43 protein-coding genes and 1 pseudogene (1 of these 44 cut by a window edge) are annotated in these 57671 nt (G+C 65.0%); 29 read left to right on the top strand and 15 right to left on the bottom strand.

Annotated features, from left to right (window positions below; genetic code table 11):
• Positions 1–431, top strand: the final stretch of a protein-coding gene (locus OCX61_RS08035; protein WP_410011095.1) for an electron transfer flavoprotein-ubiquinone oxidoreductase. 1234 nt of this gene lie to the left of the window's left edge; 431 of the gene's 1665 nt are visible here — the last part of the coding sequence; the start codon falls outside the window, past its left edge; it ends in the stop codon at positions 429–431.
• 70 nt (positions 432–501) lie between these two features.
• Here the strand turns inward: OCX61_RS08035 and OCX61_RS08030 are convergent, their stop codons facing one another.
• The 3 genes from OCX61_RS08030 to OCX61_RS08020 all read right to left on the bottom strand — a co-directional run bounded on the left by OCX61_RS08030 (position 502) and on the right by OCX61_RS08020 (position 3025).
• Positions 502–1827, bottom strand: coding sequence for an MFS transporter (locus OCX61_RS08030; RefSeq protein WP_261943319.1), 1326 nt, complete (start codon positions 1825–1827; stop codon positions 502–504).
• 70 nt (positions 1828–1897) lie between these two features.
• The gene (locus OCX61_RS08025; protein WP_261943318.1) at positions 1898–2377 is read right to left on the bottom strand and encodes a histidine kinase; all 480 of its coding nucleotides are present in this window, start codon (positions 2375–2377) and stop codon (positions 1898–1900) included.
• Positions 2378–2548: 171 nt separating this feature from the next.
• Positions 2549–3025, bottom strand: coding sequence for a sigma-70 family RNA polymerase sigma factor (locus OCX61_RS08020; RefSeq protein WP_261943317.1), 477 nt, complete (start codon positions 3023–3025; stop codon positions 2549–2551).
• A gap of 204 nt (positions 3026–3229) precedes the next feature.
• Between OCX61_RS08020 and OCX61_RS08015 the strand changes: the two genes are divergently transcribed.
• Genes OCX61_RS08015 through OCX61_RS08000 form a run of 4 tightly spaced genes read left to right on the top strand, consistent with a single transcriptional unit; the run spans position 3230 to position 8235 of the window.
• Positions 3230–4396: an efflux RND transporter periplasmic adaptor subunit gene (locus tag OCX61_RS08015; RefSeq protein ID WP_261943316.1), complete on the top strand. Its 1167-nt coding sequence runs from the start codon at positions 3230–3232 to the stop codon at positions 4394–4396.
• Positions 4397–6361, top strand: coding sequence for a MacB family efflux pump subunit (locus OCX61_RS08010; RefSeq protein ID WP_261943315.1), 1965 nt, complete (start codon positions 4397–4399; stop codon positions 6359–6361).
• Positions 6362–6364: 3 nt separating this feature from the next.
• Complete coding sequence (locus tag OCX61_RS08005; RefSeq protein WP_261943314.1) at positions 6365–7780, top strand: efflux transporter outer membrane subunit; 1416 nt, start codon at positions 6365–6367, stop codon at positions 7778–7780.
• Entirely contained in the window at positions 7780–8235 is a 456-nt protein-coding gene (locus OCX61_RS08000; RefSeq protein ID WP_409261583.1) for a siderophore-interacting protein, read from the top strand. Before OCX61_RS08005 ends, OCX61_RS08000 begins: the two co-directional genes overlap by 1 nt.
• A 40-nt stretch (positions 8236–8275) precedes the next feature.
• On the opposite strand, the gene OCX61_RS07995 is transcribed toward OCX61_RS08000, so the two are convergent.
• The 3 genes from OCX61_RS07995 to OCX61_RS07985 all read right to left on the bottom strand — a co-directional run bounded on the left by OCX61_RS07995 (position 8276) and on the right by OCX61_RS07985 (position 11884).
• Positions 8276–9667: an aspartate aminotransferase family protein gene (locus OCX61_RS07995; protein WP_261943313.1), complete on the bottom strand. Its 1392-nt coding sequence runs from the start codon at positions 9665–9667 to the stop codon at positions 8276–8278.
• A 214-nt stretch (positions 9668–9881) separates the two neighbouring features.
• Positions 9882–11204, bottom strand: coding sequence for an ATP-binding protein (locus tag OCX61_RS07990; RefSeq protein ID WP_261943312.1), 1323 nt, complete (start codon positions 11202–11204; stop codon positions 9882–9884).
• The gene (locus tag OCX61_RS07985; RefSeq protein WP_085675894.1) at positions 11201–11884 is read right to left on the bottom strand and encodes a response regulator; all 684 of its coding nucleotides are present in this window, start codon (positions 11882–11884) and stop codon (positions 11201–11203) included. Before OCX61_RS07985 ends, OCX61_RS07990 begins: the two co-directional genes overlap by 4 nt.
• Before the next feature lie 500 nt (positions 11885–12384).
• Between OCX61_RS07985 and OCX61_RS07980 the strand changes: the two genes are divergently transcribed.
• The 4 genes and pseudogenes from OCX61_RS07980 (at position 12385) to OCX61_RS07965 (ending at position 15626) form a co-directional block, all read left to right on the top strand.
• Positions 12385–13731 carry a DUF6861 domain-containing protein gene (locus OCX61_RS07980; RefSeq protein ID WP_261943311.1) on the top strand — a complete coding sequence of 449 codons (1347 nt, stop codon included), beginning with the start codon at positions 12385–12387 and terminating at the stop codon, positions 13729–13731.
• Positions 13732–13746: 15 nt separating this feature from the next.
• The gene (locus tag OCX61_RS07975) at positions 13747–14379 is read left to right on the top strand and encodes a GAD-like domain-containing protein (RefSeq protein ID WP_261943310.1); all 633 of its coding nucleotides are present in this window, start codon (positions 13747–13749) and stop codon (positions 14377–14379) included.
• Positions 14380–14409: 30 nt separating this feature from the next.
• Positions 14410–14966 (top strand): annotated as a pseudogene (locus tag OCX61_RS07970) (GAD-like domain-containing protein).
• A 36-nt stretch (positions 14967–15002) separates the two neighbouring features.
• Complete coding sequence (locus OCX61_RS07965; RefSeq protein ID WP_261943309.1) at positions 15003–15626, top strand: GAD-like domain-containing protein; 624 nt, start codon at positions 15003–15005, stop codon at positions 15624–15626.
• A 9-nt stretch (positions 15627–15635) separates the two neighbouring features.
• Here the strand turns inward: OCX61_RS07965 and OCX61_RS07960 are convergent, their stop codons facing one another.
• From OCX61_RS07960 to OCX61_RS07940, 5 genes are read right to left on the bottom strand one after another with little or no spacing between them, the layout of a single operon-like run.
• The gene (locus OCX61_RS07960; protein WP_261943308.1) at positions 15636–16202 is read right to left on the bottom strand and encodes a nucleotidyltransferase family protein; all 567 of its coding nucleotides are present in this window, start codon (positions 16200–16202) and stop codon (positions 15636–15638) included.
• Positions 16199–17170, bottom strand: a complete 972-nt coding sequence (locus OCX61_RS07955; protein WP_261943307.1) for an XdhC family protein — start codon at positions 17168–17170, stop codon at positions 16199–16201. Before OCX61_RS07955 ends, OCX61_RS07960 begins: the two co-directional genes overlap by 4 nt.
• Positions 17171–17173: 3 nt before the next feature.
• Complete coding sequence (locus OCX61_RS07950) at positions 17174–18385, bottom strand: cytochrome c (RefSeq protein WP_261943306.1); 1212 nt, start codon at positions 18383–18385, stop codon at positions 17174–17176.
• A 2-nt stretch (positions 18386–18387) separates the two neighbouring features.
• Positions 18388–18924, bottom strand: coding sequence for a (2Fe-2S)-binding protein (locus tag OCX61_RS07945; RefSeq protein ID WP_261943305.1), 537 nt, complete (start codon positions 18922–18924; stop codon positions 18388–18390).
• Positions 18917–21748 carry a xanthine dehydrogenase family protein molybdopterin-binding subunit gene (locus OCX61_RS07940; RefSeq protein WP_261943304.1) on the bottom strand — a complete coding sequence of 944 codons (2832 nt, stop codon included), beginning with the start codon at positions 21746–21748 and terminating at the stop codon, positions 18917–18919. The genes OCX61_RS07945 and OCX61_RS07940 overlap by 8 nt, the downstream gene beginning before the upstream one ends.
• A 282-nt stretch (positions 21749–22030) precedes the next feature.
• Between OCX61_RS07940 and dsbD the strand changes: the two genes are divergently transcribed.
• Genes dsbD through dsbG form a run of 3 tightly spaced genes read left to right on the top strand, consistent with a single transcriptional unit; the run spans position 22031 to position 25339 of the window.
• Complete coding sequence (gene dsbD / locus OCX61_RS07935; protein WP_261943303.1) at positions 22031–23743, top strand: protein-disulfide reductase DsbD; 1713 nt, start codon at positions 22031–22033, stop codon at positions 23741–23743.
• Positions 23743–24579, top strand: a complete 837-nt coding sequence (locus OCX61_RS07930) for a TlpA family protein disulfide reductase (protein ID WP_261943302.1) — start codon at positions 23743–23745, stop codon at positions 24577–24579. The genes dsbD and OCX61_RS07930 overlap by 1 nt, the downstream gene beginning before the upstream one ends.
• Before the next feature lies 1 nt (position 24580).
• Positions 24581–25339 (top strand): thiol:disulfide interchange protein DsbG, encoded by a 759-nt coding sequence (gene dsbG / locus OCX61_RS07925; protein ID WP_261943301.1) that lies wholly within the window; start codon positions 24581–24583, stop codon positions 25337–25339.
• Positions 25340–25471: 132 nt separating this feature from the next.
• On the opposite strand, the gene OCX61_RS07920 is transcribed toward dsbG, so the two are convergent.
• Entirely contained in the window at positions 25472–38413 is a 12942-nt protein-coding gene (locus tag OCX61_RS07920) for a non-ribosomal peptide synthetase (RefSeq protein ID WP_261943300.1), read from the bottom strand.
• Between the two features lie 299 nt (positions 38414–38712).
• Here OCX61_RS07920 and OCX61_RS07915 point away from each other — a divergent pair, with 299 nt between their 5' ends.
• Positions 38713–39243: an RNA polymerase factor sigma-70 gene (locus tag OCX61_RS07915; RefSeq protein WP_261943299.1), complete on the top strand. Its 531-nt coding sequence runs from the start codon at positions 38713–38715 to the stop codon at positions 39241–39243.
• Positions 39244–39348: 105 nt separating this feature from the next.
• On the opposite strand, the gene OCX61_RS07910 is transcribed toward OCX61_RS07915, so the two are convergent.
• Both OCX61_RS07910 and OCX61_RS07905 read right to left on the bottom strand, forming a co-directional pair.
• Positions 39349–40362, bottom strand: coding sequence for a GNAT family N-acetyltransferase (locus OCX61_RS07910; RefSeq protein WP_261943298.1), 1014 nt, complete (start codon positions 40360–40362; stop codon positions 39349–39351).
• 64 nt (positions 40363–40426) lie between these two features.
• Positions 40427–41227 (bottom strand): substrate-binding periplasmic protein, encoded by an 801-nt coding sequence (locus tag OCX61_RS07905; RefSeq protein WP_261944282.1) that lies wholly within the window; start codon positions 41225–41227, stop codon positions 40427–40429.
• A 163-nt stretch (positions 41228–41390) separates the two neighbouring features.
• On the opposite strand from OCX61_RS07905, the gene OCX61_RS07900 reads away from it, so the two are divergent.
• Both OCX61_RS07900 and ppnP read left to right on the top strand, forming a co-directional pair.
• Positions 41391–41942 (top strand): 3'-5' exonuclease, encoded by a 552-nt coding sequence (locus tag OCX61_RS07900; protein WP_261943297.1) that lies wholly within the window; start codon positions 41391–41393, stop codon positions 41940–41942.
• A gap of 75 nt (positions 41943–42017) precedes the next feature.
• Positions 42018–42302: a pyrimidine/purine nucleoside phosphorylase gene (gene ppnP / locus OCX61_RS07895; RefSeq protein WP_013973489.1), complete on the top strand. Its 285-nt coding sequence runs from the start codon at positions 42018–42020 to the stop codon at positions 42300–42302.
• A 113-nt stretch (positions 42303–42415) separates the two neighbouring features.
• Here the strand turns inward: ppnP and OCX61_RS07890 are convergent, their stop codons facing one another.
• The gene (locus OCX61_RS07890; RefSeq protein WP_261944281.1) at positions 42416–43108 is read right to left on the bottom strand and encodes an alpha/beta family hydrolase; all 693 of its coding nucleotides are present in this window, start codon (positions 43106–43108) and stop codon (positions 42416–42418) included.
• Positions 43109–43158: 50 nt separating this feature from the next.
• Here OCX61_RS07890 and ccoN (OCX61_RS07885) point away from each other — a divergent pair, with 50 nt between their 5' ends.
• From ccoN (OCX61_RS07885) to hemN, 14 genes are all read left to right on the top strand, one after another.
• Positions 43159–44583 (top strand): cytochrome-c oxidase, cbb3-type subunit I, encoded by a 1425-nt coding sequence (ccoN, locus tag OCX61_RS07885; RefSeq protein WP_261943296.1) that lies wholly within the window; start codon positions 43159–43161, stop codon positions 44581–44583.
• Positions 44584–44596: 13 nt separating this feature from the next.
• The gene (ccoO, locus tag OCX61_RS07880) at positions 44597–45205 is read left to right on the top strand and encodes a cytochrome-c oxidase, cbb3-type subunit II (protein ID WP_054884101.1); all 609 of its coding nucleotides are present in this window, start codon (positions 44597–44599) and stop codon (positions 45203–45205) included.
• A gap of 5 nt (positions 45206–45210) precedes the next feature.
• On the top strand, positions 45211–45417 hold the full coding sequence (locus tag OCX61_RS07875) for a cbb3-type cytochrome oxidase subunit 3 (protein WP_054884102.1): 207 nt from the start codon (positions 45211–45213) through the stop codon (positions 45415–45417).
• On the top strand, positions 45414–46355 hold the full coding sequence (gene ccoP / locus OCX61_RS07870; RefSeq protein WP_261943295.1) for a cytochrome-c oxidase, cbb3-type subunit III: 942 nt from the start codon (positions 45414–45416) through the stop codon (positions 46353–46355). Before OCX61_RS07875 ends, ccoP (OCX61_RS07870) begins: the two co-directional genes overlap by 4 nt.
• A gap of 648 nt (positions 46356–47003) precedes the next feature.
• Positions 47004–48446, top strand: coding sequence for a cytochrome-c oxidase, cbb3-type subunit I (gene ccoN, locus OCX61_RS07865; RefSeq protein ID WP_085677877.1), 1443 nt, complete (start codon positions 47004–47006; stop codon positions 48444–48446).
• Positions 48446–49054, top strand: coding sequence for a cytochrome-c oxidase, cbb3-type subunit II (ccoO, locus tag OCX61_RS07860; RefSeq protein WP_054884105.1), 609 nt, complete (start codon positions 48446–48448; stop codon positions 49052–49054). The genes ccoN (OCX61_RS07865) and ccoO (OCX61_RS07860) overlap by 1 nt, the downstream gene beginning before the upstream one ends.
• Before the next feature lie 5 nt (positions 49055–49059).
• Positions 49060–49251, top strand: coding sequence for a cbb3-type cytochrome oxidase subunit 3 (locus OCX61_RS07855; protein ID WP_085677876.1), 192 nt, complete (start codon positions 49060–49062; stop codon positions 49249–49251).
• The gene (gene ccoP / locus OCX61_RS07850; protein ID WP_085677875.1) at positions 49248–50228 is read left to right on the top strand and encodes a cytochrome-c oxidase, cbb3-type subunit III; all 981 of its coding nucleotides are present in this window, start codon (positions 49248–49250) and stop codon (positions 50226–50228) included. Before OCX61_RS07855 ends, ccoP (OCX61_RS07850) begins: the two co-directional genes overlap by 4 nt.
• Before the next feature lie 311 nt (positions 50229–50539).
• Positions 50540–51955, top strand: a complete 1416-nt coding sequence (gene ccoG, locus OCX61_RS07845; protein ID WP_261943294.1) for a cytochrome c oxidase accessory protein CcoG — start codon at positions 50540–50542, stop codon at positions 51953–51955.
• Between the two features lie 17 nt (positions 51956–51972).
• Positions 51973–52503 (top strand): FixH family protein, encoded by a 531-nt coding sequence (locus OCX61_RS07840; protein WP_261943293.1) that lies wholly within the window; start codon positions 51973–51975, stop codon positions 52501–52503.
• A gap of 139 nt (positions 52504–52642) precedes the next feature.
• Positions 52643–55123, top strand: coding sequence for a heavy metal translocating P-type ATPase (locus OCX61_RS07835; RefSeq protein WP_261943292.1), 2481 nt, complete (start codon positions 52643–52645; stop codon positions 55121–55123).
• On the top strand, positions 55105–55320 hold the full coding sequence (gene ccoS, locus OCX61_RS07830) for a cbb3-type cytochrome oxidase assembly protein CcoS (RefSeq protein WP_261943291.1): 216 nt from the start codon (positions 55105–55107) through the stop codon (positions 55318–55320). The genes OCX61_RS07835 and ccoS overlap by 19 nt, the downstream gene beginning before the upstream one ends.
• Positions 55313–55996, top strand: coding sequence for a sulfite exporter TauE/SafE family protein (locus tag OCX61_RS07825; RefSeq protein WP_261943290.1), 684 nt, complete (start codon positions 55313–55315; stop codon positions 55994–55996). Before ccoS ends, OCX61_RS07825 begins: the two co-directional genes overlap by 8 nt.
• Before the next feature lie 196 nt (positions 55997–56192).
• Positions 56193–57575 (top strand): oxygen-independent coproporphyrinogen III oxidase, encoded by a 1383-nt coding sequence (gene hemN, locus OCX61_RS07820; protein ID WP_261943289.1) that lies wholly within the window; start codon positions 56193–56195, stop codon positions 57573–57575.
• Positions 57576–57671: the final 96 nt, after the last annotated feature.

Raw genomic sequence — 57671 nt, 5'->3', positions numbered from 1 at the left:
ACCAGAACTGGTTCGGCGGCAAGCTGCCATTCACCCTGCACGACACCAAGCCTGACTACGCCTGTCTCAAGCTCGCCGCCGAGTCGAAGAAGATCGACTACCCGAAACCGGACGGCAAGCTCAGCTTCGACAAGCTCAGCTCGGTATTCCTCTCCAGCACCAACCACGAAGAGGAACAACCCTGCCACCTGAAGCTGACCGACCCGAACGTGCCGATTGCCAGCAACCTGCCGCTGTACGACGAGCCGGCCCAGCGCTACTGCCCGGCAGGCGTGTATGAAGTGGTCAGCCAGGAAGACGGCAGCAAGCGCTTCCAGATCAACGCGCAGAACTGCGTGCACTGCAAGACCTGCGACATCAAGGACCCGGCCCAGAACATCACCTGGGTCACCCCTGAAGGCGCTGGCGGGCCGAACTACCCGAACATGTAAGCCGCTGCCCTTGCAGCAACAAAAAGCCCCCGGTTCGTGAGAGCCGGGGGCTTTTCTGTATCGGCGGCAGCTACTTGTCAGCACACATGACCGGCATCGGCTCGCCGGCAAACGCCAACGGCTCACGACGCCCGAAGTACAACGCGGTCAGCAGCCCCACGGTACCCATGATCAGGCAAAAGCCGACACACACCCACGGGCTCCAGGGCATCAGCGCAATCAGCGCCAGCGGCGTGGTGCTGGCCCACAGTGCGTAGGCCACGTTGTACGTGAAGGAAATCCCCGAAACGCGGATCTCGGCCGGGAACAGTCCAACCATCACCGACGGCACCACTCCAACCACGCCACAAGCCAACCCTGCCAGCGCATAGGCCAGCCAGGTCATGCCCCACTGCCCCACCAGGCTGGCGTACAACGCACCGATACCCAGGGGCAGCAGCAGGCTGTAGATCATCAGTGCGCGCCAGGCACCCAGGCGGTCGACCAGCAACCCGGCCAGCACGCAGCCGATATTGAGAAAGACGATGCCCACGCTGCTCAGGGCAAAGGTATGCCCCGCCGTCATGCCAAAGCGCTGCTGCATCACCGTCGGGGTAATCACCACCAGCACCACCACCGCGGAAGTCAGCACGCAGGTCAGTAGCGCCGCCGGGATCAACGCCGAACGGTGCTCGCCCAGCACCCGTCGCAGCGGAAACCGCACCGGCTGCTCCTGACGCTCGCGCAAGGCCAGAAACACCGGCGTCTCGCTGAGCCAGCGGCGCAGCCACACACCAATCACGCCAAACACCCCACCCAGCAGGAACGGGTAGCGCCAGGCGTAATCGAGAATCTCCTGCGCCGTGTACACATGCGCCAGCAGCGTCGCCGTCAGTGCCCCCAGCAAGTAGCCGAAGGTCAGCCCCGCCTGCAGGAAGCCCAAGGCATAGCCACGACGCCCGCTTGGCGCGTGCTCGGCGACGAAGGTCCAGGCGCTCGGCACCTCGCCGCCCACGGCGGCGCCCTGCAGGATGCGCAGCGCCAGCAGGATCAACGGTGCCGCATAGCCAATGTCGGCATAGGTCGGCATCACCCCGATCAGCAGGCACGGCAAGGCCATCATCAGGATGCTCAGGCTGAACACCCGCTTGCGCCCGAGGTGGTCGGCAAAATGGGCCATCAGGATGCCACCCAGCGGTCGCGCCAGGTAGCCGGTGACGAATATGCCGAAGCTCTGCAGCAGGCGCAGCCACTCGGGCATTTGCGGTGGGAAGAACAGCTGGCTGAGGGTCAGGGCAAAGAACACGAAGATGATGAAATCGTAGATTTCCAACGCGCCGCCCAATGCCGCCAGGCCCAGGGTCCGGTGGTCGGCGCGGCTGAACCGGGGCGGGCGAGCGGTATCGATGGCAGTCATGGCAGGGGTCCGCAGATCGGCAAAGGGCAAGAGGATAGCAAATGCCCGCCGCCTTGCCCCAGCAACGCCACTAACGGCTGAAGACGGTGTGGCCGAAGTTCCTTGGCTTGCGCGCATGCACCGCGCCACCCGCCAGCCCGGAAGGCAGGGCAATCTTGCCGACCAGCACAGGGCTGTCGATGATCGCCATGAAAGATTGCAGCGCGTCGTTGTCCGGCACCTGTGGCAGGCTCACACTGACGGCCTGGCGCTCGGTCTGCGGCACGACAGGCACTTTCAGGTGTTGCGAATGGTAAAGCAGGGCGTGCTGGATCTGCGTACTGACCCGGCAGAACCGTGCCAGGTCGACACCGGCATGGCTGGCCAGCTCGATGTTGCCCAACAGCAGGTTGAACGGTTGCATGGCGCACTGCACCAGGCGCTGCAACTCGTCAAAGGACTCGACCGGGGCAATCCGGTAATAGCCAAGGCCATTGAGCAGTTTTTCCAGCTGCAGGCGCTGGTGCGGGTGCTCATCGGCAATCAGGATGCGCAGGGTCTTGTTTGTCATTGTCGGACCTGGGCCGTCAGGTGAATGAGGGACAGTTCCCTGACCAAACTGCGCCAGCAACAGGCAACCACCAGGGCTGCGCCTGGAGGGGTCAATTTAGATAGTTGTCGGGAAACCGGGAGAAATCAAGTGGCCATCACACAGAATTTTCACCCGCCCTTCACCCTGGATTCAGGACTCCCACTGCCGCATGCGCACACGGCAATGCTTCATGGCGTTGACGATGTGCTTTTCCACCAGGCTGCGGGAAATACCCAGGCGTTCTGCAATCTGCTGGTGTGACAGACCATCGAGTTTGCGCAACAAAAAGCAGTCCCGGCACACCTTGCTCAGTTCATCCAGGGCCTTTTGCATCATGGCCAGGCGCTGGTCGAGTTGCATGTCGTGCTGCAGTTCTGCGCTGAGAAAGCGCCCATCGGCATCCAGCGCATCCAGCGACTCGGCCTGGCGCACCTGGTGGCGCCGGTGCCGGTCGATCACCAGGTTGAGCGCGGTACGGTAGAGAAACGCTCGCGGATGCTCGATCAGCCCGCCTTCGGTACGCTCCAGCACCCGCAGATAGGCATCGTGGGCAACGTCCTCCGCCGCCTGGCGATTGCCCAGGCGCGCACTAAGGAAGCTCACCAGTTCGCGATAGTAATGTTCCACAACAGCACCTGAAATCGTCCTTGCAACCCACGTGCGGGCCTGAGTGACACCGGGCTGTGATAGTACAAATTATAACTATTCTCAGCAACAGACCTGCCACCCACGCGATCAGGCTAAATCCGCCTGGCCAGCCTTCGTTTATCTGGGACTTCGGTGCGCACCACGATTGGCAGCGCGTGACCACTACCCAGGCTGGAAGTCCGCATGAGCCGTTTATCCTCCCCCCGCCGCCGGCTCACCTTCGCCGGCGTGGGCCTGCTGAGCCTGGGCTGCCTGCTGGCCTGGCAAACCCTGCCCTTCGGCGCGCAACCGCTCGGTACCGTCACGGTCACGCGGGCAGACATCGAAAGCAGCGTGACAGCCCTGGGCACCTTGCAACCCCGGCGTTACGTGGATGTGGGCGCCCAGGCCTCGGGGCAGATCCGTACCTTGCACGTGGAAGCGGGCGACCGGGTGCGCAAGGGCCAACTGCTGGTCGAGATCGACCCCTCCACCCAGCAGGCGCGGCTGGATGCCGGGCGCTTCTCGATCGACAACCTCAAGGCCCAGCTCGCCGAGCAGCGTGCGCAGTTCGAGCTGGCCAGCCAGCAACTCAAGCGCCAACGTGATCTTGCCGCTGCCGGCGCCACCCGGGATGAAGACGTACAGGCCGCTGCCGCCCAGCTCAAGGTCACCCAGGCGCGTATCGACATGTTCCAGGCCCAGATCCGTCAGGCCCAGGCCAGCCTGCGCAGCGACGAGGCGGAATTGGGCTACACGCGCATCTATGCGCCGATGGACGGCACGGTGGTGGCCGTCGACGCCCGCGAAGGCCAGACCCTCAACGCCCAGCAACGCACCCCGCTGATCCTGCGCATCGCCAAGCTGTCGCCGATGACCGTGTGGGCCCAGGTGTCCGAAGCCGACATCGGCAAGGTCAAGCCGGGCATGACGGCCTACTTCACCACGCTGGCCGGCGGCAAGCGCCGCTGGAGCAGCACCGTGCGGCAGATTCTGCCGATCCCGCCCAAGCCGCTCGAGCAGGCCAGCCAGGGTGGCGGCAGCCCTGCCAGCGCCGGCAGCACCGGTAATCAGGTGGTGCAGTACACCGTGCTGCTGGATGTCGACAACCCGGATGGTGCCCTGATGGCCGACATGACCACCCAGGTGTTCTTCGTCGCCGGCCAGGCCAGCCAGGTGCTGACCGTGCCCCTTGCCGCACTGGACGACAACGGCGGCCAATACATGGCACGGGTGCTCGACCCGCACGGTAAGGTGGTGCAGCGCCAAGTGCGCACGGGCCTGAGCGACCGCCTGCGCGTCCAGGTGCTGGACGGGCTCAGCGAAGGCGAACAGCTGCTGATGGGCGCCCCCAGCGCCAGTGGGGGCTGAATGAGCGCGCCGCTGATCGAGCTGGTCGATATCCGCAAATCCTACGGCGGCCAGGACAGCCCCCGGGTCGATGTATTGCGCGGCATCAGCCTGAGCATCCACCCTGGGGAATTCGTCGCCATCGTCGGGGCCTCCGGCTCGGGCAAATCGACCTTGATGAACATACTCGGCTGCCTGGACCGCCCGACTTCAGGCAGCTACCGCTTCGCCGGCAAGAACGTCGCCACCCTGGGTAACGATGAATTGGCCTGGTTGCGCCGCGAGGCCTTTGGCTTCGTGTTCCAGGGCTACCATCTGATCCCTTCCGGCTCGGCCCAGGAAAACGTCGAAATGCCGGCCATCTATGCCGGCACGCCCGCCGGCGAACGGCATGCCCGCGCCGCCGCCCTGCTCGCCCGCCTGGGCCTGGCCAGCCGCAGCGCGAACCGCCCGCACCAGCTCTCGGGTGGCCAGCAGCAACGGGTGTCGATCGCCCGGGCGCTGATGAACGGCGGCCATATCATCCTCGCCGACGAACCCACGGGTGCCCTCGACAGCCACAGCGGCACCGAAGTCATGGCGCTGCTCGACGAACTGGCCAGCCAGGGCCATGTGATCATCCTGATCACCCACGACCACAAGGTGGCGGCGCGGGCACAGCGGGTAATCGAAGTCCGCGATGGCCAGGTGATCAGCGATACCGCAACCGGGCAAGCGCCTGCTGCTGCAGCTCAAGGCCTGCAGGCCGACGACCTGCGCCAGCGCCTGGACTGCGGCGCGACCCTGCGCGGGGCCTGGAAAGGCGAACTGCTCGAAGCCCTGCAAGCCGCCTGGCGGGTGATGTGGGTGAACCGCTTTCGCACCGCCCTGACCCTGCTCGGCATCATCATCGGGGTCGCCTCGGTGGTGGTCATGCTGGCCGTCGGCGAAGGCAGCAAACGCCAGGTGATGGCGCAGATGGCCGCATTCGGTTCGAACATCCTCTACCTCAACGGCAAGCCCGCCACGCTGGGCCAACCTGCCGGCAGCATTACCCTCGATGACGTGGCCGCCATCGGCCAACTGCCGCAGGTCAGGCAGATCATGCCGGTGCTGGGCGAAAAGCTGATGGTGCGCCACGGCAACAACAGCCAGCGCTTCTATGTGGGCGGCAACAACAACCAGTTCCCGCTGATCTTCAACTGGCCGGCCGTCGAAGGGGCGTTCTTCACCGACGCCGACGAAGCCAGTGGCGCGGCGGTGGCAGTGATCGGCCAGAAAGTCCGGGAGAAGATGCTCGACCCTGAGCGCGACCCGCTCGGCCAGTACATCCTGATTGGCAATGTGCCCTTCCAGGTCATTGGCGTACTTGCCGGCAAAGGCGCGAGCTCCGGCGACCAGGATGCCGACGGGCGCATCGTCGTGCCCTACTCGGCAGCGGCGATCCGCCTGTTCGGCCAGCGCGACCCCGACTACATCACCGTCGCGGCCGTCGACGCCGCGCGGGTCGATGAAACCGAAGCCGCCGTCGAGCACCTGCTGCGCCAGCGCCACCAGGGCCGTGACGATTTCGAACTGACCAACTCGGCCGCACTGATCCAGGCCGAGGCACGCACCCAGAACAGCCTGTCGCTGATGCTCGGGGCAATTGCCGCGATCTCGCTGCTGGTCGGCGGCATCGGGGTGATGAACATCATGCTCATGACCGTGCGCGAGCGCACCCGCGAAATCGGCATCCGCATGGCCACCGGTGCACGTCAGCACGACATCCTGCGCCAGTTCCTCAGCGAAGCAGTGATGCTGTCGATGGTCGGCGGCATGGCCGGCATCGGCCTGGCCCTGCTGATCGGCGGCGCATTGATGCTGGGCAAGGTGGCCGTGGCCTTCACCCTGCCCGCCATGCTCGGTGCGTTCTCCTGCGCCGTTCTCACCGGCATCGTGTTCGGCTTCATGCCGGCCCGCAAAGCCGCCCGACTCGACCCGGTCAAAGCCCTCACCAGCGAATAGCCCATGACCCTGCCAAGCCGCATCAGCCTGTTGTCCCTGTGCCTGGGCCTCGCCGCCTGCAGCCTGCCACCGGCGCCACCCAGCGGCATCGCCGCCCCCTCAGCCTGGCAAGGCGCAACCGCCCAGGCCTCTGCCAGCCTGCCATCGGCCCAGTGGTGGCGCGCCTTCGACAGTGCCGAGCTGGACCGCCTGGTCGCACGCGCCCGGCACAACGCCCACGACCTTGCCGCCGCCACGGCGCGCGTGCGCCAGGCCCAGGCCCGGGCAGTGATCGCCGGGGCGCCGCTGCTGCCGGAGCTCAGGTTCGAGCTCGACGGCAGCCGCCAGCGCCTGTTACATGGCGAGGGCTATGACCAACTCGATGTCAGCAAGTACGAGCCGACCAGCACCTCGTTCGGCATGCAACTGGTCGCCAGCTACGAGATCGACTTCTGGGGTGGCCTGCGCGCTGCACGCTCAAGCGCCCTGCACAGCCTCGACGCCAGCCGCTTCGACCGCCAGACGGTGGAACTGACACTGGTCAGCAGCGTGGCCAACGGTTACCTGCAGGGCCTGGCCCTGGAAGAACAACTGCGCATTGCCCGCCTCAACCTGCGTAACGCCCGTGATGTCCTGGCGCTGGTCGAGACACGCCAGCGCGCCGGCTCTGCGACACGCCTGGAACTGGCCCAGCAGCGCAGCCTGGTGGCCGCCCAGGCGCGGCAAGTGCCGCTGCTCGAGCAGCAGTGGCAGGACAACCGCGTGACCCTAGCCACCCTGCTGGGCGACCCGGTCCAGGCCTTGCCCTCCATGCGCGAAGCGCTACAAGCCGTGAACTGGCCGCACATTGGCAGCGGCGTACCCAGCGAACTGCTGACCCGCCGCCCGGACATCGCCGCCGCCGAAGCACGCCTGGCTGCCGCCAACGCCAATGTTCAGGTGGCCAGGGCCGCCCTGCTGCCAAAAGTGACCTTGGGCGCCAACCTCGGCACCGGCGCACGCACCCTCGCCGAGGTCTTCGACAGCACTTATTACACCCTGACCGCCGGCCTGGTCGCACCGATCTTCAACAATGGCCGGCTGCGAGCGGCACAGCAGTTGGCCGAAGCCGAGCAGGACGAGCTGCTGGAAAGCTATCGCAGCAGCATCCTGGCGGGCTTCGCCGATGTCGAGAAGGCCCTCAATGCGATCCGTGGCGTCGAACAGCAGCGCCAGTGGCAGGACCAGGAAGTCGAACAGGCGCGCCTGGCCTTCGACCTGGCCCAGCGGCGCTACGCGGCCGGGGCCGAAACCCTGCTGAGCGTGCTGCAAACCCAGCGCACGCTCTATCTCGCCCAGGACCAGCAGGCTCAGTTGCGCCTGGCGCGCCTGCAGGGCAGCGTGGCGTTGTACAAGGCGTTGGGCGGTGGCTGGCAGCTAGCGAACGCGGACAACGGCTGATGGTGGCGCCGAACCTGTCCTACGCCGGTGATCCCGGCGGCTATGAGTGGAAGCCGCCACAAGGTACGCGCCATGCCCTGCTGATCGGCGACGAAACGGCACTGCCCGCCATCGCCGGCATTCTCGAAGCGCTGGCAGAGCAGCAGCCCGAACTGGCCGTGGAAGCCTTCATCGAAGTCCCGCAGGAGGCTGATTGCTTGCCCCTGCGCCACAGCGCCAATACTCGCCTGCACTGGCTGCCCCGCGAGCTGCTGCGCTGCGACCATGGCCACGCCATGCAGCATGCCGTGCGCGAACTGGCGAGCCTGCCGTTGGAAAGCGCGTTCTATGCCTGGGTGGCCGGGGAATCGGCGACGGTGCTGGATATTCGCCGGCACCTGCCCAAGCAGCGCGGGCTGCAGCGCGAGCGCCTGATGACAATGGGCTATTGGCGCCAGGGTGAAACCTGCGACTGAGCAGGACAAGCGAAAGGGCCGCAACGCGGCCCTCCTGAACTCAAACGGCTGCGGCCACTGCCTCGGCAAAGCGCTGCGCGACCTCGTCGATCTGCTGTGCGCTGATGATCAGCGGCGGCAGGAAGCGCACCACGGCGCCATGGCGCCCGCCCAGTTCGAGGATCAGGCCACGCTTGAGGCATTCGCGTTGGACCTTGGGGGCCAGCAGCCGATTGGCGGGCGGGTGGCCCAGCGCATCGGGCTGCCCCTGCGGATCGACCAGTTCCACGCCAAGCATCAAGCCACGGCCACGAATATCGCCCAATTGCGGATAATCCCGTTGCAGCCGCTGCAGGTGATCACGCAAGCGCAGGCCCATGGCCTCGGCATGTTCGGCCAGGCGATGCTCGACCAGGTAGTTGATCACCGCCGAACCGGCAGCCATGGCCATCTGATTGCCGCGGAAGGTGCCGGCATGGGCGCCTGGCTTCCAGGTATCCAGCCAGTCGCGGTACACCACCACCGCCAGCGGCAGGCTGCCACCAATGGCCTTGGACAACGTGACCACGTCCGGGACGATGCCGGCATGCTCGAAGGCGAACATCCGCCCGGTACGGGCGAAGCCGCTCTGGATCTCGTCGACGATCAGCGCCACGCCAGCCTGCTCGGTGATACGCCGCACGCCCTTGAGCCATGCGATATCGGCCGGGATCACCCCGCCCTCGCCCTGTACCACTTCAAGGATCACCGCTGCCGGCAGCGGCACGCCGCTTTCCGGGTCCAGCAGCAGGTTTTCCAGGTAGTGCAGGTTGGCCTTGACCCCGGCTTCACCGCCCAGGCCGAACGGGCAACGGTAGTCGTAAGGGTATGGCATGAACTGCACGCCATTGCTCAGCAGCGCGCCAAGCGGCTGCTTGGGGCCGTGGCTGCCCATCAGGCTCAGCGCGCCCTGGCTCATGCCGTGGTAGGCGCCGTGGAAGGCCAGCACGGTGCTGCGCCCGGTGGCACCGCGCACCAGCTTGAGCGCCGCCTCCACCGCGTCGGTGCCGGTCGGCCCGCAGAACTGCACCTTGGCCTCGCGGCGCAGGGCTTCGGGCAGGATGCCGAACAGGTCCTGGACGAAGCGGTCCTTGACCGGCGTGGTCAGGTCCAAGGTATGCAGCGGCAGTTCGTCGGCCAGCACGCGCTGGATGGCTTCGATCACCACCGGGTGGTTGTGGCCCAGGGCCAGGGTCCCTGCGCCAGCGAGGCAGTCGATGAACTGGCGGCCTTCGACGTCCTCGACGTGGATACCGCGGGCACGCTTGAGCGCCAGCGGGATGCGCCGGGGGTAGCTGCGGGCGTTGGATTCCTGTTGCTGCTGACGCTGCAGCAAGGGCGAGTCAGTGAATTCGTACAACGGTTGCGGCGCGCTGGCCGGCGGCACCTGGGCAAGGCTGGTAGCGGTGGACATGGGTAAATCCTCGCAAGCAAGCGAATGGGCAGTTATCGCTTGGAAAACGCTTGAGTGCGGGGAGGATTTAGCGGTTGTTACAGGAATTTCGTTAGCCTGTGCTGGCCCTTTCGCGGGTAAACCCGCTCCCACAGGATCAGCACAGATTTCAAGTGCTTTGGCGTACCTGTGGGAGCGGGTTTACCCGCGAAAGGGCCAGCACAGGTAATGAAAATCAGCTGGCCGAACGCGCCGGCACTTGTAGCACCACCCGCAGCCCATCACTGCGACTGTCAAACCTGAGGCTGCCGGCACAGCGCTGCACGATCGCCTGTACGATCGCCAGCCCCAACCCACACCCACCGCTCTGGCCATTGCGCCAGAAGCGCTCGGTCAGGTGCTGCAGGTCGGCTTCGGCAATGCCCGGCCCATGGTCACGCACCATGAACCCCACCTGCCCGTCGGCCATCTGCACCTCCAGCTCCACCTCGGTATCGCCACCGTGGCGCAAGGCGTTGTCGAGCAGGTTGCGCAACGCCGCCACCGCCAGCGGCGCAGGCATGCCCAGGTAGATCTGCGTCGCCTCTTCGGGCAGGCGCAAGACGATGCGCCGGTTGTCACCGCCGCCAGCATCCTGCACCGCCTGGCGGGCAACCTGCTCGGCGCTGCACTGCACACCGTCCTCGAACGACAGGCTGCCCTCGACCCGCGCCAGCATCAGCAGCTGCTCCAGGGTCCGGTGCATGCGATCGGCGCCTTGCTCGGCATGCTCCAGAGCCTGCTCGCGCACTGCGCCGTCGGTCATGCGCGCCACCTGCAGGTGGGTCTTGATGGCCGTCAATGGGCTGCGCAGTTCGTGGGCGGCATCGTCGGTCAGGCGCCGTTCGCGCTCGATGGTCTGGGCAATACGCAGGAACAGCTGATTCTGAGTCTCGAGCAACGGTTGCAGTTCGCTGGGCAAACCGGCCACCTGCAACGGCTCGACACTGTCGGCACGCCGTCGGCGCAGGGCATCACGCATGCGATTGAGTGGCTCCAGGCCTTTGCCCAAGCCGATCCACAGCAGGCCGAGGCTGCCGAGCAGGGCCATCAGCACCGGTGCCGAGGCCGCCAGCAGAATCGACTGGTTCAGTGCCTCGCGCTCCATGTGCCGGTCGGCGGTGGTGATGCGCACATCACCGTGGCTGTAGGTGAAGGTGCGCCACAGCGCGCCATCGATGGTCTGGTCGCGGAAGCCGCTGCGCTGGTCGTCCATGGCGCCGTCATGCTTGTGGTTGCTGGCAAGGATCTCGCCGCGCAGGGAACTCACCTGACAGGCCATGCCATCGGGCACGCTCAACTGGTCGGCGGAAAAATGCGCATCCTCGCCCTTGGCCGCCAGCGGTTGCGGCAACTGGTCGATCAGCCCGGCGACCATGCGTGCCGAGGCCACCAGGCGCTGGTCGAGGGAGAACATCATCTGCTGGCGCAGGTCGCGCAGCATCCACGCCGCCGCCAGCGCCCAGATGATGATGAAGGCAGTGCCGAGGATCAGGCTCAGGCGTACCCGCAGGCTCATGAGGCAGCCTCTTGCGGCGCCTGCGCAGGCCCCAGGCGATAACCCAGGCCACGCACGGTCTCGACGATGCTGTTGCCGAGCTTGCGCCGCAGGTGGTGGATATGCACGTTCAGCGCGTTGCTTTCGACCTCATCGCTGAAGCCGTACACGCAGTCTTTGAGCTGTTCGCTGGACAGCACCCGGCCGGGGTTCTGCAGCAAGGCCTGGAGCAGCGCCTGTTCACGCCGCGACAGGTCCACAGGCTGGCCGGCCAGGGTCGCTTCGCAGCTGCTCGGGTCGTAGCGCAGCGGGCCATGCTCGATCACGTTGACCGCCCGCCCCGCTACCCGGCGCAGCAGGGTATGCAGGCGCGCAGCCAGTTCGCGCAGGTCGAAGGGTTTGAGCAGGTAGTCGTCGGCGCCCGCCTGCAGGCCATCGACCCGGTCGGTGACCGCATCGCGTGCGGTGAGTACCAGCACCGGCAGGTCCACACCCTGCTGGCGCAGGCGGCGCAGCAGTTTGAGGCCATCTTCGTCGGGCAGGCCGAGGTCGAGGATCATCACGTCGAACTGTGCCGCCTGCAGCAGGGCCCGGGCACTGGCGGCATTGGCCACGCGGTCGACAGTCAGGCCCTGGGCGGTGAGGCCGGCGCAGATGCCGCTGGCGATCAGGTCGTCGTCCTCGCAGAGCAGAACGTGCATGGTGGGGCTCCCGGAGTGGTGTGACTGGCATTGCACTATGGGGGGATTAAGGGGGGATTATGGACCTTTTTGTGGGGGTGATGGGGTTCGCCGAGAGCCTTGCAGCGCCCTTGAGATCGAGCGCCGCCCGCGCGGCGCATCGCGAGCTGCGCTCGCTCCTACGTTTGTTTCGGGCCAATGATTCCTGGGGGATTTGCGCGCGAATGCCTGGGCGCATGGCGCTATATCGCGTCGTGCCAACAAGGCGGTCGCGCGCGCCAGGCACAGGCGTTACTGGCCCGAAACAAACGTAGGAGCGAGCGCAGCTCGCGATGCGCCGCGCGGGCGGCGCTCGATCTCAAGGGCGCCAAATCCCTCCAGTGGTACCCCTCGCAGCATCAACCCAATCCCGAACGTCCCCCAGCAGCATCGAATCGACTTTTCCTACAACTGACTCAGGAACGTCCTACCCCCACCCCATGATGTGATTCCCCTGCACAAAACTGGCAGGGAGACGCCTCATGCTGCTCTGGCACATCGTGCCCACCTGGCACGATATCGAGTCACGCATCACCGATGAAATGGGCTATCAGGGAGGCGCCCATTTCCGTACCTACCTCAACGAAGAAGTACCGTCACTGGCCCTCAACCTGCGCCGTGTCGACAGCGTGCGGCGCGCTTTTTACAAGGCCGAATGGGTAGCGGGCGAACTGCTGCGCCAGCGCTTCGCCGACCTCGACATCAAAAGCATCCTCAACGACCTGCTCGGCGTCGCCGAGCAGATGGCGATGATCGTCGCCGGCAGCGCCCTTACTGGCGGCCTGCTCGGTGCCGGCATCGGTGCCTTCGCCGGCGGCGTCGGTGCATTTCCCGGCGGGGTTGCAGGTACCGCCATCGGCTTCAAGGTCAGCGGCTGGATCCTCGGTGTGCTGGGCATCGCCTCCCTCGCCGAGTTCTTCGTCGACGGCTTGCCGCGCATTGGCGAGTGCTACCTGGATGGCATTGGTATCGCCTGGGAGGGCCCACGCGGTGAACAAGGGCTGAGCGCGTTCAGCCAGGACAACCCTTTTGCCATCAATCAGGCCGCACACTTCATTGCCACCGGGCACGTGGAAGTCGTGATGCTGCTGTTGGGCGCCATGGTGTCCTACCTCACCCGTGGGGGTGGCAATGCCGGTGTGTTGGCTCAGGAAATGGCCGCCAGCAAGAAAGGCGCGAGGATTGGGCAATGGATGCTCAAGCATGAGGAGGCCCTGAAGAAACGGCCGGACCTGCAGGTGCCGGAGCGGCGCAAAGGCGCGATGAGTGAGCCGCAGCCTGCGCAGCCGAACCGGCCAGCGGGGAAAGACAAGGAGCCGGCAAAGAACAAGCCGAGTACCATGACGCTGTATAACGTCGACTGCTTTAAGGCGGATAAGCTGCCAAACTCTAAAATTGGAGAATTTGACCGGCAACTGGGCGGCCAAGAGAAAGGCATGAATAACTTAACTGTTCAGGAGTTCCTGCAAAACATTGCCGACCCTATCCTTCGAAACCCGAACAATGCCAAGCGAGCAAGGAGAGATCAGGAGGATGCCTTCATCAACCGTTTCTTAGAAGAGCTCCTTCAAGATCATGACTTCCTTGAAGCAGAAGAACTTGCCACAAAAAAGGCAAAAAGGGAGATGTCAACCATAGCAGCGCTTCATAACCCTGATTTGTTCGCTGGTGGCAAGGATATCATTGGAGGTTTCGGTGACCGGCAGGTCAACTCAACGATTGGCCCACAGTGGAGAACAAAGATCCAAAGCCTTGCAGCTGCAGCTAAAGCAGTGCCCATATCAATGCGAAATAACACTTTTCTAAATGTAAAGCTGCACAGATGCTAAGCACCGGGAGTATAAATGGATAGATTATTCGCTAGATTAGTAGAGAAAATCGGCCTACCAACCTGCCGACAAATCGTGCCGAATACCGTTATTGAGCAATACAAAGGAAAACTACCTCATCAGCTTCTAGAACACTGGAGCCAATATGGATGGAGCGGGTTTGGCAAAGGTATTTTTTGGTTGGTGAACCCCGCAGAGTACGAGTGCGTAGTCGACACCTGGCTAAACGGCACTGAGCACTCGAAGCGCGACAAATATCACCTCATAGCACGCAGTGCGTTCGGAGACATGTATTTCTGGGGCGAGAATACAGGCGCCTCACTTAAAATAACCAGCATCCTGTCAAGTTACGTAACCCGAACATCAATTTACACCGGTGTAGACCTAGACAAAGGGTTCCCCGCTTTTCTTCTATCAATCAGCTTTGATTCCAACAACTACGGAGATATGTTCGACCCCGCTTATGAGAAGCTAGGCGCGCTTACCGCGGATGAAATGTACGGCTTCACCCCCGCCATCATGTTGGGCGGATCAGGGTCATTCAACCACCTTGAAAAGGTAAAATCAGTGGAACATCTAAGTTTTCTGGCACAACTTTCAGATCTTCGCCCCTATGTGTCGACAGGGGACTTCCCACTCGGGCATTAGCCATCACTAACATATACCGGAGGCCATTACATGGACGAAGCATTTTCTGTTTTCATTGAAGAAGTCGGTCAACCCATGCACAGGCAGGAGGTGCCCACATCCGCCATTGAACGCTATAAGGGAAAACTACCGGACAGACTTCTGCAGTACTGGAGCGAACATGGATGGTGTGGATACGGTGATGGAATGTTCTGGACCGTAAACCCCCAAGATTATGAAAGCGTGGTCGCGTCCATGCTCAACAGCGCAGGATTGGAAGCGTACGACCGATTTCACCTCATAGCCCGCGGAGCATAGGCCGTTACATTGGAAGAAAATATGAATTGACAACGGCTGACATGAACAGACGGGTGCAGAATTTTTTTGCCAGTAGATGTTTGGACTCCAATGACTTCGGTGACATGTTTGAGCCTGCTAAAAAAAATCTCGGCATACTGGGCCCGGACGAAATGTACGGTTTTGTTCCGGCTCTAGTATTCGGAGGCCCCACTCGACTCGAGAATCTTGAAAAATTGAAAGCTATCGAACACCTGGTGCTGCTGTCTCAGCTTTGCGCTTTCGAACCCTACAGCTTTTCCGACTTTTGAAACCACTTACCCATCAGCGATAAAAGGATCTAAAAAATGAACGTACTCTTCTCCATCTTCCTAGAAACCTTCAACGACCCCATCGCCCATCAACCCGTCCCCCCATCCGCTCTTGCCCATTACAAAGGCAAACTCCCCAACCAACTCCTGACCTACTGGCAAGACCACGGCTGGTGCGGCTACGGCGGTGGCCTGTTCTGGATGGTCAACCCGCAGGAATACGCTGATGTCGTAGCTTACTGGCTCGCCGGCACTCACTTCGAAACCCAGGATACCTACCACCTCATCGCGCGCAGCGCTTTCGGCGAGCTGTATCTGTGGGGCGAAGAAACCGGATCAGTCCTGACCATCACTGCCTACGCATCCCAATACATCGAAGGCGCATGCAGCTCGACCGACGAAGAGCGTGACGCGAAGATCCAAGGGCTGCTTATGTGGGCCATGACTGAAGGGATCGACCTGGGCCTGTTCGAATCGGCCAGGGAAACACTAGGGACGTTGGCGCCAGACGAGATGTACGGCTTCGTCCCGGCACTGATGCTGGGCGGGCCTGCAAGCCTGGCCAATCTCCAGCGACTCAAGGCCGACGTGCATCTGATTCTGCTTTCCCAGCTGAGCGAACTGGAACCTTATACTTTCGATGATGAAGAAGATGAATAAGGCCGACGCTCATTGGCGCAGTGCATCGGGCGTATCGATATCCCGCAGCACCCCGGCATCCTCGACTGCCAGCCTGACGCAACTGTCCGGATGGGCCTTGACCACCGAACGCGCCCCTTCATCGCCCGTCAGCCGCGCTAGCGCTGGCCAGAAATCACGTCCGAACACTACCGGATGGCCCTGCTGCCCGGCATGACAAGGCAGGACTATCGTCGACCCACTGGCCTCGCGTGCAAGCAAACCAAGGGTCCCGAGTTCCACCCAGGGCATGTCACCCAGCAGAATCGCCACCGCCTGCGCCTTGCTATCGACCAGCGAAGCAGCGCCCGCCGCCAGGCTATGGCCCAAACCCTGCGTGTAATCCACGCTGGCGATGACCCGGCATACCGATGGCAACCCCAGCTCCTCGCCCCGCTCGCCGTCACGCAACACCACCCGCACGTCATCGAACACCGCGCAGGCACGTTCGACACTGTGCGCCAGCAAGCTACGACCATCGGCCATCAGCGCCCGCCGCTTGTCAGCACCGAAACGCACGCTGCTGCCGGCCGCCAATACCAGCGCCACCACACTCACAGCGCAGCCCGCTCAATACCGTTGCGCAGGCGCAGGATATCGGCAAGCACTGCCAGGGCAATCTCGGCCGGGGTCTTGCTTCCCAGGTTGAGGCCGATCGGCGCGTGGATACGCGCCAGCTCGTCGTAGCCCAGGCCGCCTATGCGGCGCAAGCGTTCGCGACGTTTGTCGGAGGTGGCCTTCGAGCCCATCACGCCGATGTAGAACGCTTTGGTACGCACCGCTTCAAGCATGGCCAGGTCATCGATTTTCGGATCATGGGTCAATGCAACCACCGCTGTGTCGGCATGGCAACCACCATTGGCGATGAATTCCGACGGCAGCTCACGGCGCACTTCGATGCCGTCCAGCACCACACCCTCGAGCACCTCGTCACGTGGGTCGCAGAGAATGACTTCAAAGCCCATCCCTTTACCGAACTCGGCACAGAAGTGCGCAACGCTGGAGTACCCGGCCAGCAGCAGGCGCTGGGCAGCGCCGACACGCAAGCGCACGCAGCCGCTTGCACGCTCCACGCGCGGCCCCTGGGCGTGGTCATCGCTGAGCTGGCGATCACCTTGCGGCAGGCGCACTTCGCGCAGCAGCCGGCGCTGCCCGCGCAGTGCGCCTTCCAGCTCACGCAAATGAGCCTGCACTGCGCAGTCGGCCGGCAGGTTTTCCACCAGCACTTCGAGCACTCCACCACAAGGCAGGCGAATGCTCGAACGCGTGTCGCTGCCATCGCCATAGCGCACGATGGCAATCGGCTCGGGGAATTCACCCCGTGCCACGCGTTCGAGGAAGTCATCTTCGACGCAGCCGCCCGACAGCGACCCCAGCCACTGGCCGCTGGCGTTGACCGCCAGCAGCGAGCCCGGCGCACGAGGCGCCGAGCCGTAGGTGGCGAGGACCGTGCACAACCACACCCGCTGGCCGTTGCACGACCACTGCAAGGCCTGGTTGATCACCTGGAGATCGAGATGCTGCACGGTTTACTCCGCCTTCAGCTCGGCGAGCTGCTGTACGGTCAGGTCGCCGGGCAGTCCACCCCAGGCCTGGCGCAGGTAGTTGAGCATGTCTGTCACTTGCTGGTCGTCGAGCTTGTCGGCAAAGCCCGGCATCGGCTGCATGCGCTCGAAGCCGGTGAACTGCTGTTCACGGATGCCATCGAGGATCGCCTTGGCCAGGTTGCGTGAATCATCCTGGCGCAACACGGTATTGCCCTGCATGGCCACGGCAATGTGCGGCTTGCCCTCACCGTCCACACCGTGGCAACCGGCGCAGACATTGAGGTACTGCTGGCGGCCACGCTTGGCGCTCTCGGTAAGCTGCTCCAGGGGCACCGCCTCGATCACCTTGGCCTTCGGCGGCTGGTCACCCAGCAGGTACGTGGCCATGGCCGCCAGGTCGGCGTCTTCAAGATGCTGGGTGCTGTGGTGCACCACCGGGAACATCTCGTTGAACATGCTGCCCTGGGCGCTGATGCCATGCTTGAGGAAGGTGGTCAGGTCCGGCTGGGTCCAGCCACGGTCGGCCAGGTCCTGGGCCAGCAGGCTCGGCGCCAGGTAGCCGGCCAGCAGGCCACCGGTCAGGCGCTTGTCCTGTTGCAGTGCACCGATCGGGTTGCGCGGCGTATGGCACTCGCCACAGTGGCCCATGACCTCGACCATGTACTGCCCACGCTGCCAGGCCGGGCTCTTGCCTTCGGTTGGCTGCAACTGCACGCTCTTGCCGTACAGCATGTTCCAGCCAGTCAAGCCCAGGCGCACGTTGAACGGGAAACTCAATTTGGTTTCCGGCGCCGGGCGGTTGATCGGCGGGATGGTCATCAGGTAGGCCAGGATCGCGTCCGAGTCTTCCCGCTTGATCAGGTGGTACGAGGTGTAAGGCATGGCCGGATAGAGGTTGGCGCCATCCTTGCGCTTGCCCTCGGTGACGGCAGCGAAGAACTCGTCGGCCGTGTAGCTGCCAATGCCGTGCTGCTTGTCAGGGGTGATGTTGCTGCCATAGATGGTGCCGAACGGTGAATGGATCGGCAGGCCACCGGCAAACGGCGCGCCGCCTTCGGCCGTGTGGCAGGCCATGCAGTCGGCCGCACGGGCCAGGTATTCACCCCGCTTGACCTGCGCCTCGTCGGCCGCCAGTGCCTGCGAAACGACGGCAAGGCCCAGGGCCAGCGCGAGAGTGCTGCGAACGAAGCCCATGCTCAACCCTCCTTGACCAGGCCGAGGTCATTGAGCACCGTGCGGGTGGCGTCGTAGTAACGCACGTACCCGGTGCAGCGGCAGATGTGGTGGCCGAGGCTGGCCTCGATGCGCGCTTCCACTTCGCTCTTCTTCAACGGCTGGCGCTGGGCGGTTTCCACCAGCACCGTGGCGGCGTTGACGAAGCCCGGTGCGCAATAGCTGCACTGGAAGGCGAACAGGTCGACGAACTTCTGCTGGATCGGGTTCAGCGTCAGGTTGCCAGCCTCGTCCTGTTTGGCATGGCCCTCAATGGTACGGACCTTCTTGCCCTCGAAGTAATGCGCGCCGGTGATGCAGGTGCGCACTTCCTCGCTGGTGCCATCGGGGTTGTCGACGATCACCACGCAGGCGTGGCAGATGCCCTGGCCGCAGCCCAGGCGGGAACCTGTGAGGTTCTGGTGTTCGTGCAGGTAGTCGATCATCGCCAGGTCATCAGGGACCTCGACCGGGCCGACCGGTTGACCGTTGAGGGTCAGTTGCAGTGGACGGTTAGCCATTGAGGGCCTCCTTGATACGGGCTGGGGTGATGGGGAGATCGCGCACGCGCTTGCCAATGGCATGCGCCACGGCGTTGCCGATGGCACCGACGACCGGGATCATCACCACTTCGGCGATGCCCTTGGATGGGTCGGTCGGTGACAGCGGCGGGAGGATTTCGCTGGTCTGCTTCCACACCGCCACATCGCGCGCATGGGGCAGGCGGTAGCGGTTGAAGTTCCAGTCGCCCTCCCCGGGCCCACCCTCGTGCAACGGCATTTCCTCGGTCAGTGCATGGCCGATGCCCATGGCGATACCGCCTTCGAGCTGGCCTTTGACCAGTTCCGGCACCAGCACACGGCCACACTCGACCCAGCTGTGATGGTTGAGCACCTGCACTTCGTGAGTGCCCTTGTTGACCTTGACCTCGACTATGGTCGCCACCGGGCTGTAGTAGGTGACCATGGCGTTGTTCAGTTGGGTATCCGGGTAAGCGGCGTTCTGCCGGTCGAGCAGGTGGTAGCCATGGCTGCTCATCTGCGCTTTCTTGGCATTCACCGCGCCATCGCCGTACTTCACCGCCACGGCATCGAGCGGGAAGCGCTCGCGCACGCCGTCGATGACGAAGTCGGCCTCGGCCCAGCTCCAGCGGTTGAAGCCGTGCACGCTGACGCCGGTGACCAGGCCCATCTCGTGAGCCTTCTGCGCCAGCTGGGCGAACGGGATCGGCGCCAGGCCGTTGCCGGTCAGCTCGCCGTTGACCCACACCGCGTTCTCGCGGCGCACCACCAGCGGGTTGGCCTGGCCGCCGTGCGGGCCCTGGCTCCAGATGGCCATGGCCGCCGGCCACAGGCCGTGGTTGAAGAGCACGCGGGCCGCTTCACGGGTGGCGTGGCTGAAGTAGAACGCCGAGTTGGTCGCCGACGACGGCGAAGCCAGCTTGCCGACCCAGCGCGGGTTGCGCAGCGCGGCGTCCTGTTCGGGCTGGCTGATCAGGTACGGGTTGCCGCTGGTGGTCAACTGCAACTCCGGCCATTCGGTGACCGCCGTCTTCACCTCGTCGGCCGAGCGGCCGAGGAAGTCGCTGACCACCAGCGCCTGGGACGTGGACATGCCCGTGCCCAGTTCGGTGCCGATGTGGCGCAGGCTGATGCGGCCATCGGCGCTGAACTCGATGCTGGCCATCGGCGCCTCGGAGCCGGTGCCGAAGTCCTTCTGGCAGATGGCAAAACCGACGCCGTACCAGTGGTCCGGGTCCTTGGCGTCCATCTGTTGCTTGCGTGCATCACGGTTGCGCCACCAGTCATGCACGGCCGCCTTGTCGAGGATCTCGTAAAGGCGCAGGGCACCGGCCGGGACCGCACCCTGGGTGTTCTTCATGCCCGACTTCAGCGCGTTGGCGCGGCGCAGGTCGATGGCGTCGACGCCCAGGCGACCGGCGATTTCATCCACCATCATTTCGGTGGCGGCCATGGTCTGCAGGGTGCCGTAGCCGCGCATGGACCCCGCCTCGACACCGCGGGAGAAGTAAGCGGTCACCGACAGGTCGTTCTGCGGCATGTAGTAGATCGACTGCGCCGCGGTGGCGCCCACGGCGGCCACCGACGGGCTGTAGTTGATGCGCCCGCCACCGTCGCAGCTCATATCGGCGCGGAAGATCTTGAAGCGGTTGTCTTTCTTGTCCACGGCCAGCTGGTAGCGGATGTCGAAGGCATGGCGCTTGATGCCACTCTGGAACTGCTCGTAGCGGTCGTTGGCCAGGCGCACCGGCACACCCTCGCCATACAGCGCGGCCACGGCGGCGTAGAAGACGAAGATGTTGTTGTCTTTGGAGCCGTAACCCACGGTGTAGCCCGGGTGCATGTTCAGCGTGTTCAGGGCGAAGCGCGACGGCTTGATCATGTGCACGCATTCCTGGGCCGCTTCGAACGGGCACTGGGTCGCGACCACGAAGTGCAGCGTGCCGGTCGCCGGGTCGTACCAGCCGTTGCCGTTGTCCGGTTCCAGCGCGGCGGGCTCGATCGACGGCGTCTTGTAGCGCTCGTCGAAGACCAACCAGTCCTCGGGCGGGTTGTCCAGTTGCTCGCCCATGCGCTTGGCGTAGAACAAGCCCTGCTCGGTCAGGTCGCCGTGCTGGTTGGGCTGCTTCGACCACACCGGTTTGCGGTTGAGGATGGTGGGGAACAGCATGGAGTTCTTCAGGCTGGAGAACTCATCGTCATCGAACGGCGTAGCGCCGCCCACACGCACGAAGCGGAAGCTGCCATAGGGGTCACGCTGGTACAGCGGGGCCTGGGCGCCGTAGGTGATCGCCTTGTCGTTGAACTGCAGCTTGCGCTTGGCCTGGCGGAAGCGCTCGAAGTCGTGCCAGATCAGGATCGCCACCGGGTGGCCGATGAACATCGGCACCTGGCCGGGCGGCAGCAGCGGGTCGGGCGAATGGGCCTCGGGCCAGGCGATACCGTCCTTGGCCAGGTCGGCGGCGGTGACGATACGGTCTGGCTGCAGGTCGGCGCCGAGCAGGCTGAGGTCATGGCCGGCATAGATGCGGTCGACCTTGGTCGCCTTGAGCAGCAGCGCGTGGCCTTGCTGGGTCGGCCAGCCGGGCATGTCCTTGGCGCGGATGTCGCGGGCGAAGACCTTGTTGCCACAGACCTTGGACAGTGCGTCGTTGCGAAAACGCGCCTTGCCGTCATGGTTCATCCACTTTTGCGGCGAGGTGGTGACGCGCTCCTCCATCAGGGCGGCAAATGCCTGGCTGCCAAGTGGCGCCATGGTCACGCCGACACCAGCGATCAGGCCGCCTTGCAAGAAGGCGCGCCGGGAAATATCACGGTTGGACATGCTTGATCCTCAGGGCAGAAGAGTATCTGCCCATCTTTTTCTGATTCTTGTGCGGGGAACTCGGAAGGGTGAGAACCTTGACGCGTGAGCCAGAAAAAACTGACTCCTACGTCAACTTTACAACAAGAGTATGGGCATAAGCAAAGTCAAGCCGACAATATGTCGCGGTGTGTCGAGGGCCGACACGCGGCAGCGCAGCACCCGCTTCGGCAGGAACGGTTAACCTTGGGTTAATCGACCACAGCCAGCATGGCCACCATTCCGTACTGCCAAGGCGAAGACATGCGCATCGTTCTGCTCTTCCTGACGTTCCTCCTGGCCGGCCCGTTGCAGGCCAACCCGTTCGACGTCAAACCCGACTTCCTGCCGGTCAACCAGGCGTTCGTGCTGACCCACGACCGCCAGGCCGACGGCCAGATGCGCCTGTTCTTCCAGATCAAACAGGGTTACTACCTGTACCAGAAGCGCCTCAAGTTCGACGGTTTGCCCCCCGACCAACAGCCGCAACTGCCGCCGGCACTGAACCACCACGACGAGTTCTTCGGTGACAGCGCGGTGTACCGCGACCAGCTGGAACTGCTGATCCCGGCCAATGCCCAAGGCCAGTTGCGCCTGGGCTGGCAGGGCTGCGCCGACGCCGGCCTGTGCTACCCGCCGCAAACCACCGCCATCGACCTGGGTGGCAGCGTGACGCCGGCCTCCGAGCAAGCCAGCGACCAGGCCCTGGCCAGCGGCCTGCAGAGCGCCAGCCTGGCCTGGAGCCTGCTGGCGTTCTTCGGCCTGGGCCTGTTGCTGGCCTTCACCCCCTGCTCGTTGCCAATGCTGCCGATCCTTGCCGGCCTGGTCCTGGGCAACGGTGCCAGTGCCCGGCGTGGCTGGCTGCTGGCCGGGGTCTATGTGCTGAGCATGGCGCTGGTGTACGCGGCCCTGGGCGTGGTCGCCGCGCTGCTGGGCGCGAGCCTGCAGGCGTGGCTGCAGCAACCCTGGCTGCTGGGCAGCCTGGCCGGTTTGTTCATCCTCCTCGCCCTGCCGATGTTCGGCGCCTTCGAACTACAGCTGCCGGCAGCCCTGCGCGATCGCCTGGACCGCGCCGGCCAAGGCACCCGCGGCGGCAACCTGTACGGTGCAGCGTTGCTCGGCGCGCTGTCCGGCCTGCTGCTCGGCCCGTGCATGACGGCGCCACTGGCGGGTGCACTGCTGTACATCGCGCAGAGTGGCGATGTGCTGCAAGGCGCACTGGTGCTGTTCAGCCTCGGCCTGGGCATGGGCGTGCCGCTGCTGTTGCTGGTGACCCTAGGCAACCGCTACCTGCCGCGCCCTGGGGCCTGGATGAACCGGGTCAAGGGTATTTTTGGTTTCGTGTTCCTGGCCATGGCCCTGTACACGGTGCGCAGCCTGCTTGCCGCGCCTGTGGTACTGGCCCTGAGCGGCGCCTGGCTGATTGCCCTGGGCTGGGCCAGCTGGCCGGCGCTGCAGCGCTTGCCAGCACTGCGCGCGGTACCCTTGCTGGGCGCATTGTGGGGTGGCTTGCTGCTGGTCGGCGCGGCTGCAGGTGGTGATGACCTGTGGCAACCGTTGCGGCCGTTCGCTGGCGGTCCAGCACCCGCCGCGGTACAAAAGGCCGACGAACACTTCGTCACGGTCAGCAGCCCTGAGGCCTTGCAACGCGAGCTCGATGCCGCGAAGGCCCGCGGCCAGTGGGTCATGGTCGACTATTACGCCGACTGGTGCGTGTCGTGCAAGGTCATGGAAAAGCAGGTGTTCTCCCGCCCCGACATCCAAGCGAGCCTGGCCGGCGTGCACCTGCTGCGCCTGGACGTGACCGCCGACTCCGCGGCCAGCCGCGCCCTGCTGCAGCGCTACCAGGTACCTGGCCCACCCAGCATCATCTGGCTCGGCCCGGAAGGCGAAGAACGTCGCGCACGGCGCATCACGGGTGAGGTGGATGCCGCTGCGTTCCTGCAACACTGGACCCAGACCCGGAGCCAAGGCTGATGCTGACGGTAACCCTCGGCCCACTGACCATGGCGCTCAACCACCTGCTGATGCTCGCCGCCCTCGGCGTGGCCTGCCTGGTTGGCTGGTGGGTCGCCCGGCGGGGCGGCGAAAGCCCGGAATCGGCGCTGTTCAACCTGTTCCTGATCGGCCTGCTGTGCGCCCGCCTGGGTTTCGTATTGGCCTACTGGCCGATGTACCGCGACGACCTGCTGCAGGTCATCGACATCCGTGACGGCGGTTTCCTGCTCTGGTCGGGCCTGGTCGGCATCGTCCTCGCCACCCTCTGGCAGGGCTGGCGCCAGCCTGCCTTGCGTCGCCCGCTGGGCTGGGCACTGTTCAGCGGTGCGCTGTTCTGGGGCCTGAGCAGCCTGGGCAGCCACCTGTACAGCAAGGGCACCGCCTTGCCCGAGCTGAGCCTGCGCAATGCCGCTGGCCAGTCCGTGGCGTTGCACAGCTACCGTGGCAAGCCGCTGGTGATCAATATCTGGGCCACCTGGTGCCCGCCATGCCGCCGGGAAATGCCAGTGCTGCAGCAGGCCCAGGGCGAGTACCCCCACGTGACCTTCATCTTCGTCAACCAGGGTGAAACGCCCGAGAACGTCACCACCTTCCTGGCCACCACTGGTCTGAGCCTGACCCACGTGCTTTTCGACGGCACCGGCGTGCTGGCCCAGCGGGTTGGCTCGATGGCCCTGCCCACCACCTTGTTCTACGACGCCGACGGCCGCCTGATCGGCAGCCACCTCGGCGAGCTGTCGCGGGCCAGCCTGCGCCATGCCCTGGAACCTTTCGCGCGGGCCAAGGCGCCCGCCCCTGCCGCACAAGGAAACTGACATGCGATTGACTGCCCTGCTACCCCTGTCCCTGGCCCTGCTGGCCGCCCCGCTGGTGCAGGCCGAAGAACTGCCCAAGGCGATCCAGCAACTGCAAGCCAAGGGCGCCGAAATCAAGGGCAGCTTCGATGCCCCCAACGGCCTGCGCGGCTACGCCGCCGAATACCAGAACAATGCCCTGGCCCTGTACCTGACCCCGGACGGCAAGCACGTGCTGGTCGGCAGCCTGTTCGACGAACAGGGCAAGGACCTCAGCGCCGAGCCGCTGCAGAAGCTGGTGTACGCGCCGATGAGCAAGGAGATCTGGGCGAAGATGGAGAAAACCGCCTGGATCGCCGATGGCAAGGACAGTGCGCCGCGCAAGGTGTACCTGTTCAGCGACCCCAACTGCCCGTACTGCAACATGTTCTGGGAACAGGCGCGGCCCTGGGTGGAGTCGGGCAAGGTGCAGTTGCGCCATATCATGGTCGGCATCATCCGCGAAGACAGCCCGGGCAAGTCGGCGGCACTGTTGGCAGCCAAGGACCCGGCCAAGGCGTTGCATGAGCACGAGAAAGCGGGCAAGGCGAGTGCCTTGAGGCCGCTGGACAAAGTGCCGGATGCCGTGCAGCAGAAGCTGGCGGCGAACATGGCACTGATGGAGGAGATGGGGCTGCAGGCGACCCCGGCGATCTTCTATCAGGATGAGCAGGGCAACCTGCAGAGCCAGCAAGGCGCACCGCGGCCAGAGCTGCTTGGCAAGATTCTCGGCAAGCGCTGATACCTGGTTTGTCAGTTCCGGCCTCTTCGCGGGCAAGCCCGCTCCCACAGGTACTCCGCAAGGCTTGATCCAGCGAGGTTTCTGTGGGAGCGGGCTTGCCCGCGAATGGGGCGCAAAGCGCCCCCGTACGGTCTAAAGCCCTTCCAGCTCAGCCATCAAGTCACTGAGCCGATCCGCCTTGCCCTCATCCAGCTCACTGCCCTGCAACCCACGCACATACTCGGCCAACTCCTCCACCGTGCTGCACTCGAACATCGCCCGCAACGGCACGTTCAATTGCAGCTGCTTCTGCACCCGCGAAGCGATCTGCGTGGCCAGCAGCGAATGCCCGCCCAGCTCGAAGAAGTTGTCACGCACCCCGACCCGTTCGGCCTTGAGCACATCGCCCCAGATACCCGCCAGCACCGCTTCCAGCTCATCCCGCGGCGCCAGGTAGGCCTGGCTGTGCTGCCCACCGATCTCGATGGTCGGCAGCGCCTTGCGGTCAAGCTTGCCGTTGGCGTTGTGCGGCAGGCTGGCGAACCAGCCCCAGTGCAGCGGCACCATGTACTCCGGCAACTCGGCTCGCAGGCGCTGCTTGATCTGCTCCAGCAACGCGGCTTCGGCAACCACACCCTGGTGTGCCACCAGGTAGCCAACCAGGTGCTTGCCATTGGCGGTTTCCTGCACCCCCACCGCCGCATCGCGAAGCTCGGCCTGCTCGTGCAGACGCGCCTCGATCTCGCCCAGTTCGATACGGTAGCCGCGGATCTTCACCTGATGATCGATGCGCCCGACATACTCCAGCACCCCGTCCGGGCGCTGCCGTGCCAGGTCGCCGGTGCGGTACAGGCGCTCGCCCGGCGCCCCGTGCGGGTGGGGGATGAAGGCCAGTGCCGTGCGCACCGGGTCGCCAACATAGCCGCGACCGACGCCGGTACCGGCCACACACAACTCACCCACCGCACCCAGCGGGACCAGGGCCTGATCTTCGCCATACAGATACAGCCGGTTGTTGTCGGTCGGCGTGCCGATCGGCAGGTAGCTGCCGCGGGTCGAGGCCATGTCGACGCGGAAGAAAGCCACATCATCCGAGCACTCTGCCGGCCCGTAGGCATTGACCAGGCCAACCTGCGGATAACGCTGCAGCCATTGCGCAGCAAGCTCCGGCGGCATCGCCTCGCCGGTCGGCAACATCCAGCGCAGGCCATCAAGCGCCTGATGATCGTTGGCCAGCATGCCCTGGATCAGCGACGGCACGCTTTCCAGCACACTGATACCAGTGGCTTGCACATGCGCCAGCAAACCGTGTGGGTCATGGGCGATGGCGTTCGGCACGATCTCCACCCTGGCGCCGAACAACGGCGCGGCGAGGAACTGCCAGACCGAAATGTCGAAGCTCTGCGAGGCAGTCTGGGCGATCACGTCGTGCTCGCTCAGGGCCAGGTACGGCACCTTGCTTAGCTGGTTGTTGAGCATCCCGCGCTGCTCGACCATCACACCCTTGGGCAACCCGGTGGAGCCGGAGGTGTAGATCACGTAGGCCAGGTTGTCCGGCCCACTGTGGATGCCGGGGTTATGGCTGGCGATGCTGCTGCCCTGCACCTCCTCCCACACCAGCAACTGTGGCCGCGCCACACCGGCCAGCTCATCGAGCAACTGGCGCGCCTGCTCGGCACAGGCCGCGCTGCACACCAGCACCGGCGTGTGGCTCAGTTCGACGATACGCTGCAGCCGCGCCGACGGCAGGCCCGGGTCCAGCGGCAGGTAGCCGGCGCCAGCCTTGAAGCTGCCGACGATCATGCCCAGCAACGGCAAGCCCCGCTCGGCCAACAAGGCAACCGGCTGGTCGATGGCCACACCCGCTGCGACCAGGGCATGGCCCAGGCGGTTGGCCGCCAGGTTCAGCCCGGCATAGTCATACGATGCTTCCAGGCAGCAGGCGACGGTGCGCTCGGGGTGGGCAGCGACCTGCGCTTCGAACAGCGCCACGTAGCTCTGCTCCAGCGGGTAGGCGTGCCCGGTACGGTTGCAGTCGTCGAGCAGGAAGCGCTGTTCGTCCGCGCCCAGCAACGGTAACTCACTCACCTCCCCTTCAAAGCCTTGCACCAGTGCCAGCAGCAGGCGCTTGAACTCGGCCAGCAGGCGCTCGACGGTCGGGTAGTCGAAGTAGCGCTGGTCGAAGGACAGGTGCAGGCCCAGGTCATCCCCTGGGTAACACACCGCCGTCAGCGGGAAGTTGGTGTGGGTGCGGCCGGAGTCAGAGCTGGCATTGAGGTGCTGGGCGTGGTCGAGTACCGCGGTTTCCACCGGTGCGTTCTCGAACACGAACAGGCTGTTGAACAGCGGCTGGCCCTTGGGCAGTTCGCTGCATTCCTGGATTGCCACCAGCGGCAGGTACTCGTACTCGCGCAGCTCCATGTTGCGTTCCAGCAGGCCCTGCAACCACTGGCGCACGCTGTGGCGCTGGCCCGGCTCGGGCAGCTGCACGCGCAGGGCGATACTGTTGATGAACAGGCCCACCGTGCGCTGCATCTGCGGCAGGCTCACCGGGCGCCCGGCCACGGTCACGCCGAAGGCCACATCGCGATCGCCGCTGTAGCGCGCCAGCACCAGCGCCCAGGCCGCCTGGGCGAAAGTGTTGATGGTCAGCTGGTGGGCCTGGGCCAGTTCGCGCAGACGCACGCCGTCGCTCACCTCCAGGCGGGTGTAGCAGTCACCCACCACCATGCCGTCACCGGCGTGGTCGTTGCGCAGCGGGCGGTCGCTGGGCAGCGCGGTGGCGCGCTCGAAACCGGCCAGGTTGGCCTGCCACCAGCGGCGCGCCTCGCCCATGTCCTGGCGCTGCAGCCAGCCGATGTAGTCGCGGTAGCGCGGCGGCACAGGCAATTGAGCCTGGCGGCCTTCGCCCAGGGCCTGGTAGAGCGCGAAGAAATCATTCATCAGCAACGAACGGCACCAGGCATCGATGAGGATGTGGTGGTTGCTCATCATGAACCAGTAGCGCTGGTCATCGACGCGCACCAGGCGCAGGTGGAACGGTGCCTCCTGCAGCAGGGCAAAGCCCGCTTCCCGCTCTTGCTTGTGCAGGGCTTGCAGGCGCATCTCCTGGGCCGCTTCATCAAGGCCGCGCCAGTCCTGGTAGTCCACCGGCGTGTTAGCCGGTTTGTGGATGATCTGCAGCATCGTCTCGCCAGCGTTCCAGCTGAACGAGGCGCGCAGGGCCTCGTGACGCGCCACCACGGCCTGCCAGGCCTGGGCGAAACGCTCGGGGTCGAGCGCGCTGTTGATGCGGTAGCGGTCCTGCATGTAGTAAAGGCCGGTGCCCGGCTCCAGCAGGGTGTGCAACAGCATGCCTTCCTGCATCGGCGTCAGCGGGTAGACGTCTTCGATCCGGGCAGCGGGGACCGGCAGTGCGTCGATCTGCGCCTGGGTCAGGTGCGCCAGCGGGAAGTCCGACGGCGTGAAGCTGCCGTTGCCATCGGCCAGGCAGTGACTGACCAGGGCCAGCAGTTCCTCGCGGTACGCCTCGGCCAACTGCGCGATGGTCTGCGCGTCATAGCGCTCGCGGCTGTAGGTCCAACGCAGTTGCAGGGCCCCCCCGTAGACCTGGCCATCGACGCTGAGCCAGTTCGGCAACGGCGCATCCAGGTCATGGGCCTGGCCGGCCGGCGCATCCAGCGGCAGGAACAAGGCGGCCTCGTCGAACTGCTGGTCGAACTGGCCCAGGTAGTTGAAGGTGATGCGCGCCTGCGGCAGTGCCGCCATGCTCTCGCGGCTGGCAGCATCGCCCAGGTAGCGCAGCACGCCGTAGCCCAGGCCCTTGTGTGGCACCTGACGCAGTTGCTCTTTGATGCGCTTGATCGACGTGCCACGCGCGGCATCGTCATCGCCGGCCTGCGGGTTCAGGCGCAGCGGGTAGGCGTTGGTGAACCAGCCAACGCTGCGGGTCAGGTCCATGTCCTCGAACAGGCCGTCGCGACCGTGGCCTTCAAGCTGCACCAGCACTTCCTGATCACCGCTCCAGCGGCACAGGGTGCGAGCCAGCGCGGTCAGCAGCAGGTCGTTGACCTGGGTGTGGTAGGCCGCCGGTGCCTGTTGCAGCAACTGCCGGGTCTGCTCCACGTCCAGGCCGATGGCCAGGGTTTCAGCATGCCGATGCAGGTTGCCACCCTGCGGGTGATCGCACGGCAGCTCATGGCGCACGCTGCCGAGCTGGTCTTGCCACCAGCCCAGTTCGTCGCGCAGCGAATCGCTGCCGGCGTAGCTGGCCAGGCGCGCGGCCCAGTCGGCCATGGCGTGGGTCTTGGCCGGCAGTGGCTGACCGCGATACAGCGCCTGCAGGTCTTCGAGCAGCACACGCCAGGACACACCATCGACCACCAGGTGGTGGATCGCCAGCAGCAGGCGCTGGGCGCCCTGCCCGTCGCTCACCAGCAAGGCACGCAGCAGCGGGCCCCGTTCCAGGTCAAGGCTGCGTTGCACGTCGGTGTACAGCGCCTGGCAGTCGGCGAAGTCGGCGACCGTGGCCGTCCACAGCAACTGTTCTGCAGGCTGCGCGGCGAATGCAGCGTGGCCTTGGGTGAAGCGCAGGCGCAGGCTGTCGTGATGCGCCACCAGCCCGGCCAGGGCCTGTTCAAGGGTGGCACGGTCCAGAGGCTGGCGCGCTTCCAGCAGCACCGCCTGGTTCCAGTGCTGCGGCTGGGTCACGTCACTGTCGAAGAACCAGTGCTGAATCGGCGTCAGGCCGCTACGCCCCTCGCGCGGGCCCTGCTCGATGCTGCTCGGCGCCGCACTGCGGCTGGCCACGGCAGCCAGGGTCTGGATGGTCTGGTGCTGGAACAGGTCACGCGGGGTGAACTGCAGGCCCAGCTGGCGCGCACGGCTGACCACCTGAATCGACAGGATCGAGTCGCCGCCCAGTTCGAAGAAATTGTCCTGCACACCCACGCGGTGAACGTTGAGCACTTCGCGCCAGACCTGCGCCAGCTGCTGCTCCAGCTCATTGGCCGGGGCCTGGTAATGCTCGCGGGCCTGCTCCAGGTCCGGTGCCGGCAGTGCACGGCGGTCGAGCTTGCCGTTGCCCATCAATGGCAGGCGTTCGAGCAGCACCAGGTGCGCTGGCACCATGTAATCCGGCAGGTGCTGACGCGCATCGGCCTTGACCGCTTCGCGCAGCCTGAATTGCGCATCGCTGTCGCCAGTGGCCTGCTTGCACACCAGGTAACCTACCAGTTGCTTGCCACCCGGCAGGTCAAGGGCCAGGACCACGGCCTCGTCGACATCGGCATGCGCCTGCAGGTGGCTTTCGATTTCACCCAGCTCGATGCGAAAACCGCGGATCTTCACCTGTTGGTCGGCACGGCCGACGTATTCCACCAGGCCATCGGCACGCAGGCGCACCAGGTCGCCGGTGCGGTACAGGCGCCCGCCGCCCTGGCTGAACGGGTCGGCGACAAAGCGCTCGGCGCTGAGGCCCGGGCGGTCGTGGTAACCCTGGGCCAGGCCGGCACCGCCGACGTACAGCTCGCCGATCCCCCCTTGCGGCAGCAAGGCCAGGTCCTCGTCAAGGATGTAGGCGGTGCGGGCCCCGATCACCCGGCCGATCGGCACGCTGCCAGCGTCGGCGGGCATGACCTGCGGCGCCAGGCAGGCCAGCGGCATGACCACGGTTTCGGTGGGGCCGTAGGCGTTGAAGAACTGCTGCGGGGCAAACGCCTGGCGGATGCGCTGCAAGTGCTCGCCAGTCAGCGCTTCGCCGCCGGTGATCACCAACCGCACCGGCAGCTGCTGGCGCTGTGCGGCGAGGTACTGGGCCAGCTGGCTGCCATAGCTCGGGGTGAAGCCAAGAACGCTCACCTGCTGCTCGCGCACCAGCTGGCAGATTTCCTCCGCACCCCATTGGCCCTGGGCACGCAGGACCACGCGGGCGCCGCACAGCAGCGGCACCAGCAAACGTTCGCTGGCCGCGTCAAAGTTGATCGAATAGAAGTGCAGCTCGCAGTCATCGCTGCGCATGCCAAAGGCGTCGATCACCGCCTGGCAGTGCATGCCGATTTCACCGTGGCTGACCATCACGCCCTTGGGCTTGCCGGTGGAACCGGAGGTGTAGATCAGGTAGGCCTGATGCTGCGGCAGGTTGAGGTTGTCCAGCGGCGCATCGCTGTAGGCCGACAGGCTCGCGACATCGTCTTCCAGGCTCCAGCGGGCCACACCATCAGGCAATTCACCCAGGGTTGCGAGCAGGGCGCGCTGGCTCAGCAGCAGGCCGATGCGGCTGTCCTCGATCATGTAACGCAGGCGGTCGAGCGGGTACTCCGGGTCGAGCGGCACATAGGCGCCACCGGCCTTGAGAATGGCCAGCAAGCCGACCACCATTTCCAGCGAGCGCTCCAGCGCCAGGCCCACCCGCACCTGCGGGCCGACCCCGCGTTCGCGCAGGGCGCGGGCCAGGCGGTTGGCCTGCTGGTCGAGCTCGGCGTAGGTCATGTGCTGGCCGGCGAAGGTCAGCGCACCGGCGTTAGGCGTGCGTGCAGCCTGGGCAGCGAACAGACCGTGAAGGGTGTGGTCGATGGCGAAGTCCTGTTCGCCCTGCAACTGCCCGATCAGTACCTGCTGCTCGGCATCGGCCAGCATCGGCAGCTCGCACAGGCGCTGCTGCGGGTTGTCGAGCAGGCCGACCAGCAACTGCTGCCAGTGCTCGGCCATGCGCGCGATGCGCGGCTCATCGAACAGGTCGCGGCTGTAGGTCAGGCAGCAGCCCAGGCGGCCGTCGAGGTCGGTGACCTCCAGGTACAGGTCGAACTTGGTGGCGCTGGCGTCGTTGACCAGGTAATCCACCTGCATGCCAGCCAGCGTGCGGCTCTGCTGGAAGGCCCAGCGCTGCACGTTGCACATCACCTGGAACAGCGGGTTGTAGGCGCTGCTGCGCGGCGGCTGCAGGGCCTCGACCAACTGGTCGAACGGCAAGTCCTGGTGCGACTGGCCTTCAATGGCGGCCTGGCGCACCTGGTCGAGCAAGGCGGCGACGGTCATTTGCCCGTCCAGCTCGCAACGCAGCACCTGGGTGTTGAGGAAGGCGCCGATCAGGCCTTCGCTTTCCGGGCGGATGCGGTTGGCCACCGGCGCGCCAATGCGCAGGTCGCGCTGGCCGCTATAGCGGTGCAGCAACGCGGCCAGCGTGGCGGTCATGGTCATGAACAGGGTCAGCCCACGCTGATGGTTGAAGGCATGCACGCGGGCGACCAGCGCCGGGTCGAGGTCGAAGCGGTACAGCTCGCCACGGTGGCTCTGCACGGCCGGGCGCGGGCGGTCGGTGGGCAGTGCCAGCACGGGGTGCTCATTGCCCAGGCGGTCTTTCCAGTAGGCCAGCTGGCGTGCGCCCTCGCCGCTTTCCAGCCATTGCCGCTGCCATACGCTGTAGTCCAGGTATTGCACCGGCAGCGGCGCCAGCGGCGATTCGCGCTCGTCGACGAAGGCTTCGTAGAGCTCGCCCAGCTCGCGGGCGAAGATGTCCATGGCCCAGCCTTCGGTGACGATGTGGTGCAGGGTCAGCACGAAGTAGTGTTCGCGGCCTTCGGTCTTGGCCAGGCAGGCGCGCAGCAGCGGGCCGCGTTCCAGGTCGAACGGCTGGTGGGCCTGGTCGTCAGCCAGTTGCTGCAGGCGCTGCTGACGGGTACCCGCCGGCAGCGCCGTGAAGTCCTGCCAATCCAGGTGCAGCCCGCTGTCGCCGGCCACGCACTGGTACGGCACACCCTCGATACTCGGGAAGGTGGTACGCAGGGTCTCGTGGCGCATGATCAGCGCCTGCAGGGCGCGTTCGAAGGCATCCACATGCAGGGCTCCACGCAAACGCGCCATGCCGCCAACATTGTAGGCGGGGCTGTCCGGCTCCATCTGCCAGAGGAACCACATGCGCTGCTGGGAGTACGACAGCGGCACGGCCTGGCGGCGGTCGACCAGGGCGATCTGGCCTTGCCGGTTGCACTCACCGGCAGCGCGGATACGGGTGATTTCCTCACAGAACGCAGCCAGCTCGCTGGCTTCGAACAACGCCTTGAGCGGCAGCTCGACATCGCACGCCTGGCGGGTGCGCGAGACAATCTGGGTAGCCAGCAGCGAGTGGCCGCCGAGGGCGAAGAAATCGTCGTGCAGGCCCACCTGCGGCAGGTTCAGCACCTCGCGCCAGATGGCCGCAACCTGCTGCTGCAGCGCGGTCTGTGGCTCGACGTGGGCACGCTGCTGCCAGACCGGTGCGGGCAGCGCCTTGCGGTCGATCTTGCCACTCGGGCCCAGCGGCATCTGCGCCAGGCCGATCAATTGGGACGGCACCATGTACGCCGGTAGTTGCCCGGCCAACGCCACCAGCAAGGCATCGGACGGTGCGCTGCCGCTATAGTAGCCGACCAGTTGCGCGCCGACCGCGTCGTGGTGGATCAGCACCACTGCCTGTTCGACACCCGGCTGGGCCAGCAGGCAGGCCTGCACTTCTTCCGGCTCCACGCGAAAGCCACGCACCTTGACCTGCTGATCGAGGCGACCGAGGTATTCCAGGGCGGTGTTCTGCACCTGCCAGCGGGCGCGGTCACCACTGCGGTACAGGCGCGCGCCATTGCCGTCGGCCTGGGGCACGAAACGCTCGGCGGTCAGGCCTGGGCGGCCCAGGTAACCACGGGCCACGCCGGCACCGCCCAGATACAGCTCGCCCGGCACCCCAGGCGCAGCCAGTTCAAGCCCATCGTCCAGTACCCGGCAGAGCACGTTGCCCAATGGGCGACCGATCGGCGAACGCTCGCCATCGGCTGCCTGGCAATGCCAGTGGGTGACGTTGATGGCGGTTTCGGTCGGCCCATAGCGGTTGTGCAACTGCACTTGCGGCAGCAACTGCAACACACGGTCACGCAGGTGCGAAGGCAGCGCCTCGCCCCCGGAGAACAGCCGGCGCAGGCTGCTGCAGCCGGCGGCCAATGGTTCCTGCACGAATACCTGCAGCAGCGGCGGTACGAAGTGCAGCGTGGTCACGCCATGCGCCTGCACCAGCGCGGCGATGCGCTGCGGGTCGCGGTGCTCGCCGGGGCCGGCCAGCACCAGCTTGCAACCGGTGATCAGCGGCCAGAAGCACTCCCACACCGACACGTCGAAGCTGATCGGCGCTTTCTGCATCAGTACGTCGTTTTCATCCAGCGCGTAGCGGGCCTGCATCCACTGCAGGCGCTCGGCCAGTGCAGCATGGGTGTTACCTACACCCTTCGGCCGGCCAGTGGAGCCGGAGGTGTAGATCACGTAGGCCAGGTTGTCGCCGTGCAGGTGCAGGCCCGGCGCCTGGCTTGGCCAGCTGTCCAGGTGCAACTGGTCGAGGGCGATGGCACTGACGCCGTCAACCTGCGGCAGCGTGCCAAGCAGGCTGCTGTGGCTGAGCAGCAGGCTGGCCTGGCAGTCGCCCAGCATGTAGGCCAGGCGCTCGGCCGGGTAGTCGACATCCAGTGGCACATAGGCACCGCCAGCCTTGAGGATGGCCAGCAAGCCGACCAGCAGCTGCGGCGAACGCTCGACGGCGATGGCCACGCAGGTGTCGGGCCCGACACCTTTGTCGCGCAGGTAGTGCGCCAGGCGGTTGGCCTGCTGATGCAGCTCGGCGTAGCTGAGGCTGCCGCCCTGCCACACCAGGGCAGTGCGCTGCGGGGTCAGCCGGGCCTGTTCGTTGAGCTGCTCGACCAGCAGCTGTTGCGGGGCGGGCGCAGGTGCCTCACCCCATGCCAGCAGTTGCTGACGAGCCTGCTCATCCAGCAGCTGGACGTCGCCCAACGGCAGTTGCGGCTCTGCACAGACTTGCTCGAGCAGCGCCAGCAGGTGCTGGGCCAGGCGCTTCACCGTGTCGGCCTCGAACAGCTCGGCGGCGTAGTCGAAAGCCAGGCTCAGGCGGCCCTGATGGTCTTCCTCGCTGTGCAGCTGCAGGTCGAACTTGGCTTCGCGGCTGTGCCACGGCAGCTCTTCGGCGAGCAGGCCCGGCAGGCGGCGCAACGCCGAAAGATCACGCTGCTGGTGGTTGAACATGACCTGGAACAAGCCCTGCTCGCGGGCCTCTGGCAGGGCTTCGAGCAGTTGCTCGAACGGCAGGTCCTGGTTGGCCTGGGCGCCGAGGGTCGCTTCGCGCACCTGGGCCAGCAGCTGGGCGAAGGGCAGGCGGCCGTCCAATTGCGCACGCAGCACCTGGGTGTTGATGAAGAAGCCGACCATGCCCTGGGTTTCCTGGCGCGGGCGATTGGCGTTGGGCACGCCGACGCGAATGTCGGCCTGGCCGGTGTAGCGGTGCAACAGGCCTTGCCAGGCCGCCAGCAGGACCATGAACAGGCTGGCCTGCTGTTCGCGGGCCAGGCCCTTGAGGGCATCGCCCAGCCTGGCCGGCACTTTCACGCTCAGGCGTGCGGCACGGTTTTGATGGAGGCTTGAGCGCGGCTGGTCCGGGTACAGGTCGAGCACCGGCGAAGTGTCGCCCAACGCGGCCTTCCAGTACCCCATCTGGCGCGCACTCTCGCCCTCGGTCAACCATTGCCGCTGCCAGGTGCCGTAGTCGGCGTAACCCAGTGTCAGCGGCGCCAGCTTGGCGTCCAGGCCCTGGCACCGGGCGGCATACAGTTTGGCGAACTCGTCGAGGAGGATGTTCAGCGACCAGCCATCGGCGACGATGTGATGCAAGGTCACCCAGAGTTGATGGTCTTCATCATCCAGGCGCACCAGGGTCACGCGCAGCAGAGGGCCCTGAGTCAGGTCGAAAGGCTGCTGGGCCTCGTCCTCGCGGCGCTGGCGCACGTGGTCAGGCGCCAGCCCTTCGAAGTCCAGGCGCTGCAGGCTGAACGGCAGCTGCGTCAACACATGCTGCAACGCCTGCCCGTCTACTTCACTGAATACCGTGCGCAGCGATTCGTGGCGTGCTACCAATGCTTGAAATGCCGCTTCGAGCGCGGCCTCGTTCAGCTCGCCGCGCAGGTGCAGGCCCGCAGGAATGTTGTAGGCCGCAGACTGTGGCTGCAATTGCCAGGTCAGCCAGAGGCGGTTCTGAGCCAGCGACTGCGGCAAGGCCTGGCCACGGCTCAGGGCCGTGATAGCGCGGGTTGCCCCGGCGCCTTCCGCCAGGATGGCTGCCACGCAAGCGCTGTACTCGACCAGCGTCGGCGCCTCGAACAGGGTACGCAGGCTCAGCTCGATAGCCAGCTCGTCAGCCAGGCGGGCGGTGACCTGGGTGGCAGCGATGGAATTGCCGCCCAGCAGCAGGAAATGATCTTCAGCGGCAACCGCCTCGACCTTGAGGACCTCGCGCCAGATGCTGGCGATGCGTGCCTGCAGATCATCAGGCGTTGCAGGCTCTGCAACCGGCCCGGCAGCCATGGGGAAGCGCGCATAGCAATCCAGGCTGCCGTCGTGCAGGCGCAGGCGACAGGCCGAACGCTGCAGCTTGCCACTGGAGGTCTTCGGCAACGCGCCCGGGTTGAGCAGCAGGACCACGGCCGGCGCCTGGCGACAGGCATCGGCGATCACCTGGCGCAGGGTCTTGATCAGGTCGTCGGGTTTGACCGCCTTCTGCACGTTGCGGCTGATTTCCACCGCCACGCCGATGCCCTCCTCGCCCTGGTCGTCGACCGCGAACACGGCCACCCGGCCCTTGCGCAGCACTTCGACCTCCCGCTCCAAGGTCTTTTCCAGGTCTTGCGGGTAAAGGTTCTGGCCGCGGACGATCAGCATGTCCTTCAGGCGCCCGGTAACGAACACTTCACCATCACGCATGAACCCCAGGTCGCCGGTACGCAGCCAGGTCTGGCCATCCCGTTCGACGAAGGTGCGCGCCGTGGCCTCTGGGTTGCGCCAGTAACCCAGGGCGATGCTCGGGCCGCCGGCCCAGATCTCGCCGACCTGGTTGTCGCCCAGGACTTCCAGGTGCTGTGGCTCGACGATGCGCAGCGCATGGCCAGGCTGCGGGTAGCCGCAGCTCATCAGCACACTGCCCTTGCCGGCTTCGGCACGGTTGGCGGCGAGCGCCTCGGCGTCCAGCTCCAGCGCGCCGATGCCCTGGCCACGGCGGCTGCCACTGACGAACAAGGTGGCTTCGGCCAGCCCATAGCTGGCAAAGAAGCTGCCCGGCTGGAAGCCGCAGGCCGCGAACGTGTCGGCGAAGGTGGCGAGGCTGTCCTGGCGGATCGGCTCGGAGCCGGAATAGGCCACACGCCAGCGGCTCAGGTCGAGGCCGGCCAGGGCCGCCTCGCTGACCCGTTCGCTGCACAGCCGGTAGGCGAAGTCTGGCCCGCCGCTGATGGTGCCGCCGTACTCGCTGATTGCCTGCAACCAGCGCAGCGGCCGGGCGAGGAAGTAACCCGGCGACATCAGCACGCAGGGCACGCCGCTGAAGATCGGCTGCAGCAGCCCACCGATCAGGCCCATGTCGTGGTACAGCGGCAGCCAGCTGACGATCACGTCGTCGGGGTTGAGGTCGATGCCAAAGCCCGAGCGGATCAACTGCTCGTTGGCCACCAGGTTGCCGTGGCTGACCTGCACGCCCTTGGGCAGTGCTGTGGAGCCAGAGGTGTATTGCAGGAAGGCGATGTCGTGCCCTTTCAGCGCCGGCTCGCGCCAGCTGGCGGCCAATACCGGATCAAGCGCATCTACCGCCAGCAATTCGGGGGCGTTGTCGCCGCTCAGGGCCTCAAGACCCTGCAGGCTGTCGTGCAGCGCCGCAACGGTCAGCAGCAGGCGCGGCTCGGCGTCGTCGATGATCGACAGCAGGCGCTCCTGGTGATGCCGACGTGACGACTCTGGTGGATACGCCGGCACGGCAATGATGCCGGCGTACAGGCAACCGAAGAACGCCGCCACATAGTCCGGGCCGCTGGGGAACAGCAGCACGGCCCGCTCGCCGAACCCGGCACGGGCCTGCAATGCCGCAGCGATGGTGCGCGCACGCGCATCCAGGTCGCGATAACTGAGCACGGCCTGCTCGCCGGGGGCATCGGCCAGAAAGCGCAGGGCGATGCGGTCCGGGGTCAGCGCGGCGCGTTGCACCAGGGCCTGGACCAGCGAGAGCGGGAGTTCGAAGGCGTCCGTCATGGGGGGTTCCTGCCAGTGTCTGGTTGAGTCGGGCTGGCTGCCCCGCGCAAGGTCGGCGGGCAGCGGCCGGATGTACACAGGGGAACGGATGGGCACGGCAGGAAATTAGCGGGGCGAAGGGGCGTGAATGGCGGCGGAGGGTGAACTGCGTCACGCTCGCTGGCTTAGAACTGAAACTAATAGAAACTCATTAACTTTCGTATTTGACAATCATTATCATTCTGAATAGTTTGTCGCACGTCGTTGGAAGCTTCCCCTCATGGGGTACTCCCTCCCCCCTTCGAGACAAGGTGATTTCCATGGCGGAACAACTATCCACAAGTAAGTGCGATTCACCATTACTCCAGGCGTTCGTCGACAACCGCAGCATCCTGGTCAAGATCGCGGCGCGCATCACCGGCTGCCGCTCACGCGCCGAGGATGTGGTGCAGGACGCCTTCTTCCGGCTCAGCGCCGCCCCACAGATCACCTCGTCGTTCAAGGCGCAGCTCAGCTACCTGTTCCAGATCGTGCGCAACCTGGCCATCGACCATTACCGCAAGCAGGCGATGGAGCTGAAATACTCAGGCAGCGAAGAGGAAGGCCTGAACGTGGTCATCCCGAACGCTTCGCCCGAGGCCACGCACATCAACCGGGCGGCACTCGAGCATATCGCCGAAGCGCTCAACGAACTGCCCCAGCGCACCCGCTATGCCTTCGAGATGTACCGCCTGCATGGTGTGCCGCAGAAAGACATCGCCAAGGAACTGGGGGTGTCGCCGACCCTGGTCAACTTCATGATTCGCGATGCTTTGGTGCATTGCCGCAAGACTGCCAACCGCCAGACCTGACAGCGCGGCGTCGCTCTTTTCGCGGGCAAGCCCGCTCCCACCGAGACAGCACAGGCTCTGAAGCCTGTGGGAGCGGGCTTGCCCGCGAAGCGCGGCGACACGGTCTCAGACCAGCTTGCAGCGCTCGAAGAACCGCTCCCGCCCCAGAATCATCAGCGCCGCGCGCTTGTGCGGGAAGTCGAATTCCTTGTCGCAATGGAAGCACTGGTCGTGCATGTAGCCGATCATCTTGCCGTTGTCGGCGCGCGGCTCAGCCACCACCCGCTGGGTGCGCGGGTCATCCAGAAACAGGTAGTGCACCAGCGCCGACAGCCAGCTGGCGACCTTGTGCGGGCCACGGTGCGCCTCCTCCCCCACCAGCATATGGATGCCACGGTCGTAGTCGTCTGCCGGGTAGAACGGCGCGATGCGGTCCTCCTTGGCCCAGTAAGCTTCGAAGTAGGCAAACGGCTGCTCATCGAAATAGCCAATCAGGGTCAAGGCATGGGGGTCGGCTTCAAGCTTGGCCAGGTACTCGCGGTGCTGCTCCAGCGAGCCCGCTTCCTGCCAGAATTTCTCTACCCGCGGGTTGTTCTGCCAGCGGTTGAAGCGCTCGAGGTCCTGGTCGATTTCCAGGGTCCGCAGCGAAACCCAGGCGCCCAGGCGCGCATCGAACCGGCGATACACCTCGCCACGTGGCTTGGGTGCCCGGCGCGGGTGGCGCTTGCCGTTGCTGAACTGCATCTGCTGCGGGTAGGCAGCGCTGGCCGAGGCGCCCAGCCACGGCTGTGGCAACTGCCAGAACAACGCGCGTTCGCACAGGTAGACGCCCTCGGCTTGGCAGGCCAGCAACAAACCACTGGCCAACGCCTCGGGCACGCTTGCCGACAGATGCACAGCCAGGCGCTGACGCGCCGGGTCACGCGACAGCAGCCAGTAGCAAGCAGCCCACAAGGCCTGTTGCGGGCGCTGCGAACACAGGGTCTGCACATGCACTTGCAGCGTATCACCTGGCACCAGGCGCACCTGGATCAGTGGGCGGCCTTCAAGGGTCAGGCTCAGCCAGTTGTCGCCCTCCTCGGCATCGAGGTTGCGCCAGCGTGGGAAAGACAGGGGCTGCGAAGCGGCATCGAACGGCATGGTCTTGGCTCACGGCAAATGAAAGAAAGGCTCAATGCTGATGACGTGCCCATGACAGGGGAATTTAGTCGTTCGGCGCGGCGACCGTGATCTGGTAGGGCTGGAAGATGCGCGTCAGTTCACCGGTGTCGCGCAGGTTACGCATCAACCTGGCGAACTGGCGATCGCTGATCGGGGCATCGGGGCGTAGCAAGGCATAGTGGTGATAGACCTGGTCGACGCGCTGCGAAGCGATCAACTGGTTGACGCTTTCGGGGTTGCGGGCCTGGAAGTCGCTCAAGTACGAGCGCGTCACCAGGGCGATGTCAGAGCGGCCGGCCTGGACCATCAGCAGGTTGCTGTCATGGGAGTAGGTCAGCGTCGCGTTGTACATCTTGCGCAGGTAGGTGGGGTCGGGGTTGAAGTTGGCGAAGGCGTAGTGATAACCGTTGAACAACGCCAGGCGCTTGCCACCCAGGCTATCGAAGTAGTGCTGGTCAAGGCCATCGACCTTCCTGGCGACGAACACTTCGGCATCCTCCAGACCCATGTCCACCGTCTGGTGGGGGATCTGCTGCCAGCCCCACTCGGGGTTCTCGAAGATCGCCATGTCGGTGCGACCTTGCTGGAAATCACCAAAGCGCCGCTGAATGGAGGTGGGCACCAGGACGAAGTGGTAGTCCTGCTGCAGGCGGTTCAAGGCCTCGACCAGCTGTGGCAGCAAACCGGTGTCGGCGCCCTGCTCCGGGCGCACGGTATAAGGCGGGAAATGCGCAGCGCCGATCTTCACGTCGATGGCCTCGGCGGCCCACGCTGGCACCGCCAGCCAGGTTGCAGCCAGCATCAACAGGGTGGACATTACCTTCAGGCCGGGCGCTGGAGTCAAAGCGGACACTCATCACGGTTCATACCTGGATGCGCCTAAGCTAGGCGTTTTCCCGATACGGCACAACTGCTGGTTATGCCAAAGTGAGGGCATTTTGCCAGGGGATGCCGTGTGGCCAGACATTGGCTACGCTGCTCTGGCATATATGGCGAGGGAGCCTGGTATGGGCCACTGGTTGGTGATCGACCTGGAAGCCACCACCGATGACGGTGGCTGGCCGGTCACGGAGATGGAAATCATTGAAATCGGCGCCAGCCTGGTGACCCGCGAAGGCCGTGAAGTTGACCACTTCCAGCGTTTCGTGCGGCCCCGGCGGCGGCCACAGCTGACACCGTTCTGCCGGGAGCTTACGCACATCAGCCAGGCCAGTGTCGACAGTGCCGCGGCGTTCCCCGAGGTGTGGGCGCATTTCGAGCGCTGGCTGGGGCACCATCGCGGGCAGCTGCAGGCCTGGGTCAGCTGGGGCGACTACGACCGCCAGCAGCTGCTGCAGGAGTGGCGCCAGCATGCGGTCGAAAGCCTGCTGCGCGAGCTGCCGCACATCAACCTCAAACAGCGCTTCGCCAAGGCCCGCCACCTGCAGCGCCCGGCCGGGCTCAATGGTGCACTGCAGCTGGCCGGCATGCACTTCTGCGGGCAACAGCACCGGGCCCTGGAAGATGCGCGCAACACCGCACGCCTGCTACCCTTGAGCCTGCCTGCGAACGGCACTTGAAAGCAGATGACGGGGCGAATGGGCTTGGGCATACTGGCCAGCCCTTTTTCACCCCCATTCTTTCAGGAGTCGCCCATGTTCCAGGTCAACGAGTACTTCAACGGCACCGTCAAGTCGATCGCCTTTGCTGGCGAAGAAGGCCCTGCCACTGTGGGCGTGATGGCCCCGGGCGAATACGAGTTCGGCACCGCCAAGCGCGAGATCATGCACGTGGTGTCCGGCGCCCTGACCGTCAAGCTGCCAGGTAGCGACAACTGGGAAACCTTCAACGCTGGCGACAAGTTCAACGTACCGGCCGACAGCAAGTTCCAGCTGCAGGTGAAGGTGGATACTGCCTACCTGTGCGAGTACCGCGACTAAGCGCTGGCCTGCTCCGGCCTCTGCGCGGGTAAACCCGCTCCCACAGGTTTGGCACCACACTCGAGGGCAGTGGTGAACCTGTGGGAACGGGTTCACCCGCGAAAAATCCAGCACTAAACCTTCAGGAAATTCGCAACCTTTTCAGCCGCAGCCTGCAGATGCTGCTCATGGCTGAACCCCGAAGCCTTCAGCGGCTTCAGGTCATGATCCCCCGCCACCAGCCAGCTCACCTCGATCGCCGGTGACAGCGCATACTTCTCGACAGCCTCACGATTCCCCAGCGCATCCCGCTCCCCCTGCACGATCAACGTACGCGTCTTCAGCCCTGCCAGGTGCTCGACCCTGGGCTTTTCAGGCTTGCCAACCGCATAGAACGGATACCCCAGGCACACCAGCGCATCCGCGCCCAGTTCATCGGCCAGCAGACTGGCCATGCGCCCGCCCATCGACTTGCCGCCAATGGCCAGCCTGCCCGTGACCAAAGGTCGCACCTGCCGGTACACCTCGCGCCAGCATTCGAGCAGCACCTTCTGCGGATTGGGCGGCCGCTTGCCGCCGCCGTTACGCCGCTCGGCCATGTAGGGGAACTCGAAGCGAACCACCGCCACCCCAAGCGCCGCCAGCCTTTGCGCCATTTCGTTCATGAAATCGCTGTCCATCGGCGCCCCCGCGCCATGGGCCAGGATCAGGCACGCGGACGCACCGCCCTCGCCCCCGTTTCGCGGAGGATCGCAGCGCAAGCCTGGGACATTTCCGACTTGCGCCCATTGATCCCCGTCAATACCGGCACTTTGCCCATTAATCATGCTTGCCTCGCTGTAAAGCCTGCCAAATAACCGTGGATGGGAACCCATACATGAACACAACCAGCAGTACCGCCTATAACTACAAGGTGGTCCGCCAATTCGCCATCATGACGGTGGTGTGGGGAATCGTCGGGATGGGGCTCGGCGTCTTCATCGCCGCCCAGCTCGCCTGGCCTTCCCTCAACTTCGACCTCCCCTGGACCAGCTTCGGCCGCCTGCGACCCCTGCATACCAATGCGGTGATCTTTGCCTTCGGCGGCTGCGCGCTGTTCGCCACCTCCTATTATTCGGTGCAACGCACCTGCCAGACCACCCTGTTCGCACCGGGCCTGGCCGCGTTCACCTTCTGGGGCTGGCAATTGGTGATCCTGCTGGCGGCCATCACCTTGCCGCTGGGCTACACCAGCTCCAAGGAATACGCCGAGCTGGAATGGCCGATCGACATCCTCATCACCATCGTCTGGGTGTGCTACGCCATCGTGTTCTTCGGCACGCTGATGAAGCGCAACACCAAGCACATCTACGTGGGTAACTGGTTCTTCGGCGCCTTCATCCTCACCGTGGCGCTGCTGCACATCGTCAACAACCTGGAGCTGCCGGTCAGCCTGACCAAATCGTACTCGGTCTATGCCGGCGCCACCGACGCCATGGTGCAGTGGTGGTACGGGCACAACGCGGTAGGTTTCTTCCTCACCGCCGGCTTCCTGGGGATGATGTACTACTACGTGCCCAAGCAGGCCGAACGCCCGGTGTATTCCTATCGCCTGTCGATCGTCCACTTCTGGGCGCTGATCACCCTGTACATCTGGGCCGGCCCGCACCACCTGCACTACACCGCCCTGCCGGACTGGGCGCAATCGCTGGGCATGGTGATGTCGCTGATCCTGCTGGCACCGAGCTGGGGCGGCATGATCAACGGCATGATGACCCTGTCTGGTGCCTGGCACAAACTGCGCAGCGACCCGATCCTGCGCTTTTTGGTGGTGTCGCTGGCGTTCTACGGCATGTCCACCTTCGAAGGCCCGATGATGGCCATCAAGACGGTCAACGCCCTCTCCCACTACACCGACTGGACCATCGGCCACGTGCACGCCGGCGCCCTCGGCTGGGTAGCGATGATTTCGATCGGCGCGCTGTACCACACCATCCCGAAAGTGTTCGGCAAGCAGCAGATGCACAGCCTTGGCCTGATCAACGCGCACTTCTGGCTGGCGACCATCGGCACCGTGCTGTACATCGCCTCGATGTGGGTCAACGGCATCGCCCAGGGCCTGATGTGGCGTGCGGTCAACAGCGACGGCACGCTCACCTACTCGTTCGTGGAAACCCTGGTGGCCAGCCACCCAGGCTTCATCGTGCGCTTCGTCGGTGGCGCGATCTTCCTCAGCGGCATGTTCCTGATGGCCTGGAACACCTGGCGCACCGTGCGTTCGCCGGCGCTTGACGCTGCCCCTGCGAACGCCCAGCTGGCTTGAGGAGACCTGCCTGATGAAACATGAAGTCATCGAGAAAAACGTCGGCCTGCTGGCCCTGCTGATGGTGTTTGCCGTGAGCATCGGCGGCCTGACCCAGATCGTTCCGCTGTTCTTCCAGGACGTCACCAACAAGCCGGTCGAAGGCATGAAGCCCTACACCGCGCTGCAACTGGAAGGCCGCGACATCTACATCCGCGAAGGCTGCGTGGGTTGCCACTCGCAGATGATCCGCCCGTTCCGCGCCGAAACCGAGCGCTACGGCCACTACTCGGTCGCGGGCGAAAGCGTCTGGGACCACCCGTTCCTGTGGGGCTCCAAGCGCACCGGCCCGGACCTGGCCCGGGTCGGCGGCCGTTACTCCGACGACTGGCACCGCGCGCACCTGTACAACCCGCGCAACGTGGTACCGGAATCGAAGATGCCGTCCTACCCCTGGCTGGTCGCCGAAAAGGTCGACAACAGCCACACCGACACCAAGATGCGCACCCTGCGCACCCTGGGCGTGCCGTATACCGACGAGGACATCGCCGGCGCCCGTGACGCGGTCAAGGGCAAGACCGAGATGGACGCCCTGGTCGCCTACCTGCAGGTGCTCGGCACCGCCATCAAGAACAAGAGGTAAGTGCCATGGAAATGGACATCGGCATGATCCGCGGCCTGGGCACCCTGGTGGTGATGATCGCCTTCATCGGCCTGTCGCTGTGGGTGTTCAACCGTCGCCGCGACCATGATTTCGCCGAAGCGCGCCTGCTGCCCTTCGTCGACGACCGCCTGCCCCCCGCCGGGCAGGAACCTGCTGCCATGACTGCGGCTGTGAGGAGCAAAGCGCAATGACCACCTTCTGGAGTACCTACATCAGCGTACTGACCCTCGGCAGCCTGATCGGCCTGGCCTGGCTGTTGCTGTCGACCCGCAAGGGCCAGAGCAACAGCACCACCGACCAGACCATGGGGCACAGCTTCGATGGCATCGAGGAGTACGACAACCCGCTGCCAAAATGGTGGTTCTGGCTGTTCGTCGGCACCCTGGTGTTCGGTGCCGGTTATCTGCTGCTGTACCCGGGCCTGGGCAATTGGAAGGGCATCCTGCCCGGCTACGAGAATGGCTGGACCGGTGCCAACGAGTGGCAGAAGGAGATGGAAAAGGCCGACGCCAAATTCGGCCCGATCTTTGCCAAGTACGCCGCCATGCCGGTGGAGGAAGTGGCCAAGGACCCGCAAGCGCTGAAAATGGGCGGCCGCCTGTTCGCCTCCAACTGCTCGGTGTGCCACGGCTCCGACGCCAAGGGTGCCTACGGCTTCCCTAACCTGACCGACCAGGACTGGCGCTGGGGCGGCGAGCCGGAAACCATCAAGGCGTCGATCATGAACGGCCGCCACGGCGTGATGCCGGCGTGGGCCGAAGTGATCGGGGAACAGGGCGTGGCGGATGTTGCAGCCTTCGTGCTGACCAACCTCGATGGCCGCCGCCTGCCGGAAGGGGTCAAGGCCGACCCGGTCAAGGGCAAGGAGATCTTCGCTGGCAACTGCGTGGCCTGCCACGGGCCTGAGGGCAAGGGCACCCCAGCCATGGGCGCGCCGAACCTGACCCATCCGCAGGCGTTTATCTACGGATCGAGCTTTGCCCAGTTGCAACAGACCATTCGCTATGGCCGCCAGGGGCAGATGCCAGCCCAGGCGGATATCCAGGGCAATGACAAGGTGCACCTGCTGGCAGCCTATGTGTACAGCCTGTCGCAGGGAGGAGCCGCTGAAGCGGGGACCGCCCAGTGAGTTCGCCGAGAGAGATTCGGCGCCTGTGAGATCGAGCGCCGCCCGCGCGGCGCATCGCGAGCTTTGCTCGCTCCTACGTTTGTTTCAGGCCAGTTTATCCTGTGGGATTTGCGCGCGGACGCCTTGGCGCATGACTCGATATCGTGTCGTACCAACAAGGCGGTCGCGCGCGCCTGTCACAGGCGTTACTGGCCCGAAACAAACGTAGGAGCGAGCAAAGCTCGCGATGCGCCGCGCGGGCGGCGCTCGATATCCGCCCCACCGCAACACCCTTGCCTTACCCTCCGCCCCACCGCAACACCCTTGCCTTACCCCCTGCTCTTCCCCTCCCTTGCACCCCCTCCGAACAGAACTAAGCTTGTTGCCACAGTGGGCTTCGCTCCCAAAGGACCGAAGCAGACGCGGCGCACAGCCTGATGCCGCCCCCAAAAAAAGCTTGACCGATCGATCAGAAAAAGATGAAAAACGGTACACATTACAAATATTTATTTGTGTACAATCGTCCCGACCCTATCGCCGCGGGACACCGGCGAAAGGGCCCGGACACGGGTCGGCGCAAGGATCCTTGCGTTGCCATAACCCCAGTGGTTATCGATACTGGCGCCGATTTTTCGACCAACAAGAACACCAAAACCGTGGAACCTTAGAATGAGCACAGCAATCAGTCCGACTGCTTATAACTATAAGGTCGTCCGCCAGTTCGCCATCATGACGGTGGTCTGGGGGATCCTTGGCATGGGCCTGGGCGTCTTCATCGCCTCGCAGCTGGTGTGGCCGCAACTGAACCTGGACCTGCCCTGGACCAGCTTCGGCCGCCTGCGCCCCCTGCACACCAACCTGGTCATCTTCGCCTTCGGTGGCTGTGCGCTGTTCGGCACCAGCTACTACGTGGTGCAGCGCACCTGCCAGACCCGGCTGATCTCCGACAGCATGGCCGCCTTCACCTTCTGGGGCTGGCAGGCGGTGATCGTCGGCGCGCTGATCACCCTGCCGATGGGCTTCACCACCACCAAGGAATACGCCGAGCTCGAGTGGCCGCTGGCGATCCTGCTGGCCATCGTCTGGGTCACCTACGGGCTGGTGTTCTTCGGCACCATCGTCAAGCGCAAGACCAAGCACATCTATGTCGGCAACTGGTTCTACGGCGCCTTCATCGTGGTCACCGCGATGCTGCACATCGTCAACCACATCTCGCTGCCGGTAAGCCTGTTCAAGTCGTACTCGGCCTACGCCGGCGCCACCGACGCGATGATCCAGTGGTGGTACGGCCACAACGCGGTGGGCTTCTTCCTCACCACCGGCTTCCTGGGGATGATGTACTACTTCGTGCCCAAGCAGGCCGAGCGGCCGATCTACTCCTATCGCCTGTCGATCGTCCACTTCTGGGCGCTGATCACCCTGTACATCTGGGCCGGCCCGCACCACCTGCACTACACCGCCCTGCCTGACTGGGCGCAGTCGCTGGGCATGGTCATGTCGATCATCCTCCTGGCACCGAGCTGGGGCGGCATGATCAACGGCATGATGACCCTGTCCGGTGCCTGGCACAAACTGCGCACCGACCCGATCCTGCGCTTCCTGGTGGTGTCGCTGGCGTTCTACGGCATGTCCACCTTCGAAGGCCCGATGATGGCCATCAAGACCGTGAACTCGCTGTCGCACTACACCGACTGGACCATCGGCCACGTGCACGCCGGGGCCCTCGGCTGGGTGGCGATGATCTCCATCGGCGCGGTGTACCACATGATCCCGAAACTCTACGGCCGCGAGCAGATGCACAGCGTCGGCCTGATCAACGCGCACTTCTGGCTGGCGACCATCGGCACCGTGCTGTACATCGCCTCGATGTGGGTCAACGGCATCACCCAGGGCCTGATGTGGCGCGCCATCAACGATGACGGCACGCTCACCTATTCCTTCGTCGAAGCCCTGCAGGCCAGCCACCCTGGCTATATCGTCCGCGCCCTGGGCGGTGCGTTCTTCGCCACCGGCATGCTGCTGATGGCCTACAACGTGTTCCGTACCGTACGTGCCGCCAACCCGGCACAGGCCGAGGAAGCCGCCAAGATCGTCGTCGTGGGAGCGCACTGATGAAGCATGAAGCCGTCGAGAAGAACATAGGCCTGCTGGCCTTCTTCATGGTCATCGCCGTGAGCGTCGGTGGCCTGACCCAGATCGTCCCGCTGTTTTTCCAGGACGTCACCAACAAACCGGTCGAAGGCATGAAGCCGCGCACCGCGCTGGAAGTCGAAGGCCGCGACATCTACATCCGCGAAGGCTGCGTGGGTTGCCACTCGCAGATGATCCGCCCGTTCCGCGCCGAAACCGAGCGCTATGGCCACTACTCGGTCGCGGGCGAAAGCGTCTGGGACCACCCGTTCCTGTGGGGCTCCAAGCGCACCGGCCCGGACCTGGCCCGCGTTGGCGGCCGCTACTCCGATGACTGGCACCGCGCGCACCTGTACAACCCGCGCAACGTGGTGCCGGAGTCGAAGATGCCGGCCTACCCGTGGCTGGTCGAGAACAAGCTCGACGGCAAGGACACCGCGAAAAAACTGGAAGTGCTGCGCACCCTTGGCACGCCGTACAGCGACGCCGACATCGCCGGCGCCCGCGACGCGGTCAAGGGCAAGACCGAAATGGACGCACTGGTCGCGTACCTGCAAGGTCTTGGCACCATCATCAAAAGCAAACGGTGACGCTGATGGATATCGGGATGATTCGCGGCCTGGGCACCGTCGTGGTGATGGTGGCCTTCGTGGGCCTGGCGCTGTGGGTGTTCAGCCCGCGGCGCAAGAAGGACTTCGACGAAGCGACCCAACTGCCCTTTGCGGATGATCCCGGGGCCAGCAAGCACGTCGAGCAAGCAAAAGCTTCTGGGAGCAAACAACAATGACAACCTTCTGGAGTCTGTACGTTACCGTCCTGACCCTGGGCACCATCTTCTCGCTGACCTGGCTGCTGCTGTCGACCCGCAAGGGCCAGCGCGAAGAGGTTACCGACGAAACCGTCGGGCATGCCTTCGATGGCATCGAGGAATACGACAACCCGCTGCCGAAGTGGTGGTTCTGGCTGTTCGTCGGCACCATCATCTTCGCCCTCGGCTATCTGGTGCTGTACCCAGGCCTGGGCAACTGGAAAGGCATTCTGCCGGGCTATTCGTACCTGGATAACGACAAGCAGACCGAGTTCTCCAACGGCCAGCCGGGCTGGACCGGCGTGCACGAGTGGGAAAAGGAAATGGCCAAGGCCAACGCACGCTTCGGGCCGATCTTCGCCAAGTTCGCGGCGATGCCGATCGAAGAGGTCGCCAAGGACCCCCAGGCGCTGAAGATGGGCGCACGCCTGTTCGCCTCCAACTGCTCGGTGTGCCACGGCTCCGACGCCAAGGGCGCCTACGGCTTCCCCAACCTGACCGATCAGGACTGGCGTTGGGGCGGCGAGCCGGAAACCATCAAGACCACCATCATGGGCGGCCGCCACGGTGTGATGCCGGCCTGGGGTGAGGTGCTCGGCGAACAGGGCGTGGCCGATGTCGCCGCGTTCGTCACCAGCAAGCTCGATGGCCGCACGCTGCCCGAAGGCGCCAAGGCCGATGCCGAGAACGGCCAGAAGCTGTTCGCCGCCAACTGCGTGGCCTGCCACGGGCCTGAGGGCAAGGGCACCCCGGCCATGGGTGCGCCGAACCTGACCCACCCACAGGCGTTCATCTACGGTTCGAGCTTTGCCCAGCTGCAGCAGACCATTCGCTATGGCCGCCAGGGCCAGATGCCGGCACAGGAACAGCTGCAGGGCAATGACAAGGTGCACTTGCTGGCCGCTTATGTGTACAGCCTGTCGCATCAGCCTGAGGCGGCCCAGCAGGCCGAGTAAGGCAGGCCAGGCCCATTCGCGGGGCAAGCCCGCTCCCACAAGTTCTCCACTTGTCTCGAGACCTGTGCAGTACCTGTGGGAGCGGGCTTGCCCCGCGAAGAGGCCGGCAAAAGCAGCACAAGGTGACCTGGATCAATTGACACCCGCCATAACACGATTCATACCACGAACCCAACGCGACTAAAGGTCGCAGCGCGATCCCTTACCGCCACCAGCGGCGTATCATGGCTCGCAGAGCGCTAGCAGAATGCGCGAGACCGCGGCTGGCACGCACTGGCCGCGGCGTTTCTCCACTGCCGTGGGACTTGATGATGAGCAAGCAAATTCCGGTACATGACGTCACCCCGCCTGCCAACAAAGGGAAGGATTCCGTCGACCTCTACGCCTCTCGCGAGAAAATCTACACCCGCGCCTTCACCGGCATCTTCCGCCGGTTGCGGATGGTCGGCGGGGCGGTGCTGTTCCTGCTCTACTTCGGCACCGTGTGGCTGAACTGGGGCGGTCACCAAGCCGTGTGGTGGAACCTGCCAGAGCGCAAGTTCTACATCTTCGGCGCCACTATCTGGCCCCAGGACTTCATCCTGCTTTCGGGCATTCTGATCGTCGCCGCCTTCGGCCTGTTCTTCATCACCGTGTTCGCCGGCCGCGTTTGGTGCGGCTACACCTGCCCGCAAAGCGTGTGGACATGGATCTTCATGTGGTGCGAAAAAGTCACAGAGGGTGACCGCAACCAGCGCATGAAGCTCGACCGCTCGCCCATGAGCGGCAACAAGTTCCTGCGCAAGTTCGCCAAGCACAGCCTGTGGCTGCTGATCGGCTTCGTCACCGGCATGACCTTCGTCGGCTACTTCTCGCCGATCCGCGAACTGCTCACTGAATTCTTCACAGGCAAGGCCGATGGCTGGGCCTACTTCTGGGTCGGTTTCTTCACCCTGGCCACCTACGGCAACGCCGGCTGGCTGCGCGAGCAGGTGTGCGTATACATGTGCCCCTATGCGCGCTTCCAGAGCGTGATGTTCGACAAGGACACCCTGATCGTTTCCTACGACCCGCGCCGTGGCGAAACCCGTGGCCCGCGCAAGAAGGACATCGACTACAAGGCCAAGGGCCTGGGCGACTGCATCGATTGCACCATGTGCGTGCAGGTCTGCCCCACCGGCATCGACATCCGCGACGGCCTGCAGATCGAGTGCATCGGCTGCGCGGCGTGCATCGACGCCTGCGACAGCATCATGGACAAGATGAACTACCCCAAAGGGCTGATCAGCTACACCACCGAGCACAACCTCTCGGGACAGAAGACCCACATGCTGCGCCCGCGCCTGATCGGCTATGCCGTGGTGCTGCTGGTGATGATCATCGCCCTGGGCACGGCCTTCGCCACCCGTTCACTGGTGGGCTTCGACGTCAGCAAGGACCGCGTGCTGTACCGCGAGAACGCCCAGGGCCGGATCGAGAACGTGTACAGCCTCAAGGTCATGAACAAGGACCAGCGCGACCACGTCTACGTGCTGGACGCCGCCGGCCTGCCCGACCTGCGCCTGGAAGGCCAGCGCGAAATCCGCGTGGCCGCCGGCGATATCGTCAGCCTGCCGGTGCAGTTGTCGATCGCCCCCGAGAAGCTGCCCTCGACCACCAACGAAATCACCTTCATCCTCAAGAGCGCCGACGACAGCGCCGCCAAGGTTGAAGCCAAGAGCCGCTTCATCGGCCCACAGATCCGCTGACAGAGAGAACACTGACAATGCCTGCCGCCACCGCCGCCAGCCCCTGGTACAAGCACCTCTGGCCCTGGATCATCATCGGCATCCTGACCACCTCGGTGTGCCTGAGCCTGACCATGGTCAGCATTGCCGTGCGCAATCCGGACAACCTGGTCAACGACAACTACTACGAGGCTGGTAAAGGCATCAACCGTTCGCTGGACCGTGAGCTGCTGGCCCAGACGCTCAACCTCAAGGCCAGCGTGCACCTGGATGAACTGACCGGCGAAGTGGACGTGCGCCTGAACGGCAACAGCGACCCACAGACCCTGGAACTGAACCTGATCTCGCCAACCCAGCCGGACAAGGACCGCAAGGTACTGCTCAGCCGGGTCGAGGCCGGGCGCTATGTCGGGCAACTGGACGACAAGGTCGACGGGCGACGCTTCGTTGAACTGCTGGGCAGCCAGGATGAGCATGTGTGGCGGTTGTTCGAGGAAGAGAAGGTCGAGCATGGCGTGACCTTGCAACTGGGCGATGAAGCGCTGCAAGGTGCCGAACACCAACAGTAACCCGATCATCATTCTCTGTGGGAGCGAGCTTGCCCGCGAATGTGCCAGACCTGAAAACATCATTGCCTGAACCAGCGCATTCGCGGGCAAGCCCGCTCCCCCAGGGATTTTCAGCTGCCCCACCAGCCGTGCTTGCCTTATGACTGAACCCACTCCCTGCTACCACTGCGCCCTGCCCGTCCCCACCGGCAGCCGCTTCACCGCCGTGGTCCTCGGCGAACCCCGGCAGTTCTGCTGCCCGGGCTGCCAGGCGGTGGCCGAGTCCATCGTCGCTGGTGGCCTGGAGCACTACTACCAGCACCGCAGCGACAGCAGCGCCAACCCCGAGGCACTGCCCAGACAACTGCAAGACGAGCTGGCCTTGTACGATCGCAGCGATGTACAGCAGAACTTCGTGCGCCATGCCGGCGAACTCGCCGAAACCACCCTGCTGGTCGAAGGCATCAGCTGCGCCGCCTGCGGCTGGCTGATCGAAAAGCACCTGCGCAACCTGCCCGGCGTTGCCGAAGCGCGCCTGAACTTGTCCAACCACCGCCTCCTGCTCAGCTGGGACGACCACCAGCTTGCACTGTCCCGGCTGCTCGCCGAGCTGCGCCAGATCGGCTATGCCGCTCACCCGTACCAGCCAGACCAGGCCGCCGAGCAGCTCGCCAGGGACAACCGCAGCGCCCTGCGCCGCCTGGGCGTGGCCGGGCTGCTGTGGTTCCAGGCGATGATGGCAACCATGGCCACCTGGCCGGAATTCAACATCGACCTGTCGCCGGAGCTGCACACCATCCTGCGTTGGGTGGCACTGTTTCTGACCATTCCCATCGTGTTCTACAGCTGCGCACCGTTCTTCAAGGGCGCTGCACGCGACCTGCGCACCCGCCACCTGACCATGGACGTGTCGGTGTCGCTGGCCATCGGCCTGGCCTTCGGCGCTGGTATCTGGACGGCCGTGACTGGCAGCGGCGAGCTGTATTTCGACACCGTCGGCATGTTCGCTCTGTTCCTGCTCACCGGCCGCTACCTCGAGCGCCGCGCCCGCGAACGCACCGCCGCCGCCACCGCGCAACTGGTCAACCTGCTGCCGGCCTCATGCCTGCGACTGGACAGCTACGGCCGTGCCGAACGCATCCTGCTCGGCGAACTGCAGCGCGGCGACACCGTGCAGGTGCTGCCCGGCGCGGTAATCCCGGCCGATGGGCGCATCGTCGAAGGCCGTTCCAGCGTCGACGAATCGCTGCTGACCGGCGAGTACCTGCCACAACCACGACGGGCCGGCGAGCATGTCACCGGCGGCACGCTGAACGTCGAGAGCACCCTGAACGTGGAAGTCGAAGCGCTCGGCCATGACTCGCGCCTGTCGGCCATCGTTCGCCTGCTTGAACGCGCGCAAACAGAAAAGCCACGGCTGGCGGAAATCGCCGACCGCGCCTCGCAGTACTTCCTGCTGTTCTCGCTGCTGGCCGCCGTGGCCATCGGCCTGTGGTGGTGGCACCTGGACCCGGCGCGGGCATTCTGGATCGTCCTGGCCATGCTGGTGGCGACCTGCCCGTGCGCCCTGTCCCTGGCCACCCCGACCGCGCTCACCGCCGCCACGGGCACCCTGCACAAGCTCGGCCTGCTGGTGACCCGCGGCCATGTACTTGAGGGCCTGAACCAGATCGACACGGTGATCTTCGACAAGACCGGTACACTCACCGAAGGCCGCCTGACCCTGCGCAGCATCCGCCCGCTGGCGGCGCTGCCTGCCGACCGCTGCCTGGCCCTTGCCGCCGCCCTCGAAAACCGTTCCGAACACCCGATCGCCCGTGCCTTTGGCCGCTCCGCCAACCCCGCCGACGAAGTCCAGACAATCCCCGGGCTCGGGCTCGAAGGCAAGGTCGACGGCCAGCCACTGCGCATTGGCCAGGCCACGTTCGTCTGTGCCCTGAGTGGCACCGAAATCCCTGCCGTGCCGGAGCCTCGCGGCCAATGGCTGCTGCTGGGCGACCGCCATGGCCCGCTGGCCTGGTTCGGCCTTGACGATCGCCTGCGCGAGGATGCCCCGGCCCTGCTCGCCGCTTGCCAGGCGCGCGGCTGGCGCACCTTGTTGCTGTCTGGCGACAGTTCGCCGATGGTCGCCGAGGTGGCCGCGCAACTGGGCATCGACCAAGCTGTCGGCGGCCTGCGCCCGGACGACAAGCTGGACCGGCTCAAGGCCCTGCAGGCGTCCGGGCACAAGGTCCTGATGCTAGGCGACGGGGTCAACGACGTGCCGGTGCTGGCCGCCGCCGACATCAGCATCGCCATGGGCAGCGCCACCGACCTGGCCAAGACCAGCGCCGATGCGGTGCTGCTGTCCAACCGCCTGCAGGCGCTGGTACAGGCCTTCGACCTGGCCCGTCGCACCCGCCGCAATATCCTCGAGAACTTGCTCTGGGCGACCCTGTATAATGGCCTCATGTTGCCATTTGCCGCGCTTGGCTGGATCACCCCTGTATGGGCGGCTATCGGCATGTCGGTCAGTTCGCTGATCGTGGTGCTCAATGCCCTGCGCCTGACACGCCCGAAGCACCTGCCGACTGCAGCAGGCTTGCCCACCAACGGCGCAGCCGCTTACCAAAGGAAGTCGCCATGCCCGCGCTCTATGTGATGATTCCGGCCGCCCTGCTGCTGGTTGGCGTGGCCGTCTATATCTTCTTCTGGGCGGTGGACAGCGGCCAGTACGATGACCTCGAAAGCCCCGCCCACAGCATCCTGTTCGATGACCAGGACCCGCGCCACCAGGCGGCCGTCAAACCCGAGGAAACCGCAGCAGCAGACGACAAGGAAGCGCCACCCCGTGCCTGACCTGCTTCCCCTGCTCGGCTCGGCACTGGTCCTCGGCCTGCTTGGCGGCGGCCATTGCCTGGGCATGTGCGGCGGCCTGATGGGCGCGCTGACCCTGGCCATCCCTCCCGAGCAACGCGGCCGGCGCCTGCGCCTGCTGATGGCCTACAACCTGGGGCGCATTCTCAGCTATGCCTGCGCCGGCCTGCTGCTGGGCCTGGCCGGCTGGGCGCTGGCCAACAGCCCGGCGGCCATGGCCTTGCGTGTGGTGGCCGCGTTGCTGCTGATTGCCATGGGCCTGTACCTGGCCGGCTGGTGGAGCGGACTGACCCGCGTCGAAGCTCTGGGCCGGGGGCTTTGGCGGCATATCCAGCCGGTTGCCTCGCGCCTGATGCCGGTGTCCAGCATGCCCCGCGCACTGCTGCTGGGGGCATTGTGGGGCTGGCTGCCTTGCGGCTTGGTGTACAGCACCCTGCTGTGGGCGGCCAGCCAGGGCAACGCGGGCTACAGCGCAGCGTTGATGCTGGCGTTCGGGCTGGGTACCTGGCCGATTTTGCTGGCCACTGGCCTGGCGGCGGAGCGGGTAAACGCCTTGTTGAGGCGGCGCAGTGTACGCATGGCCGGTGGTGTACTGGTGATCCTGTTTGGTATCTGGACCTTGCCTGGCCCTCACCAGCACTGGCTGATGGGCCACTGATGGGGGGCCGCGTTGCGGCCCATTCGCGGGCAAGCCCGCTCCCACAGCCTTGAGGCCTATGGTGACCCTGTGGGAGCGGGCTTGCCCCGCGAATGGGCTGCAAAGCAGCCCCTGTCTGCCTTGATACAAATCAACACAGTTTCCTACAGACAGCCATAGACTCCGGACACTGCTGCATTATCCGGGGACCGCCCACATGCTCGACGACCTACGTTGGGATGCCGACCTGATCCGCCGCTACGATCTCGCCGGCCCGCGCTACACCTCCTACCCCACCGCCGTGCAACTGCACAGCGAGGTAGGTTCGTTCGACCTGCTCCACGCCCTGCGCGAGAGCCGCCGGGCCGTGCGCCCGCTGTCGCTGTATGTGCACGTGCCGTTCTGCGCCAACATCTGCTACTACTGCGCCTGCAACAAGGTCATCACCAAGGACCGCGGCCGCGCCGCGCCTTACCTGCAGCGCCTGGAGCAGGAGGTGCAGCTGATCGCCTGCCACCTGGACCCTAAACAGCGCGTTGAGCAGCTGCATTTCGGCGGCGGTACGCCGACCTTCCTCAGCCACGTGGAACTGCGCCAACTGATGGCCACACTGCGCCAGCACTTCAACCTGGTGGATGACGATTCCGGCGACTACGGCATCGAAATCGACCCGCGCGAAGCCGACTGGTCGACCATGGGCCTGCTCCGCGAACTGGGCTTCAACCGCGTCAGCCTCGGCGTACAGGACCTCGACCCGGCCGTGCAGCGTGCGGTCAACCGCCTGCAGAGCCTGGAGCAGACGCGCACCCTGATCGAGGCAGCACGTACCTTGCAGTTCCGCTCGATCAACCTCGACCTGATCTACGGCCTGCCCAAACAGACCGTGGAAGGCTTCGCCCGCACAGTCGACGAAGTGATCCGCCTGCAACCCGACCGGCTTTCGGTGTTCAACTACGCCCACCTGCCCGAGCGCTTCATGCCGCAACGGCGCATCGACAGCAACGACCTGCCAGCTCCGGCAGTGAAGCTCGAGATGCTGCACAACACCATCGAGCAACTGACCGCCGCCGGTTACCGCTACATCGGCATGGACCACTTCGCCCTGCCCGACGACGAGTTGGCGATCGCCCAGGAGGACGGCACCCTGCAACGCAACTTCCAGGGCTACACCACCCACGGCCATTGCGACCTGATCGGCCTGGGGGTATCGGCGATCAGCCAGATCGGCGACCTGTACTGCCAGAACAGCAGTGACCTCAATACCTATCAGGACACGCTGTCCAACAACCAGCTGGCGACCCAGCGCGGGCTGGTCTGCAACCACGACGACCGCCTGCGGCGAGCGGTGATCCAGCAGCTGATCTGCCATTTCGAACTGGACTTCGAGCCGATCGAGGAGGCCTTTACCATCGATTTCCGCGGTTATTTCAACGATCTCTGGCCAGAACTGCAGAGCATGCAGCGCGACGGCCTGATCAGCCTCGACGACCAGGGCATCCGCATCCTGCCGGCCGGGCGCCTGCTGGCACGCTCGGTGTGCATGGTGTTCGATGCCTACCTGGCGATGCACAACCGCCAGCGTTACTCCCGGGTGATCTGAACGGCGAGTCGATCAACCGCATGGACAACCCTGCCTGCCAGGCACACTATGGGCACACAAGGACTCCCGGCACTTACCCTGCCGGGGTTACGCCAG

Origin of the sequence: Pseudomonas sp. LRP2-20 (assembly GCF_024349685.1) — a bacterium.
Taxonomy (GTDB): Bacteria; Pseudomonadota; Gammaproteobacteria; order Pseudomonadales; family Pseudomonadaceae; genus Aquipseudomonas.
This window is presented reverse-complemented; position numbering and strand designations above follow the sequence as displayed.

What these genes read in the sequence shown, in the direction of transcription:
- OCX61_RS08030 (WP_261943319.1), bottom strand. Translation starts at nt 1,827, where the DNA reads ATGACTGCCATCGATACCGCTCGCCCGCCCCGGTTCAGCCGCGCCGAC.
- OCX61_RS08025 (WP_261943318.1), bottom strand. Translation starts at nt 2,377, where the DNA reads ATGACAAACAAGACCCTGCGCATCCTGATTGCCGATGAGCACCCGCAC.
- OCX61_RS08015 (WP_261943316.1), top strand. Translation starts at nt 3,230, where the DNA reads ATGAGCCGTTTATCCTCCCCCCGCCGCCGGCTCACCTTCGCCGGCGTG.
- OCX61_RS08010 (WP_261943315.1), top strand. Translation starts at nt 4,397, where the DNA reads ATGAGCGCGCCGCTGATCGAGCTGGTCGATATCCGCAAATCCTACGGC.
- OCX61_RS08005 (WP_261943314.1), top strand. Translation starts at nt 6,365, where the DNA reads ATGACCCTGCCAAGCCGCATCAGCCTGTTGTCCCTGTGCCTGGGCCTC.
- OCX61_RS08000 (WP_409261583.1), top strand. Translation starts at nt 7,780, where the DNA reads ATGGTGGCGCCGAACCTGTCCTACGCCGGTGATCCCGGCGGCTATGAG.
- OCX61_RS07995 (WP_261943313.1), bottom strand. Translation starts at nt 9,667, where the DNA reads ATGTCCACCGCTACCAGCCTTGCCCAGGTGCCGCCGGCCAGCGCGCCG.
- OCX61_RS07990 (WP_261943312.1), bottom strand. Translation starts at nt 11,204, where the DNA reads ATGAGCCTGCGGGTACGCCTGAGCCTGATCCTCGGCACTGCCTTCATC.
- OCX61_RS07985 (WP_085675894.1), bottom strand. Translation starts at nt 11,884, where the DNA reads ATGCACGTTCTGCTCTGCGAGGACGACGACCTGATCGCCAGCGGCATC.
- OCX61_RS07980 (WP_261943311.1), top strand. Translation starts at nt 12,385, where the DNA reads ATGCTGCTCTGGCACATCGTGCCCACCTGGCACGATATCGAGTCACGC.
- OCX61_RS07975 (WP_261943310.1), top strand. Translation starts at nt 13,747, where the DNA reads ATGGATAGATTATTCGCTAGATTAGTAGAGAAAATCGGCCTACCAACC.
- OCX61_RS07965 (WP_261943309.1), top strand. Translation starts at nt 15,003, where the DNA reads ATGAACGTACTCTTCTCCATCTTCCTAGAAACCTTCAACGACCCCATC.
- OCX61_RS07950 (WP_261943306.1), bottom strand. Translation starts at nt 18,385, where the DNA reads ATGGGCTTCGTTCGCAGCACTCTCGCGCTGGCCCTGGGCCTTGCCGTC.
- OCX61_RS07945 (WP_261943305.1), bottom strand. Translation starts at nt 18,924, where the DNA reads ATGGCTAACCGTCCACTGCAACTGACCCTCAACGGTCAACCGGTCGGC.
- OCX61_RS07940 (WP_261943304.1), bottom strand. Translation starts at nt 21,748, where the DNA reads ATGTCCAACCGTGATATTTCCCGGCGCGCCTTCTTGCAAGGCGGCCTG.
- dsbD (WP_261943303.1), top strand. Translation starts at nt 22,031, where the DNA reads ATGCGCATCGTTCTGCTCTTCCTGACGTTCCTCCTGGCCGGCCCGTTG.
- OCX61_RS07930 (WP_261943302.1), top strand. Translation starts at nt 23,743, where the DNA reads ATGCTGACGGTAACCCTCGGCCCACTGACCATGGCGCTCAACCACCTG.
- dsbG (WP_261943301.1), top strand. Translation starts at nt 24,581, where the DNA reads ATGCGATTGACTGCCCTGCTACCCCTGTCCCTGGCCCTGCTGGCCGCC.
- OCX61_RS07920 (WP_261943300.1), bottom strand. Translation starts at nt 38,413, where the DNA reads ATGACGGACGCCTTCGAACTCCCGCTCTCGCTGGTCCAGGCCCTGGTG.
- OCX61_RS07915 (WP_261943299.1), top strand. Translation starts at nt 38,713, where the DNA reads ATGGCGGAACAACTATCCACAAGTAAGTGCGATTCACCATTACTCCAG.
- OCX61_RS07910 (WP_261943298.1), bottom strand. Translation starts at nt 40,362, where the DNA reads ATGCCGTTCGATGCCGCTTCGCAGCCCCTGTCTTTCCCACGCTGGCGC.
- OCX61_RS07900 (WP_261943297.1), top strand. Translation starts at nt 41,391, where the DNA reads ATGGGCCACTGGTTGGTGATCGACCTGGAAGCCACCACCGATGACGGT.
- ppnP (WP_013973489.1), top strand. Translation starts at nt 42,018, where the DNA reads ATGTTCCAGGTCAACGAGTACTTCAACGGCACCGTCAAGTCGATCGCC.
- OCX61_RS07890 (WP_261944281.1), bottom strand. Translation starts at nt 43,108, where the DNA reads ATGATTAATGGGCAAAGTGCCGGTATTGACGGGGATCAATGGGCGCAA.
- ccoN (WP_261943296.1), top strand. Translation starts at nt 43,159, where the DNA reads ATGAACACAACCAGCAGTACCGCCTATAACTACAAGGTGGTCCGCCAA.
- ccoO (WP_054884101.1), top strand. Translation starts at nt 44,597, where the DNA reads ATGAAACATGAAGTCATCGAGAAAAACGTCGGCCTGCTGGCCCTGCTG.
- OCX61_RS07875 (WP_054884102.1), top strand. Translation starts at nt 45,211, where the DNA reads ATGGAAATGGACATCGGCATGATCCGCGGCCTGGGCACCCTGGTGGTG.
- ccoP (WP_261943295.1), top strand. Translation starts at nt 45,414, where the DNA reads ATGACCACCTTCTGGAGTACCTACATCAGCGTACTGACCCTCGGCAGC.
- ccoN (WP_085677877.1), top strand. Translation starts at nt 47,004, where the DNA reads ATGAGCACAGCAATCAGTCCGACTGCTTATAACTATAAGGTCGTCCGC.
- ccoO (WP_054884105.1), top strand. Translation starts at nt 48,446, where the DNA reads ATGAAGCATGAAGCCGTCGAGAAGAACATAGGCCTGCTGGCCTTCTTC.
- OCX61_RS07855 (WP_085677876.1), top strand. Translation starts at nt 49,060, where the DNA reads ATGGATATCGGGATGATTCGCGGCCTGGGCACCGTCGTGGTGATGGTG.
- ccoP (WP_085677875.1), top strand. Translation starts at nt 49,248, where the DNA reads ATGACAACCTTCTGGAGTCTGTACGTTACCGTCCTGACCCTGGGCACC.
- ccoG (WP_261943294.1), top strand. Translation starts at nt 50,540, where the DNA reads ATGAGCAAGCAAATTCCGGTACATGACGTCACCCCGCCTGCCAACAAA.
- OCX61_RS07840 (WP_261943293.1), top strand. Translation starts at nt 51,973, where the DNA reads ATGCCTGCCGCCACCGCCGCCAGCCCCTGGTACAAGCACCTCTGGCCC.
- OCX61_RS07835 (WP_261943292.1), top strand. Translation starts at nt 52,643, where the DNA reads ATGACTGAACCCACTCCCTGCTACCACTGCGCCCTGCCCGTCCCCACC.
- ccoS (WP_261943291.1), top strand. Translation starts at nt 55,105, where the DNA reads ATGCCCGCGCTCTATGTGATGATTCCGGCCGCCCTGCTGCTGGTTGGC.
- hemN (WP_261943289.1), top strand. Translation starts at nt 56,193, where the DNA reads ATGCTCGACGACCTACGTTGGGATGCCGACCTGATCCGCCGCTACGAT.